The following is a 41859-nucleotide window of genomic DNA, read 5'->3' as shown; positions in this document are numbered from 1 at the left end:
GGGTCAGCCCGTGGGAGGCCAGGGCGCCGCTGACCGGTGGACGGCACCGAGCCGTCGCATGACTTGAAGAAGGGGGAGGCCGCGCGGCCTCCCCCTTTTTTGCGTTTAATAGAGGGTTGTAATACACGAACTCGCCTTCGTTTAGCTTCTCTTACTGTTTGGCTGTATTTTGAGTCCTTCTTTTGTATTTGCGCGATAATAACTCCCATTGGCGTTAGGGAGGACTTGATGTTTACCGTTTTTGTCTTGGGCAATATTGCTTCGGGTAAGTCGACTGCCTGCCGCTATCTCGAATCTCATGGCGCCATGCTTATCGATCTGGATGAGCTTGCCAAATCGCTGTATGTGCCAGGCTCCGATATCGTCAATGCCCTCGCGGAAGAATTCGGTTGGGACATTCTGGACGGGGAGGGCGGCATTCGCCGCAATGTCCTCGCTGCTCGAGCTTTCGCCTCTCCTGATACAGTCGCGCGGCTCAATGGCATCGTTCATCCGGTTCTCATCGAACAGCTGTCACTGAGGATTCTTGATCCGGTTTGTTGCACGGTTTCGTCCCCCCGTTATCCCTTTGCGGTTGTCGAGGTTTCTGCCCCGACTGGTTTTGAGGATGCTTTTGGCCTGGCTGATGAAATTCTGGTTATCAGCGCTCCTTTAGCAGTTCGTCGTGAGCGTGCCATTCATCGTGGTATGGAGTCCTCTGATTTTGATGCGCGCTCTGCATGCCAATCTGATGAGGCTTCGCTTTGCAATCTCGCTACGACGGTCATCGATAATGCGGCAGGCGATAACTCGCTCTTTGAACAACTGGACGCATGGCTTGCGCGCCATGGCTTCGGGGATGTAGTGGATAGGGAGGAGGCCGATGCCTAAGACACGTTTCTTTACGTGGTATCGCGTGGCGCCACTTGCCGTTATGTTTGTCTTCGGCCTTATTTCGCTCGTCTACTCGTATGCCCCTGCCGCCTTCTTTAAGCCTTTGTATCCAATTGACTATGAGGCGTACGTAAAGCAATCGAGCATTTCGCACAATCTTGATCCGTATCTGGTGTGCGCTGTCATAAAGTCGGAATCGAATTGGGATCCCGAGGCTGAGTCGAATCAAGGCGCACGGGGATTGATGCAGCTGATGCCCGAGACTGCCCAGGATATGATTGCCAAGGGTCTTGTCGATGGCAGCGAGTATTCAGCCGGCGACCTTAACGATCCCGCTACGAACATCGAGTTTGGCTGTGCGTATCTTTCGTATCTTCTAACGTATTTTAACGGGTCGACTGACAGTGCCATTGCCGCCTATAACGCCGGCATGGGCAATGTCGACGGATGGGCGCAGCAGAGCACGTCGCTTCATAATGCAATCACTTTTCCCGAGACGCAGGCGTATCTGATTCGTGTCAATAATGCCTGGGTTCGCTACAAGACCCTCTATCCCGATCGGTTCGTATAGGACTATGCCTGCCGCCTGCGTATACTGCAGATATATGAGTTAGGAGTATCCATGGCGGAATTTGAAGTTGAGCGTGTTGGAGGAGAGCTTAAACGTTTTGGCGTTGAGGGCTCTGAGGTACCGTTTAAGGTCGTGTCTCCATACGAGCCCGCTGGCTCCCAGCCTAAGGCCATTGAGTCGCTTGTGCAGGGCGTGAGGGACGGAGATCGCTATCAGGTTTTGCTGGGCGTGACTGGTTCGGGCAAGACCTTCACGATGGCTAAGACTATTGAGGCCCTGGGGAAGCCGACGCTGGTTATGGCTCCCAATAAAACGCTTGCCGCTCAGCTTGCGAGCGAGCTCAAGGAATTCTTCCCTGACAACGCCGTGGTCTATTTTGTGTCGTACTACGATTACTATCAACCCGAAGCGTATGTGCCGCAAAGCGATACGTATATCGAGAAGGATTCCTCGATTAACGAAGAAGTTGAGATGCTGCGACATCAGGCGACCGCATCGCTGCTATCTCGACGCGATGTGATCGTCGTCGCATCGGTCTCGTGTATCTATGGCATTGGCTCTCCCGAGGACTATGCGGGCCTAGCTCCGAACGTCGACAAGAAGGTGCCGCTCGAGCGCGATGACTTTATCCATGCGCTTATCGATATCCAGTACGATCGCAATGACTATGATTTGGCACGTGGCACCTTCCGTGTGCGCGGCGATGTCGTCGACGTGTATCCACCCTATGCCGAGCATCCGTTGCGGTTTGAGTTCTTTGGCGACGAGGTTGAGCTGATTGCCGAGATCGACGAGGTCACCGGCGAGATGCTACGTGAGTACGAGGCCATTCCCGTGTGGCCGGCATCGCACTACGTGACTGAGAAGCCTAAGGTCAAAGCGGCTCTGAAATCAATCAGTGAAGAGTGCGAGAAGCGTGTGGCCGAGCTCAAGGCGACTGATAAGCTGCTCGAGGCACAGCGTCTGCAGCAGCGCACCGACTATGATCTCGAGATGCTCGAGACGATGGGCTTTTGCAACGGCATCGAGAACTACTCGCGTCATCTGGACGGTCGAAAACCGGGCGAGCCACCGTTTACCCTGATCGATTACTTTCCTAAGGACATGCTCTGCATCATCGATGAGAGCCATGTGACGGTGCCGCAGATCCGCGGCATGCACGAAGGTGACCGCTCGCGTAAGGTGACGCTGGTGGAGCACGGTTTTCGTCTGCCTTCGGCACTCGATAACCGCCCGCTTCGTTTCGATGAGTTTGAGGCGAGGATTCCCCAGTTCATCTACGTCTCGGCTACGCCGGGCGACTATGAGCTGCGGGTTAGCCAGAACGACGTTGAGCAGATTATTCGTCCGACCGGTCTGCTCGACCCCAAGATCGATGTGCGTCCGGTTCGTGGACAGATTGACGATCTTGAGGACGAGATTCGCGAGCGCGTTGCCCGCAAGGAGCGCGTGCTGGTGACCACGCTCACCAAGCGCATGGCCGAGGACCTGACCGACCATCTGCTTGATGCCGGCATTAAGGTCAATTACATGCACTCCGATACAGCGACGATGGACCGTGTCGAGATCCTGCGAACGCTGCGCGAGGGAAAGATTGATGTTCTCGTCGGCATCAACCTGCTCCGCGAGGGTCTGGACCTTCCCGAGGTCTCGCTGGTGGCAATTCTCGACGCCGACAAGGAAGGTTTCTTGCGCAATCGCCGTTCGTTGATTCAGACGATTGGCCGTGCGGCCCGTAATGCCGACGGCGAGGTCATCATGTATGCAGATGTTGTGACCGATTCGATGAAAGAAGCCATCGAGGAGACGCAGCGCCGTCGCGAGATTCAGATGGCATATAACGAAGAGCATGGCATTGTGCCCAAGACAGTCCGCAAGGCCATTAACGACATTTCGAGCTTTATTGCCGAGGCCGAAAAGACTGTGGGCTCGAAGGGGCGCTCGAGAGGCGATTCGCTGGGTCACGGTGCGTTCTATACGCCCGACGAAAACGGCGAGGGCGCCGCGCCGGAGACGGTGGCGCCCGAGCAGACGCTTGCCGAGCAGCTGGAAGGGCTGCCGCATGACGAGCTCGTGCGGATCGTCGAGACCATGGAGGAAGACATGCGTAACGCTTCCGCCGCCATGGACTTTGAGGAGGCGGCACGTCTGCGCGATGCTGTCGTTCAGATTCGGGCGATGCTTGAGGGCGCATCTGAGGACGAAACGATCGAGCGTTTGCGTTCGCAGGCTCGCAAGGGCTCTACCTTTGCTTCGGGCAGAAAACGCCAGGGTGCACGATTCAGGAAGTAGTGAACAGGCCCCGAGTTCCCTGTGGAGCTTGGGGCCTGTGTCGTTCGGACGCGGGAGTTCGTGCACTAGATGTCTGCTATCAGCGCCTTAGCGCAACGGATGCCGTCGGTGGCGGCACTCATGATGCCGCCGGCATATCCGGCACCCTCGCCGCAAGGGTAAAGGCCCGGAGTCGACGCGGCGTGGCATGTTCGATCGCGGATGACGGTGACCGGGGAGCTCGAACGCGTCTCCACGCCAGTGAGGACCGCATCGGGGCGGTCATAGCCACGCAGTTTCTTACCGAGCAGGGGGATTCCCAAACGAAGCGATTCGACGATATGCTGCGGGAGGGCATCGTCGATCGCCGTCCAGGTCACGCCAAGTGGATAGGTCGGTTTTACCTCTCTGGGTGCCGTGCTGGCGCGTCCCGCAAGGAAATCCCCGACGAGCTGTGCCGGCGCGTTCCAGTTGGAGCCACCCAGGCGATAGGCGGCTCGCTCGCAGGCGCGCTGGAGTTCAATGCCTGCGAGCGGATCATCGTCGGGAAGGTCGTCAGGTGTGACGTTAACGAGTAGGGCGGCATTCGCGTTGCGCCCGTTGCGGGCATTGAGGCTGGCGCCGTTGACGCACAGATGGCCCTGCTCGGAAGAGGCCGCGACAACCTGTCCGCCGGGGCACATGCAAAACGAGAACACACTGCGGCCGTTGGGGAGATGGGCGACAAGCTTGTAGGGGGCTGCTCCGAGTGACGGGTGCCCCGCCGAAGGGCCATATTGGGCGCGGTCGATGTCGCGCTGTGGATGCTCGATGCGCACACCCATGGCAAAGGTCTTTTGCGCGAGGGTAACGTTATGTTCTTTGAGAAGCTCGAATACGTCGCGGGCGGAATGGCCGCAGGCGAGAATGAGGTGCTTTGTGGCGATTGTTTCGCTTGTGGTTTCTTGCGGCGGTTTGACATCAACGCCGGTGATGGCGCCAGATCCATCGGTTCGAATATTGACGAGCTTTGTTCGATAACGGACGGTTCCACCGAGCTGCTCGATGCGCTGAGAAATGTTGGTGACGACGGTGGGGAGGATGTCGGAGCCAATGTGCGGCTTGGCGTCCCACAGGATGTCGCGAGGTGAGCCCGCTTCGACGAAGGTCTCAAGAATCAGCCGATGGGCAGGATTCTTGGTTCCCGTGTTGAGCTTGCCGTCCGAGAAGGTCCCTGCGCCGCCCAGGCCAAATTGGATATTGCTTTCGGGGTCGAGGATACGCTCCTTAAGAAAGAGATCAATCGCTTCCGAGCGGCGAAGTGCGGGGTCGCCTCGCTCGATGAGCAGGGGTTTAAGGCCCGCTGCGGCAAGGGTGAGGGCGGCGAAGAGACCGGCGCAACCGGCGCCGACAACGACGGGACGCCCCTTGGGTGCATTCGGGACAGGGTTGGGGAATGAAGGAGCCTCGCCGTCTACTATGCGGATGCGCGAGCGGTCGCGCTCGGCGACGCGGTCGACCACCTCCTGCTCGAGTCGAGAGCTTGTCAGCTCAACTCGAAAGCTCAAAATAAAATGGACATCTCGCTTTTTACGGGCGTCGATTGACTTGCGATGGAGCTCAATGGCTTTAATCTGGGAATCCTCGCATCGCAGGGCTCGTTTGACGGCACGTCTACCAATAGCAAGGCAGGCAGTTTCGTCGCCGGCCTCATCGAGTGACGCGTGGACTTGGGTGATTTCGATCATCGAGGTCTCCTTAGATGCAAGAAAGAGGCCGCCCGGTGTCCCAGACGGCCCGAATGCGTTTAGATTATAGACTGCGCGGCTATAGGCTGCTTGCAGCGCGAATGCCCGAGATCCAAGCCCACGCAAGGTTGAAACCGCCGCAATCGGCATCGATGTCGAGCGCCTCGCCACAGATGTAAAGCGGGGCGCCTGCTGCGTTGCTCACGCAGAGGTTGGGAGCTGAGACGCTCTCGATGGGCACGCCGCCACGCGTGACCTGGGCCGAACGCTCCTCTGTCGTTCCCTCGACGAGCAACTTAAAGTGCTTGAGGATTGAGACTAGATGGATGGGGTCGTGCGACCCGGGGTGGCACTGTTCGAATGCGGCGCAGACAACGTGTGAGAACTGCGGGGCGAGCATGCCGTCGAGCCAGCGGGGGTCGCGGGGCGAAAAGCCGCCGAGCAACTCAACTCGCTGGTTGAGCATATCGAGCAACTCGTCTTTGGAGAGGTCGGGGAAAACGTCGAGCAGAATCGTGTCGCCGCGCTGGACGCGACGGGAGAGGTTAAAGGCGGCAACGCCCGAGATGCCAAAGGTTCGGAAGAGCACTTCGCCGTCTTCGCGCCAGAGCTCCTCGTGATTGCGGGTGAGCGTCAAACGGGCGCGGACGCGCAGGCCATCCAGTGTCTTGAGCGCAGTCTGGTCGCCGAAGACCGATGCCGACACGGGGCAGAGGACGGGGTGCTGCGGTGTGAGGGAAAGATTGAACGTCTTCGCGATGTCGGCGGGGCTGCCGCCCGTAGCGATAATTACGGCCTTTGCCTGCAGCGTCTCGTTCCTGCGAGAGGTGTCGGCGAGCGCCTTCCGAAGCGAGCGGAGTTCCGATTTTCGGTCGTCGTGCTTTTTTGCCTTGAGTGCTCGCGCGGGACGATCTATTTGGAGTGTCCAGCCCTCGGGGGCTTTGAATGCCGAGGCGACGTTTGCTCCACAGATCAAGGTGATACCCAGGTGATTGCAAGCGTTGAGAAGTGCGTCGCGCACCGATTCGGCACGAAGGGAGCGCGGATACAGCCGGCCCTCCTCGGAGGTCGTCATGATGCCCAGCGAGGAGAAGAAACTGCCGAGCTCTTGCTCAGGCTGGGGGCCCATGACGGATTCGACGAATGCGGGGTGGTTGTACCGCTGGAAATCAATTGATTCGTTGGAAAGGTTGCAGCGGCCGTTGCCGGTCGCAAGGAGTTTAAGGCCGCAGGCAACATCGCGCTCAACGATGCAGGTGCTTTTGCCTGCGCGTGCGGCCGTAATGGCGGCGGCGAGACCCGAGGCCCCGCCGCCGATTACCAAGACGTCATAGGAGGCGTTTGCGTTCACTTAGGCCTCGGCGGTTTCGTGCGGGGCAATGGCCTCGACGGCAGAGACGGCCTGGGGCAGCATACGTGCGGGCAGTGCGGTTTCAACCTCGCCCTTATCGCAGGCCTCGGCGAGTGCCGGATTGATGGGAAGCTGCCCTAGGATCTCGAGGTTGTAACGCTCGGCGACCTCGGGGAGCTTGCTCTTGCCAAAGACTTCGATCTTCTTGCCGCAATTGGGGCACTCGATATAGCTCATGTTTTCGACGATTCCCAGAATGGGGACGTTCATCTTCTCGGCCATGTTGACCGCCTTGGCGACGATCATCGAGACCAGATCCTGCGGGCTCGTAACGATGACGATGCCATCGACGGGCAGCGACTGGAAGACCGTGAGGGCGACGTCGCCCGTTCCCGGAGGCATGTCGACCAGCAGGTAGTCGATGGGGCCCCATGAGGTTTCGCTCCAGAACTGCCTGATGGCACCCGCGATAACCGGACCGCGCCAGAGGACGGGGTCGGTTTCGTTTTGGAGCAGCAGGTTAGAGCTCATAACCTTGACGCCGTGCTCGGAGATTTCGGGCAGCATAAGGTTGCCGAGGGCATGGACGTGACGTCCGCTCATGCCGAACATCTTAGGGATAGAGGGGCCGGTAATATCGGCATCGAGGACGCCGACCTTGTGACCGTGGCGGGAAAGTTCCGTGGCGATGGCGCCGGTGACGAATGACTTGCCGACGCCGCCCTTGCCGGAAAGCACGGCGATAACGCGCTTGACCTCGGACAGCGTATTTTCCTCAAATTGCGACGGCGACGTTTGCCCGCCGGCTGCCTGTGCGTGCTCGCAACCCATGTTTGACTCCTTTGTATATGTTGGGGCCGGAGCCCCGCGGTGTGACACGAGCGTCATTGTACCCTCGTTTGCGAGCGGGAGTCATTTGCGATGCATTTGGGCCGAGCGTGCTTGCAATACGATGGACCCAAGCGAATGGGCGGGCTTACTGAACTTTGCTGGCGAACTCGAGGTATTGCATGCGCTGCAGCTTATCGATCGTCGAGGTGTAGGGGCTGTCTTCAGATTCCAAGTCGTAGCGCAGCCCGTCGGCACCGAGATAGCCGGCGACATTGATGGTGGGCACATCTGACCTTGTTGCAAGCAGGGCCTTTTGATAGTCGGTGAGCGGGGCGCCGATCTTATTTAGGGTAATGGCTGCAATCTCGTTTGCCCCGACGGTGTCGTAGACGTTGAGCTCGGTATTGCCGGCGATTTCATAGTTAGCCCAGACGAAATAGGTCGACTGATAGACACGGAAAGCGTGGCTTGCCGTGTCTTCCTGAGGGTACAGCTCGTCGTTGAGAGTCGTTGTGGCGCTCGGCTGATGGTCGCCAAAAAAGACAAGAACAACCGATCTGCCGATATTGCGGAGCTCGTTGATAAAGTACTCGAGGTCCCGGTCGGATGCGTTGATGCAGGTGAGATAGGTGTTGAGCGCGCTATTGGCGCCCTCACTGGCTCCCTCGACCCAATAGTTTGTCAGCTCTTCGGCGGGAACGGTGCCATAGTCGTAGCCGCCGTGATTTTGCATCGTGACGTCAAAGATGAACTGCGGCGCTTCGTCGGTTCTAAGCAGGTCGAGTATCTTGTCGTAGGTGGCGTAGTCGCATACGCCGGCATGGTAACAGGGCGCACCTTCGAAATCGCCGATTGAAAGAAAGTCTCCAAAGCCCAACTGCTGATAGATTTTATCTCGATGGTAGTTGACGGGGTTTTGCGGGTGCATAGCGGTAGCGGTATACCCAAGCTCTTTAAGGTCCTTTGCCAGGCTGTTGACGCCATTCATCTGATACAGCTGATAGGGGATCTTGCCTAATCCGACAAAGGCCGTTGACGCTCCGGTCAAAAATTCGAATTCGGAGTTTGCCGTTCCGCCACCGGTGACCGAAGCGAGCATGGTGCCGCGAACAAGTGTGTCGGGAAGCGAGTTGTAGAATGCGGGGCCGGTGTACCCGGCCGCCTGGAGCTGCTCAAAGCACGAAAGGTCGCTAAAACTCTCGTTCATGACGGCAACAATCGTTGGCTTGATTTCATTGAACTGGGCAACGGCAGCCGCGCGCTGCTCGCTCGAGCCATACGTGCTGTCGTAGGCGGCGGCGAGCTCCTGCTCGATGCTCTGCGCCTCATCGGGCGTATAGTCTTCGGGCTTCTCAATGGGCAACTCGTTGACCATTTCGGTGAACGAAGTGATAAAACCCTGAGACGCATATGTGGTGATGGGCTGCCAACGGTCAAATCCAAAATCCAGCGCCTGCTCCAAGTCGATGCTGGAAAAGCCCGAGAGCCCCACAACGGTCACTAGCAGAAAAGCGCAGAGGTTAGCGGCGATTGCGGGGAAGACATGGGTGGACGTACGGAGCTTTCGCGGTCGGATAAGCGAAAGAAGCCCCAGGGAAATCTCCAGCAGGGCGAGAGAGGTTACGATTCCGGCGGTAAAGGTAAACTCGTATCCCTCGCTCACCTCCATTGCGGTGCCAAGGGCCAAGATATCGCTTGGCAGGATGGCTTCGCCTTTAAACGTTATGACGAAGTGCTCGGCAATGCCAAGGATGCAACAGATGATGGGCACGAGGGTCATGACGCCTCCATGACGCTGTCCCAGCAAATAAAGGGAGAGTAGAACCGTCGCGAGCAGCCCGACGGAAAACCCGAATGAGTTGGCGGGAATGCGATAGAACGTTTCGTTGCAGGCAATTTCGAGTGAAACGAACGAGAGCGCTGAAACAGCGGCGATGACAAGGATGTCACGGCAAATACAGGCAACCGTTCCCGTCGCAAGATCGGTTTGGTCGATAAGTCCCGAAACCAAGGGCTCGACAAGAAGTATGACGGCGGCAGCACCGAGTGCCGAATAAGAAAGGACCCATAGGGAACTGTCCTCATTTACGAGCAATTGATTCGTAATCCATGCAGCTACCATGCCGAGCGGGATGAGGAGCGTCGCGCACCAAAGGGCGCGAAAAACAGGCGGCTGTTCCTTTCGTTTGACTGAAACGCATATGCGTGCGATGACAGCGGCCACGATAAGGACGGCGATGAATATGGGCAGATTGGCCATGTCACTCGAAGTGATTTCAAGGGGGATATCTTCGGTCATGGACGTTCCTCTGTTACAGCAAATTAAGTTCAGTATTAGATTACTGTAACCTTTTCCCGGCATTTCGAGAAACAAAGCACCCGATACGCAAAGCAAAACGTCTGCGAATCTTGTATTACGAACATCTGTGCGCGTCGAGTGCGCTAAACTCATCGTCAGTGTGATTTGAAGTTGTAGGAGGCAAGGAGCTTCCATGTCTGATTCTTCTATCGTTATTCGCGGCGCGCGCGAGCATAACCTGCGCGATATCGATGTTTCCATTCCGCGTGACCAGCTCGTGGTCATAACCGGTCTTTCCGGATCGGGCAAGAGCTCACTGGCGTTCGATACCATCTATGCCGAGGGCCAGCGCCGTTACGTCGAGAGCCTTTCGAGCTATGCGCGTCAGTTTTTGGGCCAGATGGACAAGCCCGATCTGGACTCGATTGACGGTCTGTCGCCGGCTGTGTCGATCGATCAGAAGACGACGTCCAAAAACCCACGCTCGACGGTGGGCACCGTAACCGAGATTTATGACTATCTGCGTCTGCTGTTTGCTCGCGTGGGAACGCCGCACTGTCCTGAGTGCGGTCGTGTCATTGAGCGTCAGACGACCGATCAGGTCGCCGACAAGGTGCTGGCGGCGGGGGAGGGCCGCCGCGCGTTTGTGTTGGCGCCGGTGGTTCGTGGACGCAAGGGCGAATACGCCAAGCTGTTTGAGGACCTGCGTGCGGAGGGCTTTAGCCGTGTGCGCGTCGACGGCGAGGTGCGCTCGCTTGACGACCCTATCGACCTGGACAAGAAGTTCAAACACGACATTGAGGTCGTGGTTGACCGTATCGTGATTCGAGAGAACTCCCTGGGTCGCATTGCCGAGTCCGTTGAGCAGGCGACGGCACTGGCGCACGGTAACGTGAGCGTGTACATGCTGCCCGACCGCGACGCTCCCGAGGGAACCGAGGGCGAGCTGCTGGAGTATTCGCTGGCGCTGGCGTGCCCGGAGCACGGGCATTCCATCGACGACCTGCAGCCGCGCGATTTCTCGTTCAACGCGCCCTATGGTGCATGTCCCGAGTGCGACGGCCTGGGCTTTAAAAAGACAGTCGATGCCGAGGCACTGATTGAAGACCCCTCAAAGTCGATTGCCGACGGAGTCTTTGGCAGCCTGTTCGGCAATTCCAACTATTATCCGCAGATTTTTGCCGCGGTCTGCAAACACTTTAAGGTGAGTGCCGATACGCCATGGGAGGACCTGCCCCCGCGGGTGCGTCGTGCGTTTTTGGATGGCATGGGCGACGCGAAGATCTCGGTCGACTATCAAAAGCTCGATGGGCGTCGCAGCCAGTGGGACACTAAGTTCTCGGGTGTGCGCAACATCCTGTACGAGCGCTACAACGAGACGACGAACGAGAACACCAGGACTCGCTTGGAGAAATACATTCGCGAAGAGCCATGCTCGAGCTGTCATGGTGCTCGTCTGCGTCCCGAGATGCTTGCCGTCACCGTGGGCGGCAAGTCCATTTACGACGTCTGCTGCCTGTCGTGTCGTGAGTCGCTCGAGTTTTTTGAGGGCCTGGAGCTTACCGAGCGTCAGCAGTTTATCGGCGGTCGCATCGTCAAGGAAATCCTGGAGCGCCTGCGTTTTCTGGTCGATGTCGGACTCGACTATCTGACGCTCGATCGCGCCTCGGCGACGCTTTCCGGCGGTGAGGCACAGCGCATTCGCCTGGCAACGCAGATCGGCGCCGGCCTCATGGGCGTTCTGTACATTCTGGACGAGCCGTCGATCGGCCTTCATCAACGCGACAACGAGCGCCTGATCAAGACGCTCGAGCGCTTGCGCGATATCGGTAATACCGTTATCGTCGTCGAGCACGACGAAGATACTATTCGCGCTGCCGACTACGTGATCGATATGGGTCCCGGCGCGGGCGTTAACGGCGGACACGTGGTCGCCGCAGGAACGCCTGCTGATATCATGGCGTGCCCCGATTCCATGACGGGTGCCTATTTGACCGGCAAACGGATGATTCGCGTGCCTGATGAGCGCCGCAAGCCCGGCCGCGGCTGTCTTAAGATCACGGGTGCCCGCGCTAACAACCTCAAAAACGTTACCGCCAAGATTGAGTTCGGTACGCTCACGGTTGTTACCGGTGTTTCGGGATCGGGCAAGAGCTCCCTGGTCACCGATACGATTGCGCCCGCGCTTACGAATGCCATTCATCGTTCGACGCGTCCCGTGGGGCCGTACAAGAAGATTGAGGGCATCGAGTGCATCGATAAGGTAATCGATATCGACCAGTCGCCGATCGGTCGCACGCCGCGTTCGAACCCTGCGACCTATATTGGCCTGTGGGATGATCTGCGTGCGCTATTTGCAAGCACGCCGGAGTCGAAGGCGCGCGGGTACTCGCCGGGACGTTTCTCCTTTAACGTAAGCGGCGGTCGCTGCGAGGCGTGCAAGGGCGATGGCCAGATCAAGATCGAGATGCACTTCCTTCCCGATATCTATGTCCCCTGTGAGGTATGTGGCGGCAAGCGTTATAACCGCGAGACACTCGAGGTTACCTACCGCGGCAAGACAATCTCGGACGTGCTCGACATGAGTGTTACCGAAGCACTGGCTTTCTTTGGGAATATCCCGCAGATTAAGCGCAAACTGCAGACCCTATATGACGTGGGTCTGGGCTACGTGAGCTTGGGCCAGCCCGCTACGACGCTTTCGGGCGGCGAGGCGCAGCGCGTGAAGCTCGCCAAGGAGCTTCATCGTCGTCAGACAGGCAAGACGTTCTACATTTTGGACGAGCCCACAACCGGCCTTCATTTTGAGGATGTTCGCCAGCTACTCGACGTGTTGCAGCGCCTGGTCGATGCGGGCAACACGGTTCTGGTGATCGAGCACAACCTTGATGTCATCAAGGTTGCCGACCGCCTGATCGATATGGGCCCCGAGGGCGGCAATGGCGGCGGAGCCGTCGTGGTCTCAGGCACGCCGGAGCAAGTCGCGGCATGTTCGCAGAGCTACACGGGCAAGTTCTTGGCGCCGCTGCTCAAGCGTGACCGTGAGCGCCAGGCGCAGCTCGACGCGCAGTAAAGAGACGTTGTAGTACCGACGCGCCACCGATTCCTTTTGATTCGGTGGCGCTTCTGTGTGTCGAGATGGCATATGCGGCGGAATTGGCCCTATACTTAATCCTTGCGTCGCTCTGCGAGGGAAAGGATGTGCCATGGCAAAGGCTGTTAAGACGCCAAAAACCAATGCGATGCGCGAGCTGGAAAGCGCCGGCATCTCCTATGTTCTCCATACGTACGAAGACGATGGCGATGAATCGTCAGGTCTGGGCGTCGCGATTTCCGAGCAGCTTGGCGAGGAGCCCGGTCAGGGATTTAAGACCCTGGTCTGCACGACGCCGTCCAACGACCATGTCGTGTGCTGCATTCCTGTTGCCGACGAGCTCGACCTCAAGGCCGCCGCGCGCGCCGCAGGCGAAAAGTCACTGACCATGATGCATGTCAAAGATTTGCTTGCCGCGACGGGGTATGTCCGTGGCGGTTGCAGCCCGGTCGGTATGAAAAAACGCTTCCGGACGCTGATCGATGAGACATGCGTCCTTTGGGATACCATTTTTATCTCGGGTGGCAAGCGCGGCTATCAGCTTGAGCTTGCTCCCGATGACTTAGTTGCATTTTGCGGGGCGACGGTTGCCCCGATCACGAGAGAGGACTGAGCGATGGCGCAGGAAGAATTGAAGCGCGGAGCTCATTTTGCAAAAGAATCTGCGCCTCAGACACCCTCATCCGAAGCTTCTTCGTCGCGAGATGACACTGACGACATGGGCTCGTCGGACTACTCCACGGTTGGTCGTTCCGCCGGGCTTATGACCATCCTGACCATTGTGTCTCGCGTCACCGGTTTTATCCGCACGTGGGCAATGGCGGCCGCTATCGGCATGTCGCTACTTTCGTCCTCCTATCAGGTCGCCAACAACCTGCCCAATATGCTCTACGAACTCGTGATGGGCGGCATGCTCGTGACGGCGTTTTTGCCCGTGTACATGGGCGTGAGGCGTGAGCAGGGTCGCGAGGCCTCGAACGAGTACGTGGGCAACCTGCTCGGCATTCTGCTTTTGGTGCTGGGTGGCATTTCGTTGCTGGGGACCGTGTTCGCCCCGGGCTTTATCTGGACGCAATCGTTCCTTTCGGGTGACGGCGGCAGCATGGATACCGCTGCGTTCATGTTCCGTTTCTTTGCCATCCAGATTCTGTTTTATGGTTTGGGCTCGGTGTTCTCGGGCGTTCTCAACGCACACCGCGACTACTTCTGGTCGACGTTTGCCCCGGTCCTCAACAATGTGATCGTCATTGCGAGCTTTATGGGTTTTGCGCCCGTGTCCGCACAGTTTGGCGAACGTGCCGGCATCATCTTGATTGCGGCCGGTACGACCCTCGGTGTCTTTGTTCAGATGGCATGTCAGATTCCCGCGCTTAGCAAGCACGGCGTGCATCCCCATATCCATATCGACTTTAAGGACCCCGCGCTGCGCCAGACGATTGCGCTCGGTATCCCGACGCTGCTCGCCACGGTGTGCATGTTTGTCTCGACTTCTATCACCAACGCTGCCGCGCTGGTGGTCCAGCCCGAGACTGGTCCTTCCGTCATCGCCTATGCGCGCCTGTGGTACACGCTGCCCTACGCGCTGATTGCCGCCTCGCTTTCGACGGCGCTCTATACCGAGCTCTCTCACGACGCACAGGAGAAGGATTACGACAGCGTACGCACGGGCATTTCGCGTGGCGTCGCCCAGATGCTGTTCTTCCTGATTCCGTTCGCACTGTACCTGATTGTCTTCGCACGTCCGCTCAACATGATCTACTGTGCTGGCAAGTTCGATGAATCCGGAGTGGCGCTGGTGTCCGAGTACCTTGTCTACCTAGCGCTCTCGCTGCCGCTCTACGGCGTGGTCGTGTTGATGCAGAAGAGCTTCTCTGCCTTGCTCGACATGAAGCCCTATAGCCGCTATTGCCTGTATTCTGCCATCGGCCAGGCCGGCTCGGTTCTGCTGTTTGGCGTTGTGCTGGGCTTCGGTATGCCGGCAATCGCGCTTTCGTATGTTGTCGACTACGTGATCTTGGTCGGCTGTTCGCTGTGGTGGCTGCGTCGTCGCCTGCGTGGCCTTCAGGTCAAATCTATCCTGCATGGCGGTTTCTTTGGCCTTTTGCTCGGTGGTCTAGGTGCTGCCGCAGGCGCCGGCGTCATGTGGGTGCTTGAACACTTTGTCGGGGCACTTGGCGGCTCGATTCTGATTACTCTTGGCTACGTTTGCGTTGCGGGTGTCGTCTCGCTTGCTGTTACCTTTGGCCTTGCCGTCGTCCTTAAGATGCCTGAGGTCTCGGCGCTGCTTCGTCGCAAGTAGGTGCGTGTGGCCGGTCACGACAACATTCCAACGCTTGCCGAGCAGGTTTCGCGCGTTCCCACACAGCCCGGATGCTACCTTTGGAAGGATGCCAAGGGCGATGTCATCTACGTGGGCAAGGCAAAAAACTTGCGTTCCCGTATGCGCCAGTACGTGACACTGCAGGATGAGCGTCAAAAGATCCCGCTGATGATGCAGCTGGTGGCGAGCTTTGACTATATCGTGGTGGAGACCGAGCACGAGGCGTTGGTGCTCGAGCGCAATTTGATTGGTCAGTACCATCCGTACTTTAACGTCGACCTCAAGGATGACAAGAGCTACCCCTTTATCGCCATTACAAAGGGCGACCTGTATCCCGCTATCAAATATACGCGCGAGCGTCATAAGCCGGGAACGCGTTATTTTGGTCCCTATACCGATAGCCGTGCGGCACGTGAGACGATAGATACGCTGCGCAAGGTTATCCCCATCTGCTCCGCATCCTGTGCGGAGTGGCGTCGTTGTCGTCGTATCGTCGAGTCCCACAGGGGCGAGGAAGACATCGTCAATATGATTTGCGCGCAAAACGGGCGTCCCTGCTTTGACTACCATGTCGGGCGCGGCCCGGGTGCGTGTGTCGGCGCGATTTCTCCTACGGACTATGCCAAGAACGTCAAACGTGTCGAACGTTTTTTGTCGGGCCATCGCAAGGATGTCGTCGATGAGCTGACCTCCGAGATGACGGATGCCGCCGAGGCGCTCGACTTTGAGCGCGCGGCACGCGTCAAACGTCGTTTGGAGGTCATCAGGGGTCTGGACGACCGTCAGCAAGTCGTTTTTCCCTCCAGTGTCGATATCGATGTCATCGGTTTCTATCGCGAGGAGACCATCTCCGCCGCTTGCGTCTTTGTCGTGCGTGAGGGTCGAACGGTTCGAACCTGCGAGTTCATTCTTGACAAGGGTCTTGATGTTGACGAGGAAGAGCTCCAGTCGGGCTTTCTTAAGCGCTATTACGACGAGACGGCCGATATTCCAGCTGAGATAAACCTCTCTGTCGAGCTTGAGGATGCGGAGGCGCTGGGGGAGTGGCTTGCAGGCAAGCGCGAGCGTTCCTGCCATCTCCATAGGCCGCAGCGTGGCGAAAAGCACCGTTTGCTCGATATGGCATCCAAAAATGCGCGCCATGCCCTCATGCGCTACATGATGCGAACGGGGTACGCTGACGACCGCACCAATCAAGCGCTCCTGGAGCTCGAAAGCGCGCTGGCGCTGCCGGCGCCGCCGATGCGTATCGAGTGCTTCGATATCTCGACGCTGCATGGAACCTTTACCGTCGCCTCGATGGTGGTGTTTACCAACGGACGCGCCGACAAGAGCCAGTACCGTCGTTTTAAAATTCAGGCCGAATTGGACGAGGCAAACGACTTCGTGTCGATGTCCGAGGTTTTGGGACGACGCTATGCTCCCGAGCGCATGGCCGACGAGCGCTTTGGCTCGCGCCCCGATTTGCTCGTTGTCGATGGCGGTAAGCCGCAATTGACCGCTGCGATCAAGCAACTTGAGGCTCTTGGGCTCGATATACCAGTTTGTGGCTTGGCAAAGGCCGATGAGGAAGTTTTTGTGCCTTGGGACGAGACTCCCGTCGTGCTGCCGACCGGGTCTGCTTCGCTCTATCTAATTAAACAGGTGCGCGATGAATCGCACCGTTTTGCAATCACATTCCATCGTGAGTTGCGCGATAAAGCCATGACAGTTTCGGTACTCGATGACGTTCCAGGCGTGGGACCCACCAGAAAACGTGCCCTTATGCGCCATTTTGGTTCGATGAAGCGTTTGCGCGCGGCGAGCGAGCAAGAGATCGCGGAAGTTCGCGGCATACCTGCCGATGTTGCCAAGGCGGTCCACGAGGCGCTCGTTGCGTGGAATGCCGAGCGCGCCGAGGCGGCGGCTGGCCATTCCGATAGCTAAACACGAGCCTAAACTACTGATATACATGATTGCGTGATTTTCAACCATTTATTTCGCCATGATTGCATGCTGGTTTCGGGTTTTATTAACGCTAAAACGTTTGACTAGTCATGGTGAACAACCCTGCTATCCTGCGGGTTGACGAAGACTGATATCTCACCTCGTCGATACATACTGTCTGGCGAATCATTTGTCAATGAATTCGGTGAACGGTAGTAAATACCGTTCAAGCGTATGTATGTATCGGTCGCCGAGCGCGGCACCTCAGTTGGGTTCGTCGGTAGGTAAGGTATATATCGTCCGCAAGTTGCGCGGGGGCAAGTCTAGGTGCTCCCGAGTAAGATTCTCTATTGATAGGAGAAGACATGGCCATCATCAACAAGGGTATGTCCAGGCGTTCGTTCCTCGGCCTCACCGGCAGCGTCGCTGCTGTCGCCGGCCTTGGTCTCACTGGCTGCGGTGGCAGCTCTAGCGACGAGGGTTCCGCTTCCGGCTCCACCGATTCCGCCAACCGTGGCGGCGGCGTGATCACCGCTGGTTCCGCTTACGCTCCGTCCAGCTTCGATCCCGCCAGCACCGGCTCCGCTGTGGGCCTGGGTGCTAACTGGCACGTCGTCGAGGGCCTCTACGGCATCGATTACCACGACTACAGCACCTTCAACGAGCTCGCCACCGACGATCCCAAGTCTGTGGACGACACCACTTTCGAGGTCACCATCCGCAAGGGCGCCAAGTTCTCCGATGGTACCGAGGTCACTGCTGACGACGTTGTTGCCTCCTACACCGCTTGCGCTGCTTCCGCTACCTATGCTCCGTTCTTCCAGCCCTTCGAGTCCATCGAGGCCAAGGACGCCAGCACCGTAACGGTCAAGACCAAGGTCCCCAACTTCTCCCTGCTCAAGGATCGTCTGGCCATCATCCGCGTTACCCCGGCTACCCAGTCCGAGGAGGATCGCGCCAAGCAGCCGATCGGTTCGGGCCCCTGGATGTACGACTCTATCTCCGATACCGAGATCACCCTGGTTCCCAACCCCGAGTACAACGGTGAGTATGCTGCCGAGGATAAGAAGATCCAGTACAGCATCCTGACCGACCCCACCGCTCGCGTTACCGCTCAGCAGGAGGGCTCCACGCTCGTTATGGAGCTCGTCACCGCTGACGCCGTCGACCAGCTCGAGAGCGCCGGCTGCAAGATCGATAACGTCCAGGGCTTTGGCACCCGCTTCATCATGTTCAACGTCGCCAAGGAGCCTTGGAACAACGTCAAGGTCCGTCAGGCCGTCATGTACGCGCTCGACACCGAGAAGATGATCACCAACACCTTCGCCGGCCTTGCCACCGCTGCCAGCTGCTACCTGCCCAAGAGCTTCACCAACTATCATGAGGCTTCCACGGTGTACAAGACTGACGCCAAGAAGGCCAAGAAGCTCATTGAGGAGTCTGGCATCACCCCGGGCGCCATCACCCTGCGCACTACCGACAACGAGCAGATCAAGGGCATGGCCGCTCAGGTCAAGAACGACCTCGACGCTCTCGGCTTCGATGTGACCATCCAGACCGATACCTCGCCGGCCACCTACGCTGCCATCGACGGCGGCGAGGCCTACGATATCCTCCTTGCCCCTGGCGATCCGTCCTGCTTCGGCGCTGACCCCGACCTGCTGCTCAACTGGTGGTACGGCGACAACGTCTGGATGCAGACCCGTTGCCCGTGGAAGGAGTCCGCTGAGTGGGAGAAGCTCCACGGTCTCATGGACGAGGCTCTTGCCGCCGAGGGCGACGAGCAGCAGAAGAAGTGGAACGAGTGCTTCGACATCATCGCCGACAACGCTGTTCTGTACCCCGTTGTCCACGTCAAGACCGTCTCCGCTTCCTGGGACGATCCGTCCACCGCGCCCAACGGCGAGGCCCTCGATGGCTTCAAGGGCATCGGCACGACGAGCATGTCCTTCAGGGGCGTCGCGACCGTCAAGGCCTAAGACTCGCTTGAGTCATATGTAGGGCGTCGGTCGTAAGGCAACGTCCTCATAGTTGAAACAAAGACCCGGGCGGCCTCGATGTCGCTCGGGTCTTGTAATGAGTATCCATACTCATATACCAGTTGGTCCTACCGACAAAAGAAAGGGGAGAGAACGTGAACAACTTTCTACGTTTGATTGGAAGGCGTCTCGTGGCGCTGCCGATCATGGCATTGGGCGTCACCGTCCTGGTGTTCTTCCTTATGTCGTTCTCCAAGACCGACCCCGCCTATACGGCGTTGGGTGACGGTGCCTCGCCCGAGGCGGTTGCCGAGTACCATGAGAAGTATGGTCTGGACGACCCCTGGCCCGTGCGCTACGTGCGCTACATGGGCGATCTGATCCATGGTGACATGGGCACCTATGGTGCTGCTCGCAACTCCGTTGCCAAGCGCATTTCCACGGCCCTGCCCGTCACGATGCAGCTGACCTTCATCGGTCTTGCCATCGGCGCGGTCGTCTCGTTTTTGCTCGGCGTCATCGCGGCACTGTATCGCGATAAATGGCCGGACCAAGTGATCCGCGTCTTCTCCATCGCCGGCTTGGCAACCCCGTCGTTCTGGCTTGCCGTTCTGTTGATTCTGCTGTTCTCTTCCTACCTTAAGGTGCTTCCGGCGTCCGGTGCTCTACCTCACTTCACCACCAACCCGGCTGGCTATCTGGGACGTATGATCATGCCCGCTATCGCTCTGGCATTCCCGCTGACAGGTCAGATGACTCGTATCGTGCGTACGGCCATGGTCGAGGAGCTCGATAAGGACTATGTCCGTATGGCTCGCGGCGCCGGCGTTCCCGAGAAGGTCGTCGTCGGCATCAACGTCTTGCGCAACGCGCTGATCACCCCGGTCACCACCCTCGGTCTTAAGATCGGTTACCTTATGGGCGGTGCTGTCGTCATCGAGGTCATCTTCAACCTCCCCGGCATGGGTACTGCGATCCTGCAGGGCGTTCAGGGCAACGAGGCGAACCTGGTTCAGGGCGTCGTCATCGTCGTTGCTCTTGCCTTCATCATCATCAACATCGTGGTTGACATGCTCTACCTGCTCATCAACCCGCGCATCAGGACGGTGTAGATTATGGTAAAGATTCGAGAGAAGCAAACCGAGCAGCTCGAGAAAGCTGCCTCCAAGGGGCTCAAGCTCGGTGGCTGGAAGAAGATGACGCTGTCTTCTAAGATTGCCGCCGTTGTGCTGGTGCTGGTCGCCTTGACCGCGATTCTGGCGCCCCTTCTTGCCCCCTATAGCCCGGTCGAGATCTTTACGGCTCGCCAGGCTCCCGGCAATGGATTTATCTTCGGTACCGACGATAAGGGCCGCGACATTCTGTCGCGTATGCTCTACGGTGGCCGTTACTCGCTGATCATCGGCTTTGGCGCCACTGCCATGGCTCTGGTCTGCGGCTCGGTCGTGGGCGCCCTCGCGGCGGTTTCGCGCAAGTCCGTTTCCGAGGCGATCATGCGCATCCTGGACATCATCATGTCCATCCCGGGCATTGCCCTCGCTGCCGTCTTCGTCTCCATCCTGGGCAATTCCGTGCCGTCGATCATCTTCGCCATCGGCTTTATGTACACTCCGCAGATTGCCCGTATCGTGCGCGCCAACATCGTGTCCGAGTACGGCGAGGACTATGTCCGCGCGGTCATCGTTTCCGGCGCCAAGGCTCCGTGGATTTTGATCAAGCACGTCCTGCGCAACTGCATCGCCCCGATCATGGTTTTCACCGTTACCCTGGTCGCCGACGCCATCATCTTCGAGGCCTCGCTGACCTTCATCGGCGCTGGTATCCAGGAGCCCACCGCTACCTGGGGCAACATCCTCGCCGACGCTCGCGGTGGCGTGCTCGCTGGCCGTTGGTGGCAGGCGCTGTTCCCGGGCCTGGCCATCATGATCACCTGCCTGGCACTCAACATCCTCTCCGAGGGCATTACCGACGCCATGGCCGCTGCTCCCTCCGCCGCCCTGGATCCGACCGACTCCTCAAAGCGCCGCGAGGCCGACCTGCTGGTCTCCGACCCCGTTCGCGCCTACAAGGAGCAGGCTCAGTCCCTGTCCGCCCGTCTTGGCGCCCTGCGTGATGTCGAACTCAAGCGTAACGACCGCCATGTGCCCGATGAGTCCGTTGAGCCGATCCTTTCGGTCCGCGATTTCTGCATCCAGTTTGAGCACCACGGTGACATCAACGTCGTCGACCACGTTAACTTTGACGTCCGTCCCGGCCAGACCATGGGCCTGGTAGGCGAGTCCGGCTGCGGTAAGTCCATCACCACGCTGGCCATCATGGGCCTGACCGACGATGACGAGCATCTTTCCGGTGAGGTTCTCTGGGAGGGCCGCGACCTGCTCAAGATGAGCAAGAAGGAGTGGTTCGGCCTGCGCGGTACCGATATCGCCATGGTCTATCAGGACGCCCTGTCCTCGCTCAACCCCTCCATGCTCATTTCCGCCCAGATGAAGCAGCTCACCAAGCGTGGCGGCACCCGTAGCGCCGAGGAGCTCCTGGAGCTCGTGGGCCTCGACCCCAAGCGTACGCTCGAGAGCTATCCGCATGAGCTTTCCGGTGGTCAGCGTCAGCGCGTTCTGATCGCTATGGCCCTTACCCGCGACCCCAAGCTGGTCATCTGCGACGAGCCCACGACCGCTCTGGACGTTACCGTCCAGAAGCAGGTCATCAAGCTGCTTAACGACCTTCAGGCCAAGCTCGGCTTTGCCATGATCTTCGTTTCGCATGACCTGGCGCTGGTCGCCGAGGTTGCCCATAACATCACGGTTATGTACGCCGGTCAGGTTATCGAGCAGGCGCCCACCAAGGAGCTGCTCACCAACCCGATTCACGAGTACACCCGCGGCCTTCTGGGTTCCGTCCTGTCCATCGAGAGCGGTTCGGGCCGCCTGCACCAGGTGCCCGGCGCCGTTCCGAGCCCGCGCGATTTCCCCAAGGGCGATCGCTTCGCGCCCCGCTCGAGCCATCCGCGCATTGGCCTGGACACCCGTCCGGTCTTCAAGCGCGTGCCCGGCACCGAGCACTTCTATTCCGAGCTCCCCGACGAGGTGCTCAAGGCAAATGGTTTGACCCCTCACGCGGAGGTGATGTAGATGAGCGAGACCGCAGTCAACGGCGTCGAGCCGATCATCTTCCTTGATGACGTCCACGTCACCTTTAGGACCCGTACCGGCTCGATTCTGCACCCCAACCTGGTTCACGCCGTCCAGGGTGTAACGATTAAGCTCATGCCCGGACAGACCATCGGCATCGTCGGCGAGTCCGGTTGCGGAAAGTCCACCACCGCTAACGTCATGTGCGGCCTGCAGGCCCCCACGAGCGGCAAGGTCTACTTTAAGGGCAAGGACGTTACCAAGCGTACCGCCGAGGACCGTCGCCACATGGGCCGCGTCATCTCGGTCGTGTTCCAGAACCCAGCCACGGCGCTCAACCCCCGCATGGTCGTTCGCGAGCAACTGCTCGACCCCATGCGCGTCCACAACCTGGGTACCGAGGCCGAGCAGGAGAAGCGCGTCAAGGAGCTCTTGGAGCTCACCGGTCTGCCCAGCTCCGCCGCCGAGGTTCTTCCCGGCCAGCTTTCGGGCGGCCAGCGCCAGCGCGTCGCAATTGCCCGTGCCCTGTCGCTGAACCCCGATGCCATCATCGCCGACGAGCCCACCTCGGCTCTGGACGTTTCGGTCCGCGCGCAGATTCTGAACCTGCTGACCGACCTTAAGAAGGAGCTCGGCCTGGCCATGGTGTTCATCAGCCATGACATCCAGACGGTCCGCTATATCTCTGACGACATCATCGTTATGAATGGCGGCAAGATCGTCGAGCAGGGCGAGGCCAAGCAGGTCTTCCAGCAACCTCAGGACCCCTACACCAAGATGCTGCTCGGCGCTGCGCCGTCGCTGCTGCATCCCAAGCTCGGCGAGTAGCCTCGCTTTCCCTCCCGTGCGCCCGGTTCCCTTGCCGGGCGCACCTCCGTTGCGATTTCGAAAGGTTGGGTTCACGAGCCATGCCAAGTGCTCAGGAGCTACAACAGCAATTTGGTGAATATCGAGGCGCTATGCCCCGTCCATCGGATTTCGATCTCTTTTGGAAGGACCGCATGGCCGAGGCCGACGCCGTTGAGCTCGACTACGCGATTGAGGCGGCTTCGGTTGCGGATTCCGCAACCTGTCGGTTTTTCGACCTCTGGTATACCGGCATGTGTGGCGCGCGCCTGCATGCCAAGTGCCTTAAACCCGTCTCGGACGAGCCCGTGCCATTGGTACTTCAGTTCCATGGATATCCGGGTGCGAGCCGCAGCTGGTTTGAGCAGGCGTCGTTTGCGGGCATGGGCATGGTGCTCATTGCTCTCGATTGTCCTGGCCAAGGAGGCCCCTCCGAGGACATTGGTGGATTTGAGGGCACGACGGTCGCGGGCCATATCGTCGCCGGTATCGACGGCGACCCGGCCAACCTCTACTATGTCCGCCTACATCAGGATATCCGCATTCTGTGCCGTATCGTTCGCGAGCTCGAGGGCATCGATCTTACCCGCGTGTATGTGAACGGCGCATCGCAGGGCGGCGGTTTGGGCATTGCGACCTGCGCGCTTAACAGCGAGCTTATCAATCGCGCCGCCATCCTCTATCCCTTCCTGTCGGACTTCCGCCTGGTTTGGGATCTGGACGCCGACGATATTGCCTACGAGGGTCTGCGCTATTGGTCGCGTTGGTTTGACGAGGACTCGACTCGTATCGAGGAAGCCTATGCCAAGCTGGCGTACTTCGATTCCAAGAATTTTGCCCCCATGGTCAAGTGCCCCGTGCTGTTTGGCACGGGCACGGCCGATATCGTCTGTCCGCCGGCAACGCAGTTTGCGGTGTACAACAACCTGTCCTGCGACAAGCGTCATGAGTTCTTTGAAGGCTTTGGCCACGAGGAGATTCAGGATTTTGACGATCTGATCATTCCGTTTTTCTGTGAGGGAGGGGAGGCTCATGTCTAAGTGCGAGAGCAATGTTGACGAGCTGATAGTCCCCGGGCTCGTGGGAATTCCTGGAACGGTTTCGTCAAGGCTCGCAGAATATCGGGACTGGCACGGTGATGTCCAAGCAGATGTTTCTGATTTAGAGACATGCGCTTCGAATCTTGAGATTCAAGGCCTGGCCATTACGGCAATTGACTTTGTTAACCCCTGCGCCCGTTACTCGGAGGTTTCCTTTAAGCTCGGTGACGATGCGGTCCACGCTCGTTTGATTGAGCCTGTTGGTCGTGCCCGAGTATCTGAGCGCGTGCCGCTGTGCCTGATGTTCCACGACATCGATCGGCCTGTGCGCGGCTGGCATCACATGACGAGATTTGCCGCCATGGGATATGCCGTGCTTGCACTGGACGATGAGGCGATTGGACTCAGCGATCTGCAGCAGGGGATTACCTCGCCTGCTTTTGTCAGGCGCGTTCGTTGGGGCTGCGCGTTGGCGAAGGTCGCGCGTAATCTTGATGGCGTGGACCCCGATCGCATTTTTGCGTGGGGCGAGGGCCTTGGCGGCGGTGTTGCGCTGGCGGTTTCCGCCTTGGACGAGCGAGGCCTTGCCTGCACGGCGGTTGCCAATCCAATCCCCGGTGGCCTCGAGGCTCTGTCGTCTCGGGTGCACGGATCGGTGCTCATGGGCACATCGCTTATGGACGCCGTGAGCGATCCCAAGGGTCAGTTTGCCGTATTCAACGGTCTTGAGTGTGACCGAAGGCATATCATTTATGCCAAATACGCTCACGAGCGCATCAATGCGTTCGAAAACGAAGTCGTCGACTTCTTTAACCAAACGTTCTACCCGTTTTCTTTGGCCTAGACGGCCTGGACACTGCCAACAAGAGTGGGTGGCATAGGGCCGCCCGCCAGACAACTAAGGAGATTCTTGTGGCAACTCAGAAATTCACCGGCGTTATCCCTCCCGTCGTTGTTCCCGATACCGAAGACCACCAGCTTGATGTTGCCTCCTTTGAGCGCAGCATCAACCGTATGATCGATGCCGGCGTCGATGGCCTGTTCTTCCTGGGATCCTCGGGCGAGGTCGTCTTCTCCACCGACGAGCGCCGTCGCCAGATTGTCGCCGAGGCCGTGCGCATCGTTGATCACCGTGTGCCTGTTCTGGTCGGCATCATCGACACCGAGACCGAGCGCATGATCGAGCACGGCAAGGTCGCTCAGGAGCTGGGCGCCGATGCGCTTGTCGCCACCTGCCCGTTCTATGCCCTGCAGGGCATGACCGAGGTCGAGGAGCACTTCCGCATCCTGCACGAGGAACTCGACCTGCCCATCTTCGCCTACGACATCCCCGTGTGCGTCCACACCAAGCTCCCTTGGAAGCTCCTTGCCAAGCTCGGCGCCGAGGGCGTCCTGGCCGGCGTCAAGGATTCCTCGGGTGATGACATCTCGTTCCGCTACCTCGTTCAGGAGAACGAGAAGAACGGCCACCCGATGAGCATCCTCACCGGTCACGAGGTCGTCGTCGACGGTGCTTACCTCGGCGGCGCCGACGGTTCCGTCCCGGGTCTCGCCAACGTTGAGCCCGAGGGCTACGTGCGTCAGTGGAAGGCCGCTCAGGCCGGCGACTGGGCTACCGTCAAGGCCGAGCAGGATCGCCTCAACGAGATTTCCCACATCTGGGATGTCACCTCGGGCGTCCAGGGCTATGCCGGTGGCGTCGGCGCCTTCAAGACCGCTATGAACCTCATGGGTATCTTCGACAGCCCGACCATGCCGCGCCCGGTGAAGGCCATGACTGGCGAGAACGTCGAGGCGATTAAGAAGGTCCTCCAGGACAACGGTCTCCTGTAAAGCTTCCCCAGGCACTCGATCTTGGGGCTCAAGTGGTCGGGCGTGACCCATTAGGTCAACGCCCGACCACTTTCACCCCAACCTCGGGCACCTGGGAAACCTTTATCATGCTGCGGCGATAACACCGCCTTCATTTCCTGTAGTTGTTTTGTCTCCGAAGGAGAACGACATGGAGAACAAGTACGTCTGCTCTGTCGATATCGGCGGAACTAAGATCGCGACCGCCATCATGGAGTACCCGGCTGACGGCAGTGCGCCCCATCCCGTATTTGAGGCCGAGGTTCCTACCGAGGCCCAGGAGGGCGGCGAGGCCGTCTTCCAACGTATCGAGGCGTCCATCAAGGCCGCTCTTGAGGCGAATCCCGATGTCGAGGTCCTCGGTGTCGGTATCGGTGCCGCAGGCGTCGTCGATCCCAAGACGGGCGCCATCGCGTATGCCAACGAGATCATGCCCGGCTGGTCCGGCGTTCAGTTGGGGCCGCGTCTGCGCGAAGACCTTGGTCTTCCCGTTGCCGTGGTGGGCGACGTGCAGGCTCATGCTCTGGGCGAGGCCCACTGGGGCGTCGGCAAGGGCAAGTTCTCCGTCTTGTGTCTGGGCATCGGTACGGGCATCGGCGGCGCATATGTCGAGAACGGCCGCGTGATGCAGGGCTTCCATGGTGCTGCCGGTCATATGGGCCACATCGAGTGCTCGGCTGCCGCTGGCATTCCCTGCGCCTGCGGACGTTCTGGCCATCTGGAGTCGGTTGCTTCGGGCACTTCCATTGGTCGTATGTACGATGAGCGCTTCGGTCGCGTCGACCCCAGCCGTCCTTCGGTCGGTCGCGACGTGAACGACCTGTGCCGTGCGGGCGACGCAAAGGCGACCGAGGTCATCCATGACGCCGGCTTTGCGCTGGGTGCCAGCTTGGGCTCGCTCGCTAACATTCTGGACCCTGAGGTCATCGTGCTTTCGGGCGGCGTGATTCACCAAGGTCCCGATTGGCGTTCGCAGACGTGGAAGGATTCGGTGCACGAGGGCTATGCCAGCCAGGCGCTCGATCCGCTTCAGGACACGCCGATCCTTATCGGTTCTCTGGAGGGTGATGCTCCACTCATCGGTGCCGCCGAACACCTTCTTGCATCGTTGAAGTAAACATAACTACCAAGTGCGCCTTCTGAGGTGCCGCAGATTGACGTGAAAGAGGAGCGAAGCGTACTTCGGTACGTGAGCGACGGTTTGAACGTCAAGGTGCGGTGTCTCAGAAGGCTGTTTTTAGAAAGGTTGAGTCGAACATGACCGTAGATCCTTTGATTCAATCCCTGAAGGGCAAGCTCGTCGTGAGCGTTCAGGCGTATATGGGCGAGCCGCTTCGTACGCCCGAGACCATGGCTCAAATGTCTCGCGCTTGCGAGCTCGGCGGTGCCGCCGCCATTCGCTGCCAGGGCCTTGCCGACATTGCCGCCATTAAGGGTCGCTGTGAGGTTCCTGTTATCGGCCTGTGGAAGGATGGGCACGAGGGCGTTTACATCACGCCGACGCTGCGCCACGCTCGCGCCTGCGTTGCTGCGGGTGCCGATATCGTGGCGATTGACGCCACCGATCGCCCACGTCCCGATGGCAAGTCGGTCGAGGATACCTTCCGCCCGCTGCACGAGGAGGGCGTGCTCCTGATGGCCGACTGTGCCACCATCGAGGATATTCGTCGTGCTGTCGACATGGGCTTCGACCTGGTGTCCACCACGCTTTCTCATGGTGTTGCCGCTATCGACTGCACCATGGCCGATGGCCCCGATCTGCCGCTTCTGCGTCAGGCGACCGAGGAATTCCCCGGTCTTCCCATCATCTGCGAGGGCCGCGTGCACACGCCCGAGGAGGCCCGCGCCGCGATTGATGCGGGCGCCTGGGCCGTTGTCGTCGGCACCGCCATCACGCACCCCACGAGTATTACAAGTTGGTTCAAGGCTGCGCTTGAGGCGTAAGACAGGCCTCGTATCCGCTTGGGGCGGTATACTCAATAAAGGCAATTGATCGCGCGGGATCCGCTGGCCGGGTCCCGCGCTTGTTTTAGGAGGCACACATGCAAAAGGGAGATGCCATGGATGCGGCGGAGCGCTCGGAGCGCATCCCCGATATCGTCATCATCACCGGAATGTCCGGATCGGGCCGAACGCAGGCCATGCATGTGTTCGAGGACATGGGCTATTTTTGCATCGACAACTTGCCTCCGCGTCTGATCGCCCAGCTTGCCGAACTCGTCGGCATCAATACGGGCGTGGGCAGGCATCTTGCCGTCACCTGCGACCTGCGCAGCCAGGGCTTGTTCGATGAGCTGCTCGATGCCGTTGCCGCGCTCGAGGAGCGCGAGATGAGCTGTGACATCGTGTTTCTCGAGGCCTCTGACGAGGTGCTGATCCGTCGTTATAGCGAAAACCGCCGCCGCCATCCCATTGCCAAGCCGGGGGAGACTACGGCCGATGCGATTCAGCGCGAGCGCCTGCAGCTGCAGGGCGTTCGCGACCGAGCTGACATGATTATCGATACGAGCCGCTTGCGCACTTCTGCTCTGCGCAATAAATTGCGCATGGCGTTCTCCGAGTTGTCCGACCAGCAGCTCATGGACGTTCACGTGTTCTCGTTTGGCTTTAAGCACGGCATGCCCGTCGAGGCGGACATTATGATCGACGTCCGCTTCCTGCCCAATCCGTTCTACGATCCCGAGATGCGCACCATGACCGGTCTCGATAAAAAGGTCTCCGATTTTGTTTTGGACCATCCCAAGACCCAGGAGTTCTGGAAGGCCTGGACGCAGCTGCTCGATACGGTGATGCCGGGCTATATCGCGGAGGGCAAGCCGCAGCTTTCTATCGCCATCGGCTGTACGGGCGGTCAACACCGCAGCGTTGCCATCGCCGAGGCCACGGCACGTTATTTGGAAGGCGCCCAATATCACGTGAGCATTTCCCATCGCGACCTGTCGCGCGCCAACACGAAAGCATAGGCCTGCATGTCGTTTACCGCCGAGGTGCGTGACGAGCTCGCGCGCTGCGAACCCGAATGTGAATACTGCGATTTGTCGACGCTTGCCGCCCTGACGCGTGTGAGCGGTACACTTTCGCTGGCCGGCTCCGGGCGGTATCGTTTGACGGTCGCGACCGAGACGGGTGCCGTCGCGCGCACGATGATCACACTGACGCATCGCATCCTTAAGCTCAAAACGGAATTCACCGTTCGTAAATCGGTCTTGCATAAGGTCCGTAACTATCTCATTACCCTGCCCGATCAGCCCGACCTGGACAAGGCTCTGGTGCTGCTGGGCATTCTCGACCGCAGGGGAGGGCTCGTCGCTGGTGTTCCCCGGCACATCGTTGCCCGTCCCTGCTGCAGGCTTGCCTACATCCGCGGCGCGCTCATCGCCGGCGGTTTCGTGGCCGATCCCCGCGGCGACTTTCATTTGGAGATCGCGGTGCAGGGCGAGCAGTATGCTCGGGGACTTTGCGATCTATTGGAGCAGATTGGGGTCCATGCGCGCGTTAACGCGCGGCGCGGATCCTTTGCTGTCTACATTAAGAGCGCCGAGGAGATCGAGCAGCTCCTAAAGCTGATTGGTGCCAAGCGCAGCGTTGCCGAGATTGAGGAGGCGCGCGCGGTCAAATTGGTTAAGAACGACGTAAACCGTCGCGTGAATGCCGAACTGGCCAATCAGACCAGAAGTGCGGGTGCCGCCCAGCATCAGCTTGCGTTGATCGATGAGCTCGAACAGCGGGGTTTGCGCGACACGCTTCCGGACGCCTTGGCAGTCTTTTGCGACCTGCGCGAGCGCTATCCCGATCTGTCGCTGCGCGATCTGGGCGAGATGGCTGACCCTCCCTTGTCGAAGTCTGCCCTGTACCATCGCGTTTTGAGGCTTGAAAAGCTCATTGAAGCAAACAGGTAGTTTGAAGTATCGACTTATATACGGATTTAGCTGCTATTTTATTCTTTAAAACGTTTTAACGTAAATTTGATTTTCAATTTCGAGCATTCTCGTGAAATTCAAGTCAAAAAAAAGGTATATTAGGCGAGTGGTTAGTTTGTGGGCCTCAACGGCGGGCGCTGTAGCTCGCGGGGGCCTTACGAAAGGAGACACAATGGCAGTAAAGGTTGCTATTAACGGCTTCGGTCGCATCGGTCGTCTGGCTTTCCGTCAGATGTTCGGTCATGAGGGCTCCGAGATCGTCGCTATCAACGACCTCACCTCTCCCGATATGCTCGCTTACCTGCTGAAGTACGACTCCACGCAGGGCAACTACGCTCGCGATCACGAGGTCGTTGCTGGCGAGGATTCCATCACCGTTGACGGCAAGGAGATCAAGATCTACAAGGAGGCCGACGCTAACAACCTGCCTTGGGGCGACCTTGACGTCGACGTCGTTCTCGAGTGCACCGGCTTCTACACCAGCAAGGCTAAGGCTCAGGCCCACATCAACGCTGGCGCCAAGAAGGTCGTCATCTCCGCTCCGGCCGGCAGCGATCTGCCCACCATCGTGTACAACGTCAACCATGAGACGCTGACCGCTGAGGACAACATCATCTCCGCTGCTTCCTGCACCACCAACTGCCTCGCCCCGATGGCCAAGGGTCTGAACGACTTCGCTCCCATCGTGTCCGGCATCATGACCACCATCCACGCCTTCACCGGCGACCAGATGCCGCTCGACGGCCCGCAGCGCAAGGGCAACTTCCGTCGCTCCCGCGCCTGCTCCGAGAACATCGTCCCGAACACCACGGGCGCTGCCAAGGCCATCGGCCTGGTTCTCCCCGAGCTCAACGGCAAGCTCATCGGTGCCGCCCAGCGCGTCCCGACGCCGACCGGCTCGCTGACCAACCTCTACGCCGTCGTTGACAAGAAGGTCACCGTCGACGAGGTCAACGCTGCCATGAAGGCCTACGCTGAGACCATCCCCGAGACCTTCGCCTACAACGAGGACCAGATCGTCTCCCGCGACATCGTCGGCGAGACCCACGGCTCCATCTTCGACGCCACTCAGACCATGTGCTCTGACCTCGGCAACGGCCAGACCCTCGTTCAGGTCACCTCTTGGTACGACAACGAGAACTCCTACACCTCTCAGATGGTCCGCACCATCAAGTACTTCGAGAAGTTCGTTGCTTAATTTAGCTTTTAGCGAATAGCTCGTTGAGCGTCTAAAGAAGGGCGCGGCCTTATAGGGCTTACACCCTAGGGTCGCGCCCTTTTTATAAGAAATCGTCTGCCGTAATGGGAGGCAGACACGTACGAAAGGTAGAAGCAAACATGGCCTTTACCAAGAAGACCGTCCGCGACATCGATGTCGACGGAAAGCGCGTTCTCGTCCGCGTTGACTTTAACGTGCCTATCAAGGATGGCGTCGTTGGCGACACCACCCGTATCAAGGCTGCCCTGCCCACCATCAACTACCTCGTTGAGCACAACGCTCGCGTCATCCTCATGAGCCACCTCGGCCGTCCCGAGGGCACCGGCTTCCAGCCCGAGCTGTCCCTCGAGCCCGTCGCCAAGAAGCTCGCTGAGCTCTCTGGTCTCGACGTTGCCTTTGTCGCTGACACCTACGGCGAGAAGGCTGCTGAGGCTGTCGCCGCCGTCGAGCCGGGTAAGGTCCTCGTTCTCGAGAACGTCCGTTTTGACAAGCGTGAGAAGAAGAACGATCCCGAGATCGCCAAGAAGCTCGCTTCCTATGGTGACGTCTTCGTTCTCGATGCCTTCGGCACCGCTCACCGCGCCCAGGGTTCCGTCGTGGGCCCCGCCGCTTACCTGCCTGCCGTCGCCGGCTTCTTGCTCGAGAAGGAGGTCGACACGCTGACCGGCATCTTCGCCGAGCCCGAGCGCCCCTTCGTCGCCATCGTCGGCGGTTCCAAGGTTTCCTCCAAGATCGGCGTTCTCGATCACCTCATCGACTCCGCTGACACCCTGATCATCGGTGGCGGTATGGCCTACACCTTCTTCCTGGCTCAGGGCCTGTCCGTTGGTCAGTCCCTCAAGGAAGAGGACTGGGTCGAGCGCGCCGGCGAGATGCTCAAGAAGGCCGAGGAGAAGGGTGTCAAGATCCTACTCCCCATCGACAACCGTGTTGCCGATCACTTTGGCGAGGACGCTGTCCCCGAGGTTGTTGCTTCCGACGCTATCCCCGACGATCGTGAGGGTATGGACATCGGTCCCAAGACCGAGGAGCTCTATGCCGAGGCTGTCAAGGGCGCCAAGACCGTGTTCTGGAACGGCCCCATGGGCGTCTTCGAGTTTGACAACTTTGCTCACGGCACCCAGGCTATCGCCGAGGCTCTCGCCGAGGCTGACTGCACCTCGATCATCGGCGGTGGTGACTCTGTCGCAGCTGTCAACAAGTTCAACCTGGCCGACAAGATGAGCTGGATCTCCACCGGTGGTGGCGCTTCCATGGAGCTCGTCGAGGGTAAGGCCCTGCCCGGAGTGGAGGCGCTTCTCGATGCCTAATCGCACCCTTCTTATCGCTGGTAACTGGAAGATGAACAACGACGTCGCCGAGGCCGCCAAGCTCGCCGACGAGCTGGCTCAGGCTCTGCCCGAGGTTCCGGCTGGCGTCGAGGTGCTCGTCTGCCCTCCGACCATCGACATCACCACGGTTCATGACCGCATTCAGGCTGCCCCCATCGCCCTCGGTGCACAGAACGTGTACTGGGAGGCCAAGGGTGCCTTCACCGGTGAGTCTTCTTGCGACATGCTCAAGTCCGCTGGCTGCACCTACTGCATCATCGGTCACTCCGAGCGTCGCGACTACTTCCACGAGACCGACGAGGATCAGAACAAGAAGGCTAAGGCTCTCGTTTCCGCCGGTCTTGTTCCCGTCTTCTGCTGCGGCGAGTCCCTCGAGGTCCGCGAGGCTGGCACCTATGTCGAGCACGTCGTGAACCAGGTCAAGGCTGGCCTTGCTGGCCTTGAGATCACCTGCCCCAAGCAGGTCGTCGTCGCCTACGAGCCCATCTGGGCCATCGGCACAGGCAAGACCGCTACCGCCGAGGACGCTCAGGAGGTCTGCGGCGCTATCCGTGAGACCCTCAAGGAGATGTTCGGCGAGGAGCTCGCCAACGGCATCCGCGTGCTGTATGGCGGTTCCGCCAAGCCCGGCAACATCGCCGAGCTCGTCGCCAAGCCCGACGTTGACGGCGCCCTCGTGGGCGGCGCTTCGCTCAAGGCTGCCGACTTCGCCTCTATGGTCGTCAAGGCAGGCGAGTAGGACATATGGCACAACGTCATCTTCCTGCACTCCTGATCATCATGGATGGTTGCGGCCTTGCTCCGGCCGATGGCGAGAACGCCGTCGCCGCTGCCAAGACGCCCTTCCTTGATAGCCTGTACGAGAAGTACCCCCACACCACGCTCGGCGCTTCGGGCGAGGACGTGGGCCTTCCCGACGGCCAGATGGGCAACTCCGAGGTGGGTCACCTCAACATCGGTGCCGGCCGCATCGTGTTCCAGGAGCTTTCGCGCATCAACAATGCCATCAAGGACGGCTCCATCGCCAAGAACGAGGTTTTTGTCAAGGCTATGGACGATGTCAAGGCTGACGGCAAGACTCTCCACCTCATGGGCCTTATGAGCCCTGGCGGTGTTCATTCTCATATGAACCACGTTGAGGCTCTGGTCAAGATGGCTGCCGAGCATGGCGTCAAGACCGTTCGTGTCCACGCCTTCATGGATGGCCGCGACGTCGACCCGCAGTCCGGTGCTGGCTACATGAGCGAGTTCTGCGCCTTCCTGGCCAAGATTTCCGAGGAGACCGGTTGCGACGCTCGCGTTGCCACCGTCTCGGGTCGTTATTGGGCGATGGACCGCGACAACCGTTGGGAGCGCATCCAGCGTGCCTACGACGTCATGGTCAATGCGTCCGATGCCGATACCGACCCCGTTGCCGGCATCAAGGCCTACTACGAGAAGGATCCGCGCGGCGACGAGTTCGTCGAGCCCTTCGCTGCCCACAATGAGGGCATCCACGAGGGCGACGCGGCCATCTTCTTCAACTTCCGTCCCGACCGCGCCCGTCAGATGACCCGCGTGTTCACGGACAAGGAGTTCGACGGCTTTGAGCGCGAGCAGATCAAGCTCTCGCACTTTGTGACGATGACTGAGTACGATCCGACGTTTGACGTCGAGGTCGCCTTCCCCAAGACATTCCCCGAGAACGTCCTGGCCGACGTTATCGCCGCCAATGGCCTGAAGCAGCTGCACACTGCCGAGACCGAGAAGTACGCCCACGTGACGTTCTTCCTCAACGGCGGCATCGAGGAGCCCAAGGAGGGCGAGGAGCGCGTGCTCGTCGCTTCCCCCAAGGTTGCTACCTACGATCTGCAGCCCGAGATGAGCGCTCCCGAGGTTACCGAGAAGCTCGTCGCCGCCATCAACGAGGATCGCGCTGATTTCTACATCGTGAACTTCGCGAACTGCGACATGGTTGGCCACACCGGTGTCTTCGACGCTGCCGTTAAGGCTGTCGAGGCTGTTGACGATGCCCTGTCCAAGGTTGTCCCGGCGATTCTCGCCAAGGGCGGCTTTGCGCTGATTACCGCCGACCACGGCAACGCCGATCACATGTTTGACGTTGCTTCCGACGGTTCCAAGCATCCGTTTACGGCTCACACCACCAACCGCGTGCCGTTCATCATCGTTGATGAGAAGGCACAGCTCACCGGTATCGAGGACGGTCGTCTTTCCGATATCGCCCCGACTATGCTCACCATGGCTGGTCTGGAGCCTTCCGCCGAGATGACGGGCCGCGTGCTCGCCACCGAGGCCTAAGAGAAAACAAATACCGTTTTCTAGCAAGGGGGTTGTCCACAACCGGACAACCCCCTTTTTGGTATTTCTGCCATTTCCACCCCGTCCTTGAGTGGCAGGTAGGGGAGAGCGGGGGATTGTGGTACAGTACTGGAGTTTGAACTGTTCTATTAAGGAGCTTATCTATGGGTCCGTTCCAGATTCTTCTGTTTGTCGTTTGGGCTGTTTCTGCCGTGGCGCTGACGATTCTCGTCCTGATGCATTCCGGTAAGGGTACCGGCGTTTCGGATATGATTGCCAGCTCGCTGTATAACTCCAGCTCTGCCACGGGCGTTATGGAGCAGAACCTTGACCGCCTGACCGTCATCATGGCTGTCGTGTTTGCCGTGTGCGTCGTGCTGTGCATGTTCTTCTTCCCGCAGGGCATCGTGGGCTACTAATCACGAACCGCATAAATACTTGAAAAGGGTCCCGCAAGTGCGGGACCCATTTTGTTTACATATTTGTAACAGAGTCAAAATATCCTCATATACTTCGCCCAACTAAAGAAAATCTCGACCGTTAACCGGAATTAGCCCCAAATCGTGCATAAAATGCGCTACTGTATTGCAATACGTTGGTCCGCTTTGTATAACCAGCCAAAACGGCGGACCGCGTTTGAATGGTTCGATTGGGCTGTCTTGACGTTGCCCGACCGAACTTACTTTGTCCTATCTCATAAGGAGGATGGCATGGCTGATTCTATGTTCCACCAGCCCGTTATGGGTCGTCGCGCCTTTGTCGGCGGTACCCTTGCTGCGAGCTCCATGGCTTTTCTTGCCGCATGCGGCAAGAAGGGCGGCGACGCTTCCGGTTCTGAGTCCGGTTCGACGCTGAACTTCTACATCAACAACCCGGTCTGCATCGACCCCTATAACGTCCAGGAGGACCAGGGCACTCAGGTCGAGTACCAGCTCTTTGATGCTCTGACCTCTTATGACGCCGAGAAGGGCGAGATCGTTCCGCTGGCTTGCGAGTCCTTTGAGGCCAACGACGACGCCACCGAGTTCACCTTCAAGATCAAGAAGGCCAAGTTCCACAACGGTGACGACGTTACCTCCAAGTCCTTCAAGCTCGGTTGGGAGCGTCTGGTCAACACCAAGTCGGCCATCGCTACCGAGTACGGCCCTTCCGAGGTCTCCTATCACCTTTCTATGGTCGAGGGCTATGACGACCTGCTTGCCGGTAACGCTACCGAGCTCAGCGGTGTTACTTGCCCCGACGATGAGACCCTCGTCGTCAAGCTGTCTTCCGCTTACGCCGACTTCCCCTTCGTCGCCTCTCACCCGGCTCTGGCCCCGGTTCCCGAGTGCGCCGAGTCCGATGTCAAGAGCTTCTATCTTGCACCGGTCGGTAACGGCCCGTTCATGATGGACGGCAAGTGGGAGGATGGTCAGGAGATCAACCTCAAGAAGTTCGACGATTACTATGGCGACAAGGCCAAGATCGATGGCATCCACTTCCAGGTCATCAAGGACATGGAGACTGCTTACAAGGAGTTCCAGGCCGGTAACCTCGATGTCTGCGACGTTCCCGTCGCTCAGATCGATGCCGCCAAGAAGGATCGCGGCGTGTCCAAGGACGGCTACACCATGGGTGACGGCGAGCGCATGCTGCTCGGCGCCGAGCCTTCCACGTACTATCTGACCTGCAACACCACGGCCGAGCCGTTCAACAACGCCGACCTGCGCAGGGGCATCTCCCTGGCCATCAACCGTGAGGCCATCTGCAAGACCATCTATAAGGGTACCCGTACCCCTGCCGACGGCATTGTTCCTCCGGGCATCGATGGCTACAAGGAGGGCGCATGGGAGTTCTGCGCCTACGATGTCGACAAGGCTAACGAGTACCTCGACAAGGTTGCTCCCGCTGGCGCTAACGGGGATCGTGGCATTAGCGTGACCCTTTCCTACAACCAGGACGGCGGTCACAAGGAGATCATGGAGTCCATCATCGGCGACCTCGCCAAGGTTGGCGTTACCGCTGTCTCCGATACCCCTGAGTGGTCTGCCCTGCTCGAGCAGTATCAGAACTTTAACTATCAGTTCGGTCGTCTGGGTTGGATTGCCGACTACCCGATCATGGACAACTTCCTGTATCCGCTGTTCCACTCCGACTCCCTCGGTGGCGATAACCGCTCCGGTTACAACAACCCCGAGTTCGACGCCAAGGTCGACGAGGCTCGTACTATTGTTGACGACGAGGAGCGCGTCGCTAAGATGCAGGAGGCCGACGCAATGGTCGCTGCCGACTGCCCGGTCATCCCGATTATGTTCTACACGCACACCATCGTCGGCTCCGATCGCATCAAGCACCTCTATGTCGATCCGCAGAAGCATGCCGAGCTGGGTACCGCTGAGCTCGCCTAAGAGTTTGCAGCTTCCGTGAGGGTCAAGTATTTACGTAGACCTCATGGGAAACATACAGTTCTCCCTAACCTGGGGTAAACTGGCTGATGGTAATTTTGGGATGCCGGTCTGGCGATCGGCATCCCATTTAGGTTAATCCCTAGATAGGGGAGTGGTATGGGTAAGTACATCGTTAAACGTGTGCTTCAGTTCATCCCGGTGTTTTTGGGCGTTACGCTGATTCTGTTCGCCCTCCAGAATATCGTGCCGGGAGATCCGATCAAGCTGATCGGTGGAGACAAGGCTCTGTCCCCCGAGGTGGAGCTTCAGCTTCGCGTCCGCTATCACCTGGTCCAGTCGGACGAGGACGGCAACGCGATCCTTGACGAGAACGGCGACCCCGTTCAAACGTCGCTCGTGGACCGTTACTTGTATTACATGAACGGCCTGCTTCATGGCGATCTGGGCAATTCGTATCAGCGCAAGCTGCCGGTTACGGAAATCTTTGCCCAGAAGTATCCGTATACGGTCAAACTTGCCGCGTGCGCCATCGTGCTCGAGGCAATCATGGGTATCGGTGCGGGTATCATTTCGGCGGTTAAGCGTTATTCCTTCTGGGATATTTTGGTAACGCTCACCACGTCGATTCTCGTTGCCGTCCCGGCTTTCTGGCTCGGTATGTTGCTGCAGCTGTTCTTTGGCGTCATTCTCAAGGACGCCACGGGCGGTGCATTCTCCATGCCGATCTCGGGTGCCGGCGGTTCCAGCTCTCAGTATCAGGATTGGATGCACTATGTGCTTCCGACCATTACGCTGGCTTCGGTTTCGACCGCTTATGCCGCCCGCATTATGCGTTCGCAGCTGCTTGACGTCATGAACCAGGATTACATCCGTACGGCAAAGGCCAAGGGTCTCTCCAATCGCGCGATCATCATCAAGCATGCGCTTAAGAATGCACTCATCCCCGTCGTTACCTATATTGGTGTCGACTTTGGCGGCATGCTTTCGGGCGCCATCCTGACCGAGACGGTCTTTAACTGGCCCGGTATCGGCTATGAGGTCTATCGCGCCATTAGCATGCGTGACTGGCCCATCGTTATGGGCGGCGTTACGCTCATCGTCGTCGTCGTCATGGTGATCAACCTGCTCGTCGACATTAGCTATGCATTCCTCGACCCGCGCATCCGCCTTGGCGGTCCGTCGGATAAGGCCTAAGGGAGGTACGTCTCATGCAGGAAACTGATTCTCAGTCTCAGGAGCAGGCTACCGCCACCAAGGCCGCATCTGCTCCCGCCAAGTCCCGCACGCTGTGGGGCGACGCTTTTAAGCGTCTCCGTAAGAACAAGCTCGCCGTTATCGGTGTCTGCTGGATCATCATCGTCGTTGTGGTTGCCCTGACCGCAGATCTGTGGGCTAAGCCCTGGCTCGGTTCGCCGACGGCTTCCGACTCGACCACCATGGCTCAGACGTCGCTGCTGGCTCCGTGTGCCGAGCACCCGTTTGGCACCGACGCCCTAGGTCGTGACATTCTCGTCCGCGTTATCTACGGTGCACGTGTTTCGCTGTCCGTCGGCATTATGGCCACCGCGATCTCCACGCTGATCGGTCTGGTCATGGGTGCTCTGGCGGGTTTCTACGGCGGCATCTGGGATACGATCATCATGCGCTGTGCGGACATCTTCCTGGCGTTCCCGTACGTGCTGTTCGTTGTCGCCATGATCGCCGTTATCGGCCGTGGTCTTCAGAACGTCTTTATCGCCATCGGTATTCTCGGCTGGCCTTCGATTGCGCGCGTCTTCCGCTCTGCAATCTTGACGGTCAAGGAAAACGACTATGTTGACGCTGCACGCGCGATGGGTGCATCCGATGCTCGTATCGTCGTGCGTCACATCTTCCCGAACTCCGTCGCCTCCATCGTGGTCTACGCGACCATGAACATTGGTGGCGCCATTCTGACCGAGTCCGCTCTGTCCTTCCTCGGCATGGGCGTTATTCCGCCTACGCCTTCGTGGGGCTCCATGATTCAGGACGGTCAGCAGTATCTTCTGACCGCTCCCTGGATGATGATCATGCCCGGTCTGGCAATTCTCTCGACGGTGCTCGCCTTCACCCTGCTGGGTGACGGTCTGCGCGACGCCCTCGACGTCAAGATGAAGGACGCATAAGGATGAAGAAGAACAAGAACTATGTGGACCTGAAGGACCAGCCGGTTCCCGAGGGCCAGCATCTGCTCGAGGTCGATGACCTTAAGATGTATTTCCACACCGAGGATGGCATTGTTCGCGCTGTCGACGGTGTCTCCTACACGCTCGATCGCGGCGAGACCCTGGGCGTCGTCGGCGAGTCCGGCTCTGGCAAGTCCGTGACCGCCATGACCATCATGGGTCTTATCTCGATGCCTCCGGGAAAGATTGAGGGCGGCGACGTTCGCTATCGCGGTCGTTCTATCCTTGAGATGACCGAGGAAGAGATGCAGCACATTCGCGGTAACGATATCGCGATGATCTTCCAGGATCCTATGACCTCCTTGAACCCGGTCTATAAGATCGGCAAGCAGGTGGGCGAGGGCCTTCGTCTGCATCGCGGTTACTCCAAGCAGGAGGCGCTCAAGCGCGCCACCGAGCTTTTGGACCTCGTTGGCATTCCTGAACCCGAGAAGCGCGTCAATGAGTATCCGCACCAGTTCTCTGGCGGTATGCGTCAGCGCGTCATGATTGCCATGGCTCTTGCCTGCGATCCCGATATTCTGATTGCCGATGAGCCCACGACTGCCCTGGACGTTACCATCCAGGCTCAGATTATTGAGCTTATGCAGGAAATGCAGGAGAAGAACGGCAACGCCATCATCATGATTACCCATGACCTGGGTGTTGTCGCTGATATGGCCGACAAGATCATGGTTATGTACGCCGGCCGTCCCGTCGAGTTCGGTACTGCCGAGGAAATCTTCTACGAGAGCCGCCACCCCTACACCTGGGGCCTTATCCGCTCCATCCCGGAGCAGGCCATCGATGAGAAGAAGCCGCTTACGCCGATTCACGGCAATCCGCCTTCGCTAATGAACCTGCCCGAGGGCTGCGTGTTCTCGCCTCGTTGCCCTTATGCAACCGATAAGTGCCGCAAGCAGCGCCCCGAGCGTGTTGTCACCGAGTCCGGTCACTATTCTGCGTGCCACTATTCCGGTGACCCCGAGTTCCTCAAGAACGCTCCTGAGACGTCCCGTACGCGCATGGATTCCAAGAAGGGAGGCGAGGCGTAATGGCAGATACCAACGAGCGTACTCCGCTGCTGAAGGTCGAGCACCTCTCTAAGGAGTTCCCCGCTGAGTCCGGCATGTTCGCCAAGCGTTTTTCCAAGCGCGTCGTCTCTGCTGTAAACGACATCTCTTTTGAGATTTATCCTGGCGAGACCTTTGGCCTAGTTGGCGAGTCTGGTTGCGGTAAGTCCACCACGGGCCGTACCATCATGCGCCTGACCAAGCCGACCGCCGGTAAGGTGTTCTTCCAGGGTAAAGATGTTGCCGAGATGAGCAAGCATGAGATCAAGGACATGCGTCGCGAGATGCAGTTTATCTTCCAGGATCCCTATGCTTCGCTGAATCCCCGCATGACCATCGGCGAGATCGTCTCCGAGCCCATGACCATTCATGGCGTGGGTACCAAGGAGGAGCGCATTGAGCGCGTCCGCGAGCTTCTCGACGTCGTTGGACTGAACCCCGAGCACATCAACCGCTATCCGCATGAGTTCTCCGGCGGTCAGCGTCAGCGTGTCGGCATTGCCCGCGCTTTTGCGCTGAAGCCCAAGCTGATTATCTGCGACGAGCCGGTTTCCGCTCTGGATGTGTCCATTCAGGCCCAGGTTCTGAACCTACTGAAGGAGCTCCAGGACAAGTTCGGTACCGCATATCTGTTTATCGCCCACGACTTGTCCGTCGTGCAGCACATCTCCGATCGCGTTGCCGTTATGTATCTGGGTAAGATGGTCGAGGTTTCGGACTGGAAGACGCTCTACAGCGAGCCTCACCATCCGTACACGCAGTCGCTGCTGTCTGCCGTGCCGGTTCCCGATCCTGATATCCAGAAGACCCGCAAGCGCATCATCCTCGCTGGCGACCCGCCGTCGCCGCTGGATCCGCCGACCGGCTGCCGTTTCCACACGCGCTGCCCGATCGCGCAGGGCATCTGCTCTGAGAAGCTTCCCGAGTTTAAGGAAGTCGCACCGGGCCACTGCTGCGCCTGCCACTTCGCGGAGCCGTTCCCGATCAAGGAATCGCACATCGACTTGTAGCCGGTTGTTATCGTCCGGGCCCGCCCTGAAGTTACTTTTCAGAACGTCCTCGGACATGCAAGAAACCCCCGCTGCGCACTTCGTGCGGCGGGGGTTTCTTGCGTCCTGCGGAGTGTTCTGAAAAGTAACTTCAGGGCAGGCCCTGCGGTAACTCGGCAGAGGAGGGGAGTGCGATTCCTCGATCGCTCACTTAATCTAATAGGAAAGTTAGTGAGGCCGGAGCTTTAGCTCCGGCCTCCCCATATAAGGGCTCGGCTTTGCCGAGCCACCAAATTCAAGACTTTAGTCCGCTGGCCGCGCAGCGGCCAGCTTTAAACCACCCGCTACG

32 protein-coding genes are annotated in these 41859 nt (G+C 58.9%); 28 read left to right on the top strand and 4 right to left on the bottom strand.

Annotation, left to right across the window (positions count from 1 at the left end; all coding sequences use genetic code 11):
- Positions 1–228: 228 nt before the first annotated feature.
- From coaE to uvrB, 3 genes are read left to right on the top strand one after another with little or no spacing between them, the layout of a single operon-like run.
- Positions 229–870: a dephospho-CoA kinase gene (gene coaE / locus FGQ61_RS06925; protein WP_138375037.1), complete on the top strand. Its 642-nt coding sequence runs from the start codon at positions 229–231 to the stop codon at positions 868–870.
- Entirely contained in the window at positions 863–1444 is a 582-nt protein-coding gene (locus FGQ61_RS06920) for a lytic transglycosylase domain-containing protein (RefSeq protein WP_138375036.1), read from the top strand. The genes coaE and FGQ61_RS06920 overlap by 8 nt, the downstream gene beginning before the upstream one ends.
- 51 nt (positions 1445–1495) lie before the next feature.
- On the top strand, positions 1496–3736 hold the full coding sequence (gene uvrB / locus FGQ61_RS06915; protein WP_138375035.1) for an excinuclease ABC subunit UvrB: 2241 nt from the start codon (positions 1496–1498) through the stop codon (positions 3734–3736).
- 65 nt (positions 3737–3801) lie between these two features.
- Here uvrB and FGQ61_RS06910 read toward each other — a convergent pair whose 3' ends face one another.
- The 4 genes from FGQ61_RS06910 to FGQ61_RS06895 all read right to left on the bottom strand — a co-directional run bounded on the left by FGQ61_RS06910 (position 3802) and on the right by FGQ61_RS06895 (position 9923).
- Entirely contained in the window at positions 3802–5442 is a 1641-nt protein-coding gene (locus tag FGQ61_RS06910; protein WP_138375034.1) for an NAD(P)/FAD-dependent oxidoreductase, read from the bottom strand.
- A 79-nt stretch (positions 5443–5521) separates the two neighbouring features.
- Positions 5522–6793: an NAD(P)/FAD-dependent oxidoreductase gene (locus FGQ61_RS06905; protein ID WP_138375033.1), complete on the bottom strand. Its 1272-nt coding sequence runs from the start codon at positions 6791–6793 to the stop codon at positions 5522–5524.
- Complete coding sequence (locus tag FGQ61_RS06900) at positions 6794–7624, bottom strand: Mrp/NBP35 family ATP-binding protein (protein WP_138375032.1); 831 nt, start codon at positions 7622–7624, stop codon at positions 6794–6796.
- A 145-nt stretch (positions 7625–7769) separates the two neighbouring features.
- Positions 7770–9923 (bottom strand): LTA synthase family protein, encoded by a 2154-nt coding sequence (locus tag FGQ61_RS06895; protein ID WP_171021538.1) that lies wholly within the window; start codon positions 9921–9923, stop codon positions 7770–7772.
- 193 nt (positions 9924–10116) lie between these two features.
- On the opposite strand from FGQ61_RS06895, the gene uvrA reads away from it, so the two are divergent.
- The 25 genes from uvrA to FGQ61_RS06770 all read left to right on the top strand — a co-directional run bounded on the left by uvrA (position 10117) and on the right by FGQ61_RS06770 (position 41531).
- A complete protein-coding gene (gene uvrA, locus FGQ61_RS06890; RefSeq protein WP_138375030.1) occupies positions 10117–12996 on the top strand; it encodes an excinuclease ABC subunit UvrA in 2880 nt (959 codons plus the stop codon).
- Positions 12997–13129: 133 nt separating this feature from the next.
- Positions 13130–13630 carry a Cys-tRNA(Pro) deacylase gene (gene ybaK / locus FGQ61_RS06885; protein WP_138375029.1) on the top strand — a complete coding sequence of 167 codons (501 nt, stop codon included), beginning with the start codon at positions 13130–13132 and terminating at the stop codon, positions 13628–13630.
- Positions 13631–13735: 105 nt separating this feature from the next.
- Entirely contained in the window at positions 13736–15316 is a 1581-nt protein-coding gene (gene murJ, locus FGQ61_RS06880; protein WP_117794699.1) for a murein biosynthesis integral membrane protein MurJ, read from the top strand.
- Between the two features lie 6 nt (positions 15317–15322).
- Complete coding sequence (uvrC, locus tag FGQ61_RS06875) at positions 15323–17263, top strand: excinuclease ABC subunit UvrC (protein ID WP_308196330.1); 1941 nt, start codon at positions 15323–15325, stop codon at positions 17261–17263.
- A 365-nt stretch (positions 17264–17628) separates the two neighbouring features.
- Positions 17629–19242, top strand: coding sequence for an ABC transporter substrate-binding protein (locus FGQ61_RS06870; RefSeq protein ID WP_138375027.1), 1614 nt, complete (start codon positions 17629–17631; stop codon positions 19240–19242).
- A 155-nt stretch (positions 19243–19397) separates the two neighbouring features.
- Positions 19398–20354: an ABC transporter permease gene (locus tag FGQ61_RS06865; protein WP_022094871.1), complete on the top strand. Its 957-nt coding sequence runs from the start codon at positions 19398–19400 to the stop codon at positions 20352–20354.
- 3 nt (positions 20355–20357) lie between these two features.
- Positions 20358–22373: a dipeptide/oligopeptide/nickel ABC transporter permease/ATP-binding protein gene (locus tag FGQ61_RS06860; RefSeq protein ID WP_022094872.1), complete on the top strand. Its 2016-nt coding sequence runs from the start codon at positions 20358–20360 to the stop codon at positions 22371–22373.
- Positions 22374–23201 (top strand): ABC transporter ATP-binding protein, encoded by an 828-nt coding sequence (locus tag FGQ61_RS06855; RefSeq protein WP_138375026.1) that lies wholly within the window; start codon positions 22374–22376, stop codon positions 23199–23201.
- A gap of 80 nt (positions 23202–23281) precedes the next feature.
- Positions 23282–24259, top strand: coding sequence for an acetylxylan esterase (locus FGQ61_RS06850; RefSeq protein WP_138375025.1), 978 nt, complete (start codon positions 23282–23284; stop codon positions 24257–24259).
- On the top strand, positions 24252–25103 hold the full coding sequence (locus FGQ61_RS06845) for an acetylxylan esterase (protein ID WP_138375024.1): 852 nt from the start codon (positions 24252–24254) through the stop codon (positions 25101–25103). The genes FGQ61_RS06850 and FGQ61_RS06845 overlap by 8 nt, the downstream gene beginning before the upstream one ends.
- A gap of 68 nt (positions 25104–25171) precedes the next feature.
- Positions 25172–26092, top strand: coding sequence for a dihydrodipicolinate synthase family protein (locus FGQ61_RS06840; RefSeq protein ID WP_138375023.1), 921 nt, complete (start codon positions 25172–25174; stop codon positions 26090–26092).
- 169 nt (positions 26093–26261) lie between these two features.
- Complete coding sequence (locus FGQ61_RS06835) at positions 26262–27227, top strand: ROK family protein (protein WP_138375022.1); 966 nt, start codon at positions 26262–26264, stop codon at positions 27225–27227.
- 140 nt (positions 27228–27367) lie between these two features.
- A complete protein-coding gene (locus FGQ61_RS06830; RefSeq protein ID WP_006236154.1) occupies positions 27368–28054 on the top strand; it encodes an N-acetylmannosamine-6-phosphate 2-epimerase in 687 nt (228 codons plus the stop codon).
- Positions 28055–28152: 98 nt separating this feature from the next.
- Positions 28153–29073, top strand: a complete 921-nt coding sequence (gene rapZ, locus FGQ61_RS06825) for an RNase adapter RapZ (RefSeq protein WP_022094878.1) — start codon at positions 28153–28155, stop codon at positions 29071–29073.
- Between the two features lie 6 nt (positions 29074–29079).
- Positions 29080–30009: a DNA-binding protein WhiA gene (gene whiA / locus FGQ61_RS06820; RefSeq protein WP_138375021.1), complete on the top strand. Its 930-nt coding sequence runs from the start codon at positions 29080–29082 to the stop codon at positions 30007–30009.
- 193 nt (positions 30010–30202) lie between these two features.
- Positions 30203–31228 (top strand): type I glyceraldehyde-3-phosphate dehydrogenase, encoded by a 1026-nt coding sequence (gene gap, locus FGQ61_RS06815; RefSeq protein ID WP_055286941.1) that lies wholly within the window; start codon positions 30203–30205, stop codon positions 31226–31228.
- Between the two features lie 140 nt (positions 31229–31368).
- Complete coding sequence (locus FGQ61_RS06810) at positions 31369–32559, top strand: phosphoglycerate kinase (RefSeq protein ID WP_035138885.1); 1191 nt, start codon at positions 31369–31371, stop codon at positions 32557–32559.
- On the top strand, positions 32552–33319 hold the full coding sequence (tpiA, locus tag FGQ61_RS06805; protein ID WP_035138884.1) for a triose-phosphate isomerase: 768 nt from the start codon (positions 32552–32554) through the stop codon (positions 33317–33319). Before FGQ61_RS06810 ends, tpiA begins: the two co-directional genes overlap by 8 nt.
- Positions 33320–33324: 5 nt before the next feature.
- Positions 33325–34878 (top strand): 2,3-bisphosphoglycerate-independent phosphoglycerate mutase, encoded by a 1554-nt coding sequence (gpmI, locus tag FGQ61_RS06800; RefSeq protein WP_035138883.1) that lies wholly within the window; start codon positions 33325–33327, stop codon positions 34876–34878.
- 164 nt (positions 34879–35042) lie between these two features.
- Positions 35043–35297 carry a preprotein translocase subunit SecG gene (gene secG, locus FGQ61_RS06795; protein WP_006236144.1) on the top strand — a complete coding sequence of 85 codons (255 nt, stop codon included), beginning with the start codon at positions 35043–35045 and terminating at the stop codon, positions 35295–35297.
- Positions 35298–35588: 291 nt separating this feature from the next.
- Positions 35589–37265 (top strand): peptide ABC transporter substrate-binding protein, encoded by a 1677-nt coding sequence (locus tag FGQ61_RS06790; RefSeq protein ID WP_138375020.1) that lies wholly within the window; start codon positions 35589–35591, stop codon positions 37263–37265.
- Positions 37266–37421: 156 nt separating this feature from the next.
- Complete coding sequence (locus FGQ61_RS06785) at positions 37422–38459, top strand: ABC transporter permease (protein ID WP_117877270.1); 1038 nt, start codon at positions 37422–37424, stop codon at positions 38457–38459.
- A gap of 14 nt (positions 38460–38473) precedes the next feature.
- Complete coding sequence (locus FGQ61_RS06780) at positions 38474–39409, top strand: ABC transporter permease (protein WP_022094886.1); 936 nt, start codon at positions 38474–38476, stop codon at positions 39407–39409.
- A gap of 2 nt (positions 39410–39411) precedes the next feature.
- Positions 39412–40503, top strand: coding sequence for an ABC transporter ATP-binding protein (locus FGQ61_RS06775; RefSeq protein WP_138375019.1), 1092 nt, complete (start codon positions 39412–39414; stop codon positions 40501–40503).
- Positions 40503–41531, top strand: coding sequence for an ABC transporter ATP-binding protein (locus FGQ61_RS06770; protein WP_022094888.1), 1029 nt, complete (start codon positions 40503–40505; stop codon positions 41529–41531). The genes FGQ61_RS06775 and FGQ61_RS06770 overlap by 1 nt, the downstream gene beginning before the upstream one ends.
- Positions 41532–41859 lie beyond the last annotated feature (328 nt).

Source organism: Collinsella aerofaciens (assembly GCF_005844325.1).
Taxonomy (GTDB): Bacteria; Actinomycetota; Coriobacteriia; order Coriobacteriales; family Coriobacteriaceae; genus Collinsella; species Collinsella aerofaciens_G.
This window is presented reverse-complemented; position numbering and strand designations above follow the sequence as displayed.

Bases quoted from the DNA above. Each gene is read 5' to 3' on its own strand.
- coaE (WP_138375037.1), top strand. From the start codon at position 229: ATGTTTACCGTTTTTGTCTTGGGCAATATTGCTTCGGGTAAGTCGACT.
- FGQ61_RS06920 (WP_138375036.1), top strand. From the start codon at position 863: ATGCCTAAGACACGTTTCTTTACGTGGTATCGCGTGGCGCCACTTGCC.
- uvrB (WP_138375035.1), top strand. From the start codon at position 1,496: ATGGCGGAATTTGAAGTTGAGCGTGTTGGAGGAGAGCTTAAACGTTTT.
- FGQ61_RS06910 (WP_138375034.1), bottom strand. From the start codon at position 5,442: ATGATCGAAATCACCCAAGTCCACGCGTCACTCGATGAGGCCGGCGAC.
- FGQ61_RS06900 (WP_138375032.1), bottom strand. From the start codon at position 7,624: ATGGGTTGCGAGCACGCACAGGCAGCCGGCGGGCAAACGTCGCCGTCG.
- FGQ61_RS06895 (WP_171021538.1), bottom strand. From the start codon at position 9,923: ATGACCGAAGATATCCCCCTTGAAATCACTTCGAGTGACATGGCCAAT.
- uvrA (WP_138375030.1), top strand. From the start codon at position 10,117: ATGTCTGATTCTTCTATCGTTATTCGCGGCGCGCGCGAGCATAACCTG.
- ybaK (WP_138375029.1), top strand. From the start codon at position 13,130: ATGGCAAAGGCTGTTAAGACGCCAAAAACCAATGCGATGCGCGAGCTG.
- murJ (WP_117794699.1), top strand. From the start codon at position 13,736: ATGGGCTCGTCGGACTACTCCACGGTTGGTCGTTCCGCCGGGCTTATG.
- FGQ61_RS06870 (WP_138375027.1), top strand. From the start codon at position 17,629: ATGGCCATCATCAACAAGGGTATGTCCAGGCGTTCGTTCCTCGGCCTC.
- FGQ61_RS06860 (WP_022094872.1), top strand. From the start codon at position 20,358: ATGGTAAAGATTCGAGAGAAGCAAACCGAGCAGCTCGAGAAAGCTGCC.
- FGQ61_RS06855 (WP_138375026.1), top strand. From the start codon at position 22,374: ATGAGCGAGACCGCAGTCAACGGCGTCGAGCCGATCATCTTCCTTGAT.
- FGQ61_RS06850 (WP_138375025.1), top strand. From the start codon at position 23,282: ATGCCAAGTGCTCAGGAGCTACAACAGCAATTTGGTGAATATCGAGGC.
- FGQ61_RS06845 (WP_138375024.1), top strand. From the start codon at position 24,252: ATGTCTAAGTGCGAGAGCAATGTTGACGAGCTGATAGTCCCCGGGCTC.
- FGQ61_RS06835 (WP_138375022.1), top strand. From the start codon at position 26,262: ATGGAGAACAAGTACGTCTGCTCTGTCGATATCGGCGGAACTAAGATC.
- FGQ61_RS06830 (WP_006236154.1), top strand. From the start codon at position 27,368: ATGACCGTAGATCCTTTGATTCAATCCCTGAAGGGCAAGCTCGTCGTG.
- rapZ (WP_022094878.1), top strand. From the start codon at position 28,153: ATGCAAAAGGGAGATGCCATGGATGCGGCGGAGCGCTCGGAGCGCATC.
- whiA (WP_138375021.1), top strand. From the start codon at position 29,080: ATGTCGTTTACCGCCGAGGTGCGTGACGAGCTCGCGCGCTGCGAACCC.
- gap (WP_055286941.1), top strand. From the start codon at position 30,203: ATGGCAGTAAAGGTTGCTATTAACGGCTTCGGTCGCATCGGTCGTCTG.
- FGQ61_RS06810 (WP_035138885.1), top strand. From the start codon at position 31,369: ATGGCCTTTACCAAGAAGACCGTCCGCGACATCGATGTCGACGGAAAG.
- tpiA (WP_035138884.1), top strand. From the start codon at position 32,552: ATGCCTAATCGCACCCTTCTTATCGCTGGTAACTGGAAGATGAACAAC.
- gpmI (WP_035138883.1), top strand. From the start codon at position 33,325: ATGGCACAACGTCATCTTCCTGCACTCCTGATCATCATGGATGGTTGC.
- secG (WP_006236144.1), top strand. From the start codon at position 35,043: ATGGGTCCGTTCCAGATTCTTCTGTTTGTCGTTTGGGCTGTTTCTGCC.
- FGQ61_RS06790 (WP_138375020.1), top strand. From the start codon at position 35,589: ATGGCTGATTCTATGTTCCACCAGCCCGTTATGGGTCGTCGCGCCTTT.
- FGQ61_RS06785 (WP_117877270.1), top strand. From the start codon at position 37,422: ATGGGTAAGTACATCGTTAAACGTGTGCTTCAGTTCATCCCGGTGTTT.
- FGQ61_RS06780 (WP_022094886.1), top strand. From the start codon at position 38,474: ATGCAGGAAACTGATTCTCAGTCTCAGGAGCAGGCTACCGCCACCAAG.
- FGQ61_RS06775 (WP_138375019.1), top strand. From the start codon at position 39,412: ATGAAGAAGAACAAGAACTATGTGGACCTGAAGGACCAGCCGGTTCCC.
- FGQ61_RS06770 (WP_022094888.1), top strand. From the start codon at position 40,503: ATGGCAGATACCAACGAGCGTACTCCGCTGCTGAAGGTCGAGCACCTC.